The organism is Winogradskyella endarachnes, from assembly GCF_009741275.1.
GTDB classification, from domain to species: domain Bacteria; phylum Bacteroidota; class Bacteroidia; order Flavobacteriales; family Flavobacteriaceae; genus Winogradskyella; species Winogradskyella endarachnes.
The window spans coordinates 230686-288356 of record NZ_WOWS01000003.1; the positions used below are offsets into that span (position 1 = coordinate 230686).

At 32.9% G+C, this 57671-nt stretch carries 55 protein-coding genes (2 of these 55 only partly in view); 26 read left to right on the forward strand and 29 right to left on the reverse strand.

Annotation, left to right across the window (positions count from 1 at the left end):
- From GN138_RS09355 to GN138_RS09375, 5 genes are all read left to right on the forward strand, one after another.
- A protein-coding gene (locus GN138_RS09355; protein WP_157363537.1) for a class I SAM-dependent methyltransferase crosses the window boundary here: on the forward strand, window positions 1-389 show its 3' portion. Its footprint begins 250 nt before the window's first position; only the last 389 of its 639 coding nucleotides appear in the window; the start codon falls outside the window, past its left edge; its stop codon occupies window positions 387-389.
- A gap of 115 nt (window positions 390-504) precedes the next feature.
- Window positions 505-1353 (forward strand): RteC domain-containing protein, encoded by an 849-nt coding sequence (locus GN138_RS09360; protein ID WP_157363538.1) that lies wholly within the window; start codon window positions 505-507, stop codon window positions 1351-1353.
- 277 nt (window positions 1354-1630) lie between these two features.
- A complete protein-coding gene (locus GN138_RS09365; RefSeq protein ID WP_157363539.1) occupies window positions 1631-1915 on the forward strand; it encodes a helix-turn-helix domain-containing protein in 285 nt (94 codons plus the stop codon).
- Between the two features lie 3 nt (window positions 1916-1918).
- Window positions 1919-2638 (forward strand): hypothetical protein, encoded by a 720-nt coding sequence (locus GN138_RS09370; protein WP_157363540.1) that lies wholly within the window; start codon window positions 1919-1921, stop codon window positions 2636-2638.
- Window positions 2622-3284, forward strand: coding sequence for an ATPase (locus GN138_RS09375; protein ID WP_157363541.1), 663 nt, complete (start codon window positions 2622-2624; stop codon window positions 3282-3284). The genes GN138_RS09370 and GN138_RS09375 overlap by 17 nt, the downstream gene beginning before the upstream one ends.
- A 42-nt stretch (window positions 3285-3326) precedes the next feature.
- On the opposite strand, the gene GN138_RS09380 is transcribed toward GN138_RS09375, so the two are convergent.
- The 5 genes from GN138_RS09380 to GN138_RS09400 all read right to left on the reverse strand — a co-directional run bounded on the left by GN138_RS09380 (window position 3327) and on the right by GN138_RS09400 (window position 7351).
- Window positions 3327-5105: a DUF2326 domain-containing protein gene (locus GN138_RS09380; protein WP_157363542.1), complete on the reverse strand. Its 1779-nt coding sequence runs from the start codon at window positions 5103-5105 to the stop codon at window positions 3327-3329.
- Window positions 5105-5383: a hypothetical protein gene (locus tag GN138_RS09385; protein WP_157363543.1), complete on the reverse strand. Its 279-nt coding sequence runs from the start codon at window positions 5381-5383 to the stop codon at window positions 5105-5107. The genes GN138_RS09380 and GN138_RS09385 overlap by 1 nt, the downstream gene beginning before the upstream one ends.
- Entirely contained in the window at window positions 5380-6273 is an 894-nt protein-coding gene (locus GN138_RS09390) for a hypothetical protein (RefSeq protein ID WP_157363544.1), read from the reverse strand. The genes GN138_RS09385 and GN138_RS09390 overlap by 4 nt, the downstream gene beginning before the upstream one ends.
- Before the next feature lies 1 nt (window position 6274).
- Window positions 6275-6490, reverse strand: coding sequence for a helix-turn-helix domain-containing protein (locus tag GN138_RS09395; RefSeq protein ID WP_157363545.1), 216 nt, complete (start codon window positions 6488-6490; stop codon window positions 6275-6277).
- A 219-nt stretch (window positions 6491-6709) separates the two neighbouring features.
- Entirely contained in the window at window positions 6710-7351 is a 642-nt protein-coding gene (locus tag GN138_RS09400) for an N-acetylmuramoyl-L-alanine amidase family protein (RefSeq protein ID WP_157363546.1), read from the reverse strand.
- A gap of 189 nt (window positions 7352-7540) precedes the next feature.
- Here GN138_RS09400 and GN138_RS09405 point away from each other — a divergent pair, with 189 nt between their 5' ends.
- The 7 genes from GN138_RS09405 to GN138_RS09435 all read left to right on the forward strand — a co-directional run bounded on the left by GN138_RS09405 (window position 7541) and on the right by GN138_RS09435 (window position 14433).
- Window positions 7541-7828 carry a hypothetical protein gene (locus tag GN138_RS09405; protein WP_157363547.1) on the forward strand — a complete coding sequence of 96 codons (288 nt, stop codon included), beginning with the start codon at window positions 7541-7543 and terminating at the stop codon, window positions 7826-7828.
- A gap of 307 nt (window positions 7829-8135) precedes the next feature.
- Entirely contained in the window at window positions 8136-10538 is a 2403-nt protein-coding gene (locus tag GN138_RS09410; RefSeq protein WP_157363548.1) for a TraG family conjugative transposon ATPase, read from the forward strand.
- A 4-nt stretch (window positions 10539-10542) separates the two neighbouring features.
- Complete coding sequence (locus GN138_RS09415) at window positions 10543-11130, forward strand: conjugal transfer protein (protein ID WP_157363549.1); 588 nt, start codon at window positions 10543-10545, stop codon at window positions 11128-11130.
- Window positions 11131-11132: 2 nt separating this feature from the next.
- Window positions 11133-11975, forward strand: coding sequence for a hypothetical protein (locus GN138_RS09420; protein ID WP_140591969.1), 843 nt, complete (start codon window positions 11133-11135; stop codon window positions 11973-11975).
- 20 nt (window positions 11976-11995) lie between these two features.
- Window positions 11996-12610, forward strand: a complete 615-nt coding sequence (locus GN138_RS09425) for a conjugal transfer protein TraK (RefSeq protein WP_157363550.1) — start codon at window positions 11996-11998, stop codon at window positions 12608-12610.
- Window positions 12611-12640: 30 nt separating this feature from the next.
- Entirely contained in the window at window positions 12641-13570 is a 930-nt protein-coding gene (gene traM, locus GN138_RS09430; protein ID WP_157363551.1) for a conjugative transposon protein TraM, read from the forward strand.
- 32 nt (window positions 13571-13602) lie between these two features.
- A complete protein-coding gene (locus GN138_RS09435) occupies window positions 13603-14433 on the forward strand; it encodes a DUF4138 domain-containing protein (RefSeq protein ID WP_157363552.1) in 831 nt (276 codons plus the stop codon).
- Window positions 14434-14806: 373 nt separating this feature from the next.
- On the opposite strand, the gene GN138_RS09440 is transcribed toward GN138_RS09435, so the two are convergent.
- The 19 genes from GN138_RS09440 to GN138_RS09535 form a co-directional block, all read right to left on the reverse strand.
- Entirely contained in the window at window positions 14807-15856 is a 1050-nt protein-coding gene (locus tag GN138_RS09440; RefSeq protein WP_157363553.1) for a hypothetical protein, read from the reverse strand.
- 61 nt (window positions 15857-15917) lie between these two features.
- A complete protein-coding gene (locus tag GN138_RS09445; RefSeq protein ID WP_157363554.1) occupies window positions 15918-16538 on the reverse strand; it encodes a hypothetical protein in 621 nt (206 codons plus the stop codon).
- Window positions 16539-16541: 3 nt separating this feature from the next.
- Window positions 16542-19691 (reverse strand): HsdM family class I SAM-dependent methyltransferase, encoded by a 3150-nt coding sequence (locus tag GN138_RS09450; RefSeq protein ID WP_157363555.1) that lies wholly within the window; start codon window positions 19689-19691, stop codon window positions 16542-16544.
- A gap of 233 nt (window positions 19692-19924) precedes the next feature.
- Window positions 19925-21511 (reverse strand): type IV secretory system conjugative DNA transfer family protein, encoded by a 1587-nt coding sequence (locus GN138_RS09455; RefSeq protein ID WP_157363556.1) that lies wholly within the window; start codon window positions 21509-21511, stop codon window positions 19925-19927.
- A gap of 5 nt (window positions 21512-21516) precedes the next feature.
- Entirely contained in the window at window positions 21517-22548 is a 1032-nt protein-coding gene (mobB, locus tag GN138_RS09460) for a MobB family relaxase (protein ID WP_157363557.1), read from the reverse strand.
- Window positions 22549-22559: 11 nt separating this feature from the next.
- Window positions 22560-22940 (reverse strand): BfmA/BtgA family mobilization protein, encoded by a 381-nt coding sequence (locus GN138_RS09465; protein ID WP_157363558.1) that lies wholly within the window; start codon window positions 22938-22940, stop codon window positions 22560-22562.
- Window positions 22941-23579: 639 nt separating this feature from the next.
- Window positions 23580-24029, reverse strand: a complete 450-nt coding sequence (locus GN138_RS09470) for a JAB domain-containing protein (protein WP_157363559.1) — start codon at window positions 24027-24029, stop codon at window positions 23580-23582.
- Window positions 24030-24108: 79 nt separating this feature from the next.
- Window positions 24109-24453, reverse strand: coding sequence for a single-stranded DNA-binding protein (locus GN138_RS09475; RefSeq protein ID WP_157363560.1), 345 nt, complete (start codon window positions 24451-24453; stop codon window positions 24109-24111).
- Between the two features lie 729 nt (window positions 24454-25182).
- Window positions 25183-25350 (reverse strand): hypothetical protein, encoded by a 168-nt coding sequence (locus GN138_RS09480; protein WP_157363561.1) that lies wholly within the window; start codon window positions 25348-25350, stop codon window positions 25183-25185.
- A 69-nt stretch (window positions 25351-25419) separates the two neighbouring features.
- The gene (locus GN138_RS09485; RefSeq protein WP_157363562.1) at window positions 25420-25728 is read right to left on the reverse strand and encodes a hypothetical protein; all 309 of its coding nucleotides are present in this window, start codon (window positions 25726-25728) and stop codon (window positions 25420-25422) included.
- Window positions 25729-25793: 65 nt separating this feature from the next.
- Window positions 25794-26630 (reverse strand): DUF932 domain-containing protein, encoded by an 837-nt coding sequence (locus tag GN138_RS09490; protein WP_157363563.1) that lies wholly within the window; start codon window positions 26628-26630, stop codon window positions 25794-25796.
- 17 nt (window positions 26631-26647) lie between these two features.
- Entirely contained in the window at window positions 26648-26809 is a 162-nt protein-coding gene (locus GN138_RS09495) for a hypothetical protein (RefSeq protein WP_157363564.1), read from the reverse strand.
- A 1175-nt stretch (window positions 26810-27984) separates the two neighbouring features.
- Window positions 27985-28476: a DUF2938 domain-containing protein gene (locus GN138_RS09505; RefSeq protein ID WP_157363565.1), complete on the reverse strand. Its 492-nt coding sequence runs from the start codon at window positions 28474-28476 to the stop codon at window positions 27985-27987.
- A gap of 2 nt (window positions 28477-28478) precedes the next feature.
- Window positions 28479-29345, reverse strand: coding sequence for an alpha/beta fold hydrolase (locus GN138_RS09510; RefSeq protein ID WP_157363566.1), 867 nt, complete (start codon window positions 29343-29345; stop codon window positions 28479-28481).
- Between the two features lie 87 nt (window positions 29346-29432).
- Entirely contained in the window at window positions 29433-30008 is a 576-nt protein-coding gene (locus GN138_RS09515) for a Crp/Fnr family transcriptional regulator (protein ID WP_197429336.1), read from the reverse strand.
- Window positions 30009-30014: 6 nt separating this feature from the next.
- Window positions 30015-31016 carry a hypothetical protein gene (locus GN138_RS09520; RefSeq protein WP_197429337.1) on the reverse strand — a complete coding sequence of 334 codons (1002 nt, stop codon included), beginning with the start codon at window positions 31014-31016 and terminating at the stop codon, window positions 30015-30017.
- Between the two features lie 4 nt (window positions 31017-31020).
- Window positions 31021-32322, reverse strand: a complete 1302-nt coding sequence (locus GN138_RS09525) for a YHYH protein (RefSeq protein WP_157363567.1) — start codon at window positions 32320-32322, stop codon at window positions 31021-31023.
- 71 nt (window positions 32323-32393) lie between these two features.
- Window positions 32394-33851, reverse strand: coding sequence for an Lcl domain-containing protein (locus tag GN138_RS09530; RefSeq protein ID WP_157363568.1), 1458 nt, complete (start codon window positions 33849-33851; stop codon window positions 32394-32396).
- A 1947-nt stretch (window positions 33852-35798) separates the two neighbouring features.
- Window positions 35799-36122, reverse strand: coding sequence for a MerR family transcriptional regulator (locus tag GN138_RS09535; RefSeq protein WP_157363569.1), 324 nt, complete (start codon window positions 36120-36122; stop codon window positions 35799-35801).
- 117 nt (window positions 36123-36239) lie between these two features.
- On the opposite strand from GN138_RS09535, the gene GN138_RS09540 reads away from it, so the two are divergent.
- Window positions 36240-36863 carry a cysteine hydrolase gene (locus GN138_RS09540; RefSeq protein WP_157363570.1) on the forward strand — a complete coding sequence of 208 codons (624 nt, stop codon included), beginning with the start codon at window positions 36240-36242 and terminating at the stop codon, window positions 36861-36863.
- Window positions 36864-37938: 1075 nt separating this feature from the next.
- Here GN138_RS09540 and GN138_RS09550 read toward each other — a convergent pair.
- Entirely contained in the window at window positions 37939-38226 is a 288-nt protein-coding gene (locus GN138_RS09550) for a YciI family protein (protein WP_157363572.1), read from the reverse strand.
- A gap of 317 nt (window positions 38227-38543) precedes the next feature.
- Window positions 38544-39734 (reverse strand): hypothetical protein, encoded by a 1191-nt coding sequence (locus tag GN138_RS09555; RefSeq protein WP_157363573.1) that lies wholly within the window; start codon window positions 39732-39734, stop codon window positions 38544-38546.
- Between the two features lie 3320 nt (window positions 39735-43054).
- Here GN138_RS09555 and GN138_RS09560 point away from each other — a divergent pair.
- From GN138_RS09560 to GN138_RS09570, 3 genes are all read left to right on the forward strand, one after another.
- The gene (locus GN138_RS09560) at window positions 43055-43228 is read left to right on the forward strand and encodes a hypothetical protein (protein WP_157363574.1); all 174 of its coding nucleotides are present in this window, start codon (window positions 43055-43057) and stop codon (window positions 43226-43228) included.
- 136 nt (window positions 43229-43364) lie between these two features.
- Complete coding sequence (locus tag GN138_RS09565; RefSeq protein WP_157363575.1) at window positions 43365-45395, forward strand: ATP-binding protein; 2031 nt, start codon at window positions 43365-43367, stop codon at window positions 45393-45395.
- A gap of 89 nt (window positions 45396-45484) precedes the next feature.
- Window positions 45485-46153 carry a response regulator gene (locus GN138_RS09570; protein WP_157363576.1) on the forward strand — a complete coding sequence of 223 codons (669 nt, stop codon included), beginning with the start codon at window positions 45485-45487 and terminating at the stop codon, window positions 46151-46153.
- A 257-nt stretch (window positions 46154-46410) separates the two neighbouring features.
- Here the strand turns inward: GN138_RS09570 and GN138_RS09575 are convergent, their stop codons facing one another.
- Window positions 46411-46908: a DUF456 domain-containing protein gene (locus GN138_RS09575; RefSeq protein ID WP_157363577.1), complete on the reverse strand. Its 498-nt coding sequence runs from the start codon at window positions 46906-46908 to the stop codon at window positions 46411-46413.
- A 125-nt stretch (window positions 46909-47033) separates the two neighbouring features.
- Here GN138_RS09575 and GN138_RS09580 point away from each other — a divergent pair, with 125 nt between their 5' ends.
- From GN138_RS09580 to GN138_RS09595, 4 genes are all read left to right on the forward strand, one after another.
- On the forward strand, window positions 47034-47393 hold the full coding sequence (locus tag GN138_RS09580; protein WP_157363578.1) for a BlaI/MecI/CopY family transcriptional regulator: 360 nt from the start codon (window positions 47034-47036) through the stop codon (window positions 47391-47393).
- Window positions 47394-47395: 2 nt separating this feature from the next.
- Complete coding sequence (locus GN138_RS09585) at window positions 47396-49633, forward strand: M56 family metallopeptidase (protein WP_157363579.1); 2238 nt, start codon at window positions 47396-47398, stop codon at window positions 49631-49633.
- 12 nt (window positions 49634-49645) lie between these two features.
- Entirely contained in the window at window positions 49646-50776 is a 1131-nt protein-coding gene (locus GN138_RS09590; RefSeq protein WP_157363580.1) for a tetratricopeptide repeat protein, read from the forward strand.
- Between the two features lie 116 nt (window positions 50777-50892).
- The gene (locus GN138_RS09595; RefSeq protein ID WP_157363581.1) at window positions 50893-51369 is read left to right on the forward strand and encodes a hypothetical protein; all 477 of its coding nucleotides are present in this window, start codon (window positions 50893-50895) and stop codon (window positions 51367-51369) included.
- Window positions 51370-51504: 135 nt separating this feature from the next.
- Here GN138_RS09595 and GN138_RS09600 read toward each other — a convergent pair whose 3' ends face one another.
- The gene (locus GN138_RS09600; protein ID WP_157363582.1) at window positions 51505-52641 is read right to left on the reverse strand and encodes a glycosyltransferase family 2 protein; all 1137 of its coding nucleotides are present in this window, start codon (window positions 52639-52641) and stop codon (window positions 51505-51507) included.
- A complete protein-coding gene (locus GN138_RS09605; protein ID WP_157363583.1) occupies window positions 52638-53597 on the reverse strand; it encodes a lysylphosphatidylglycerol synthase domain-containing protein in 960 nt (319 codons plus the stop codon). The genes GN138_RS09600 and GN138_RS09605 overlap by 4 nt, the downstream gene beginning before the upstream one ends.
- Before the next feature lie 39 nt (window positions 53598-53636).
- On the opposite strand from GN138_RS09605, the gene GN138_RS09610 reads away from it, so the two are divergent.
- From GN138_RS09610 to GN138_RS09635, 6 genes are all read left to right on the forward strand, one after another.
- A complete protein-coding gene (locus GN138_RS09610; RefSeq protein ID WP_157363584.1) occupies window positions 53637-54275 on the forward strand; it encodes a cell envelope biogenesis protein OmpA in 639 nt (212 codons plus the stop codon).
- 4 nt (window positions 54276-54279) lie between these two features.
- Window positions 54280-54858, forward strand: a complete 579-nt coding sequence (gene ruvC / locus GN138_RS09615; RefSeq protein ID WP_157363585.1) for a crossover junction endodeoxyribonuclease RuvC — start codon at window positions 54280-54282, stop codon at window positions 54856-54858.
- Window positions 54859-54864: 6 nt separating this feature from the next.
- Window positions 54865-56055: a radical SAM family heme chaperone HemW gene (gene hemW, locus GN138_RS09620; protein ID WP_157363586.1), complete on the forward strand. Its 1191-nt coding sequence runs from the start codon at window positions 54865-54867 to the stop codon at window positions 56053-56055.
- A gap of 2 nt (window positions 56056-56057) precedes the next feature.
- Entirely contained in the window at window positions 56058-56807 is a 750-nt protein-coding gene (locus GN138_RS09625; protein WP_317162731.1) for a cyclase family protein, read from the forward strand.
- Window positions 56808-56815: 8 nt separating this feature from the next.
- Complete coding sequence (locus GN138_RS09630) at window positions 56816-57166, forward strand: DUF4260 domain-containing protein (protein ID WP_157363587.1); 351 nt, start codon at window positions 56816-56818, stop codon at window positions 57164-57166.
- Between the two features lie 75 nt (window positions 57167-57241).
- Window positions 57242-57671: the 5' portion of a DUF4230 domain-containing protein gene (locus GN138_RS09635; RefSeq protein ID WP_157363588.1), read on the forward strand. Its footprint extends 185 nt past the window's final position; the window shows 430 of its 615 coding nt (coding positions 1-430); its start codon is at window positions 57242-57244; the stop codon falls past the right edge of the window.

Sequence of the window (57671 nt, forward strand, 5' to 3'; positions counted from 1 at the left end):
AGAACAATGTCAGGATAGACTATATTATTGGTGATGTTGAGGAATTGGATTTACCTGAATCTTCTTTTGATGCCATAGCATTGATTTTTGCACATTTTTCATCTGATAAGATTCAATCTATACATCAAAAATTAACGACTTTGCTCAAACTAGATGGAATTGTCATCTTTGAAGCTTACAGCAAAAAACATTTTGATTACCGAGCTAAAAATCCCAAAGTTGGTGGTCCTAGAGATATGAATATGCTTTTTTCGGAAGATAACCTGCATCGAGATTTTCCGAATTATGATATTCTTTTGTTAGAAGAGGTAAAAACATTTCTTGATGAAGGTAAATATCATCAAGGTGAGGGCAGTGTTATGAGATTTATCGGGAAGAAAAACAGTTAACCCAAGTATTATTTGATTTCGTTCCGTCTAATTTGACACTAAATATGAATCATTTTATAAATATCCTTCCATGATAGAATAAGATATCGAGCAGTACTTAAAGTGTTTGTGGTTTATGAAAGATAGAATAGATAAAATACTTCTAAGTTATAAGTCTGAGATATCTGAAATTGGTCAAGACGTACCATTTTCTTATGCGAAGATTGAGACTGGAATCCATATCTCAAGAAAATATCTTCAAGAACTTCGTTTAGTATTAAGAAAAGGGAAATTCGGTAGTCCTAAAACTGAAATTAAGTTTTTTAAAAATCAAAAACCTTTTATTTATGGTCGCCTAAAGTTTTATTCAAAGCTCTATAAATACCATACCCATAAACCTCTCGGAACTAAAAAATCACAACGGATATTTATTGACAGTAAGATTGAAAAGCTACAAGATTACTATCAAAGGAATATTGATTTTGTGCAATATTACAGAGAAAATAGTACTCTTTTAGACGAATATTATTTTTTAAGAGGTAAAGACAATCCTGCATTGTTTTCAGACACGTCCCATTTTTACACAGACTCTGAATTTTCTACAAGTCACGATAACGCTGTTGCAAAAATAATTGCTTATGATTTGCTTTTGGTTTATTACGTTGAAGAGCTCAAAAATCTTAAAAAAAGTAGTGCTTCAGGGGAAGGTTTAAGAAAATATCTAAAGACAAATAACTTAAATTGGACAGCAAACAAAATTGATTTGGTAGAGCTAATTTATGCGTTGCATAGTAGTAGTACAATTAATAATGGTGCAATAGAAATAAGAGAGATAGCTCTTGCCTGTGAAAAGATTTTCAATATTGAATTAGGAAACTATTACCACACTTTTATAGAAATTAGAGCAAGAAAATCAAGCCCCACAAAATTCATCGATAAACTCAAGGAAGCTTTACAAAAGCGTATATTAGATTTAGATATCTAAAATACCATAGTTGCCCCCAAGGTGGGGATTTATATTTTGCGGCTTTTTTAATAAAATTTATCACTTTTTGTAGAATGTAAAAAACATTAAGTATTTCAAATCAAACTAATTTAACTCATTGAATATTAGTGGTTAAAATCACCCAACTTGGTTGCAACTATTGAATAAAACTCAATAAACATAACCAGATTTGCAGAACGAAAGTCAAATCAGGTCAGAGGCTATCAATTAAAATTTTTTGAATCTAGATAGCCTCTTTCTTTAAAATCGTTCTATTATGCCCACAAGTATTATTACTACGGATGACCTTCGAGAATTCAAAATCGAATTGCTCGACGACATTAAAAATCTTTTATCTAAACAAGCTACTGGCAAAATCAAGAAATATCTTAAATCTTCAGAAGTGATGGATATGCTTCAAATAAGTCCAGGAACATTACAGAATCTTCGCATCAATGGCACATTACCTTATACCAAAGTAGGCGGTCTTATTTTTTATGATGTAGATGAAATCCAAACGGTAATGGAAGCTAATCGTGTACACCATAAATTCGAATCTTAGCTTATGAACTACATAAAGCTCCTTAATGCGGCTTTTGAGAAGTTCTATTTTGATGACCGCCTAAATCCTACCCATATCAGTTTGTATATGGCACTGTTTCAAGAATGGAACAGTAGTCGTTTTTCAGATGAAATGTTCGTGAATAGAAGAGACCTAATGCGAGCCGCCAAAATTGGTTCAAAATCTACTTATCACAGATGTATTGTTGAGTTAAATGACTGGCAGTACCTATCTTATTTTCCATCCAATAATCCTTACAAAGGCAGTAAAATCAAGATGTCCATTATCGTAACAAGTGATGAACCACTAACGAGACAGTACAATCCCACATTAGAACAACTTGCTGAACAGTACTATCCCAGAGGTGTACCTCTTGAGGGACACCACCATCCCACAAATGAACAAGCATTGGTATCTACTACAAACAATATCAAACAAGAAAACAGTATAAAACAGCCAAAGGGCAGGCAGGCCGTTATTGATTTTTTTATTGAAAAGAATTTTGATTTAGGTGAAGCTGAAAAATTTTACAGCCACTATAATGAACGAGATTGGCGTACTGGCAATGGTGAGTCTATTAGAGATTGGCGCTCAGTGGCCATCAACTGGATGGACCGCACCGAATTTTTTGAAGCTGAAAACAGGCCAAACAAAAAACAACCGTCCCAAATCAAGGACAACTTGAGAACCACTAAAAACAAAGACTATGGACAACCCCTCTAAAATTACCGAAGGTGGTGTGGAATATTCGTTGGGAACATTTGATGGTAAAAGTGTTATTTATGATTTTCCAAAAATTCTGATTTACCTGAATGCCAAAGGAAAACTATTATTTGGCAAAAATTTCAAAATTTATGATGAAGACAAGGATATTCTACTGAAGCTCTGTTCTTATTTTATTAGGGATAAAGACAACTGTGCCACCTACGGAATTGACATTGAAAAAGGAATTTTACTTTCCGGACCAGTAGGTTGTGGAAAGACTAGTTTGATGAAACTTTTACGTCACATCGTCCCATTGCAACGACCTTACGAAATGATTCCCTGCCGGAATGTAACTTTTGGTTTTAACCATCTTGGTTTTAAAACTGTTGAGGAATATGGAAACACCAAATTCTATTGTTTTGATGATTTGGGTATTGAACCGGCTGGACGGTTTTATGGTAAAGACTTGAATGTAATGGGCGAAGTACTCTTATCCAGATATGAACTTTATCTCGATACCAAACACAAAATCAAAACTCACGCAACCACCAACTTAAATGCTGAAGAATTGGAAGAACGCTATGGCAATCGAGTTCGTAGCAGAATGCGAGAACTGTTTAATTTGATTGCCTTTGATAAAGGTGCTGGGGATAAGAGGAAGTGATATGGAAGTTAAACTAAAGGATTAATTACAACCAAAATTAAATTAGAAGAAGCGTTTAAATAGTGTTTCCTTTTCTGTATCTGAAAATTCAGCAATTATATAATCAGAAATATTAAACTCTAATTTACCATACCTGTCACTTAGCTCTTCGGTAAAATCAATTTCATCTTCATTAAAAGTCAGGATGTATTGAAAATTTTGCAGTTCGTTTGCCTTGTGATACATATAGTTCAATACGTTGAATATCGTTCTTTTAGAGATAGCGTGAAAAACTCCATCATGAATTAAAAAATCAGGCAAATTTCTTTGGTCCAATCTACTATTAAGAAAAGCCATTAAATCATAAGAAACTATTTTTAGACGTTCTTGCCCCAAAGCATCAGCCTTAGGAATTTGTATATTTATTGAAAAAGGAAGTTGATTTCTTTTGGATGTAGGGTTAATGGTAACGTCAAAATATGAGTTATCAAACTCTTCATCTAGATAAATTGCATTTTCTAATACATCCTGGAACAAAAGTCTTAATTCATTTAACTTTTTATCAACCTGATTGACATCATTTACTATATCACGTTTCAATTCGGAAATTATAATATCAGTATCCGCCATTATAGTCTCAATTTCGTCAATTTCTTTGATTATGGCTGTATTTCTTGTTAATAGCGTTTTTTCTTCAATCAATTTTTCATAAGTAGTTTCAATTCTATCTAAAGCTCCTTTTTCTTTAAGTAATGTAAATAATTGACTACGCTTTTTTTCGAGGATTTCAAGGTCGTTAAGTGCTGTATCAATAATTTTCGTTAGTTTCTTTTCTTCATCTAAAAGATACTTGTTTCTATTAGCTAAAAGTTGCTCCTTAAACGCTATTACTTCATCTAAGCTCTTTTTTACAAAGTTTCCGAATGTTGATAACGTTTCATTATAAAGTTTTTGTATCTTATCAATGTCGATATTTGAGACATCAGAATAAGAAGACTTTAGTTTGTCTAACTTCCTATTCGCTGTATGATATAAGGTGGATTTTTCATTAATCCTACCAATTACATCAGTTAGTTCTTCCTCAATATTTTTATGATTTTCTAGAAAATTATAATCTTTGAGACTTTTTTCAATTACTGATATCTGCTTCTCTATCTTTAATATTTCTGTGCGAAACTCTCTTACTTCTTTCCCAGTATCTGCTTTTATTTTATTTGTAAGTCCCTTTACCGTTTTATTTTTTTCTTCATAGTCTTTTGATACATCATTAAAATTTACTAGATTTTTGGTAGGCAGATTAAGTAAGTAAAAATTGTATAATGCCTTATCTCTAACATTGGCATTGTAAGATACAAAATTTAGTGGGTCTATTCTTTGCTGGTTTTGTAAATCATCTTTTACAAAAAACTCCATCAAAGTACCATATCTTTTCCCCTCAAAAAATACTTCATTGTTTTCAGTTGGAAAGAATATGCTTTCGAGTATTCTAGGCATTTCTGACTTTTCGTATTCTTCGAACTTATCTGGGCGATTACCCAAAAAAACCGTTTTAAGGTCAGAGAAGTATCTCTTTAAAAAATACTTCTTATTATTAATTTCAAATTCCAATGTCAAACTATGTTCCTCTTCTCTTAAAAAATCATATTTCTTTTTAGAAAATCTTTTTTCAGCCTTTCCACTTAAAAGAGTAAAATCAATTAGACGCACCAATGATGATTTTCCTATACCGTTTACACCTCTTGCTTCCTTATCCTCAGAGTATTTACCCAAAATGATATTTATTCCATTATGAAACGGAATAACGTCTATTAAATTAGTTTCTGAGTATAGTCTGATTAGCATTATTGAAATAAATTTAATTGCTCTTTACTGGTATCATTCTTAATCAACTTTATCTTGTATTCTTTCTTTTCGATACTTCCAACAGTATGTAAAAAGGTAACGGCATATAAAAAGAGGTCTGGTGTTCTATTTTTATCTACTTTCAAAAACTTATTCATAACATCATCAACCAAAACATACTTCTCATTAAAAGGGCTTTTGCTCATAATCCCTATAATTTCGGCTCCTAAAACCATTAAGTTGGTCCTCAAATTACTTTCTGGATGCGGTAAAATCATTCTTTATTTGTTTTCCTTCCTATTAAACATTGTTCGAACATATAGAGTAAAATTGTTCTAACATTTAATCTATAGCCGTCATCATCGAGATTACTATACTGTTTTGTGTATCCCTCTGTCAAACTATTTAATCTAGCTTTAAAATCGCCGCCAAGCTTATTGTAATCTTCAATTATCCTGCGCTTTATTAAATCTTTTTCATTATCCTCATACCCTGATAATATGTTAGAAATCGTTATGAAGTCTTTCATAACTAATATCATTTCGGAATTTACTCCGTCCCAATCTTCCTCATTAAAATTTAACTCAATTTTTTCTTTTGGTGGGGTTAAATCTGATTTATCGAATTGAATAGTGTCATCTCTATTTGAATCATCCAACAAATCTTGAATGATATCCAAGATATAATCTTGTCTGAAATATTCACCAATACCCAAAAAGGTAGCTAATTTTCGTCTTTGATTATTTGTAAAATCGTTTTCTATTATGTATAGAATTTGCTTTATTCCCTTAATAAAGGTATTCCCCTCAAGTTCCTCAATTAGACTTAATTGGTCTGGTGATACTTCATGATTTACAAGCATTTCCCAATTACAAAATTGCTCCTTCCAGTTATTTACATATTTAGGAAAATCTCCTTCTTTCTTATCGCTACCTAAAACTTTAAAAGTAAAATCGGACTTATTATATTTTTTGGGGGCATAACAAGCCAATATCTTTTTTTCAGTCAAGATTGTCCCATCATTTCCTTTATCCCGTGTACCGCGAATAGGAGTATAATTTTCTGCACCATATTTTAATAAGAACAATTCGTCAATAAACTCCTCAAAATTTGAGCCTTGTTTCGCTTCAATTTGAACTTTAAAAGCATTTTTGAGTAACTGTTCCATTCTATAAATCTAAATCAATATTTAATTCCCCTTCTAAGCCTTTTTCCACTATTTCTCTTAAGGTTTGAAGATTTATTTTGTTTCCTTGTTCCGTTTCAATCCTTGTAATATAAGCACGTTTTTTGCCTACCTTTTGAGCTAACTGTTCCTGAGTTAGATTTTTCTGCTCCCTTGCTTCTTTTAGCATTTCTCCAATGTTTTTACTAGATATTTTCATATTGAAACAATTAAAATTTTGAAAAAAAACAGCTTGACAAATGTAACTTAAAAGTTTCAATTGTTAAATTTTTTTCGGCATAGTATCCTAGGTAATTTATTTGAAAAGACGACTGCTTTTCTATAACTCTTTCTGAAAAACCTTAACTAGTTGTTTAAAAACAGTAAGAACTATCAATTTTATTATCCGAATTATTTCCTTATAAAAATTACTCAAAATCTATAGTTTAAAAAAATTAGCAATATTCAATAAAATAGCGAAAGAAATGGTGCTGATATTCTTTAGTTTTAATACGTAGTTAGCTTCATCCCCATTACTCAAAAACCCCAATTCCAGAAGTACAGCTGCACAATTATCTACAGTTTCTCTCAACACCTGAAAGTCCTCAAACTTCACACCACGACTCTCAAAACCCAATTCTTTTTTAAACGCTGCTTGAAACTGAAAAGCCAACCAAGTAGATTCATCTAGATACTTAGATTGTTTCTCTGACACATATACTTCAATACCTCTAGCATTGGGATTATCTGAATGATTACAATGCAAAGACAAAAACAAATCGGCATTCAGTGCCTTGGCCAGCTTCGTTCTGTCAGATAACGAAATGAGTGTATCGGTGTATCTGGTTAAGTAAATGTCCAAAGGCTTGTTCGATTCGTTATTTAGCTTCAAAATGGCATTTGCAATATTGAATACAACATCCTTTTCTTGGATGCCATTTACGCCTATCGCACCAGCATCTTTTCCACCGTGGCCAACATCAATTACGATTCGTTTTTGGGTACTCGTTTCTTGTCCAAAAATGATGCACATTTTTAGAAGCAAAAAGACAAAACTGACGTTTTTAAGCACGTTTTTCATTTTCAATTTTCGTGTTATCAACAACTTTCCTTCAAAAATTCATAGAATTTGATGCCAAATAATAACAATTAAATTCAATTGATTTCAAATAATATTTTATTCATAAATATTTGATTTTCAGTTATTTAAGTACAAATATATGTAAATTTCAGAAAGGGAAAATGAACAAAAAATCTAAACAGTTTTATTATGAAAAAATCAGTCTACTTAGCAACTTTTTTATCGTTGCTCTCAACATCACTTTTTGCTCAAATTGGGGGAATTGAAGATTCCGTTAATGATGTGGGCGATACCATACGTACCATATTCCCAATTTTACTTGGTGTCATCTTTCTAGTTGGATTCCTATTTAATGCGGGACATTTCTTTGGGGAAAACGCAGACCTAAAAAAAGGTATAACTAGAGTGCTTGTGTTTGTTTTGATTGCTGGCGCAGTAGTCGGCATCTTTACATATTTAATAGGCATCGTAGTATAAATGAACCCTCATCGAGGGCTTTATTATAAAAGCTGTATGAAGAAATTCGAAGTCTATAAAAACATTAGAAAAAGGGCGGTCATTTTTGGGCTGCCTATTTCCCTGTTCGCCCTAATGATGGTTTCCATTTTAGCTTCGCTGCTCATTATCATCTTTTCTTTCAGCTTCGGGATAATAATTGGCGTTCTCGTTTTTAATGCTGCCTTATATGTAGCCCTCACGAGAATAACACATAACCCACAATTATTTCAAATGGCTAAAGCCTTTCCAAGAATAATAAGTAACAAAAGAAATTCTGGATTCGATTATGAACAAGATTAATCTTTCGGCATATCAACCTATTGCGGATATTCAAGACAATATCATATTTGCCAATAATGGCAACGTTGTCCTATGCTATGAAGGAACATTGCCAGAAATTTATGCCCTATCCGAAAAGGATTTTGAAGATATACACGGTGCTTGGTTTCAGGCTTTGAAATCATTGCCAATTGGTACAGTAGTACAAAAACAGGATATCTACCTTAAAAAAACATATTCTTCAGAAGAACTTCCAAATACAACGTTTTTAGAAAAGGCGACACACGACCATTTCAAGGGTCGTAATTATATGGAACATCGTTGCTTTTTATTCTTTACGCTCACTAAGAACAAGGCTCTAAATAATTCAAAATATGTCAATCCTTTTCGTAAAGTTTCGAAAGGGATTGTTCAACAATTAGATGACAACGTTAAGAGCTTCATTGGCTCGGTTAGTGATTCGGTTTCCTTTATAAACAATAGCCGAAAAATGACCTTTGTCCCGCTTAAAGCGAAAGAAATACAACAATTAACCAATGGCTATTTCAACGGATTCAACGAAGGCTTTGATACGGATATCATATTAGATAAAAAAAGCGTCAATATAGGCGAAAACCATTTTGATGCCCTGGCTATCAATAGCGAACTGTGCTTTGGCGAAAGTGTACAGAGTAGCAAGACCAATGAGAAATTCACTTCTGACGATTTTGTGTTTCATCAAGGGTTTATTGATGGCTTAGGGCTTACGCTGAACGAAAACCACATCGTTAATCAAATCTTGTATTTGGATGACAAACAAAAGTGGCGCAAGCTGCTAGATAAGAAAGTTGAAGAACTTAATAAAAGTTCCAACTTCGGTTCACAGAACAAAGTGATACTTGGCAAAATTCAGCACATACTGGACCAAATTAATGCTGATGATAATGCTCGCATAATTCGAGGTCATTTAAGCATTGTCTATTGGGACAAGAACCCAGAAAATTTGAGTCGAATCGGTTCAAAAATCAAAACCGAGTTTAAGGAACTGGACATTATACCATATTACCCACGAGGCGAAGAACGCAAAAACTACATACTAAATAGTTACTGTTGTTTTTCTTCCAACTTTTCGAATAATGATTTATATGTAACGGATTTAAAACACGCCCTTTGTTTGTTCATTAATAACACCAACTATAATTCAGATGCTACCGGAATCATCTTCAATGACAGGGAACACAATGTTCCGGTTCTAAAAGATGTTTGGGACGAGCGTAAGAAACGAATCAAAGCACGAAACTTTGCCATTTTTGCCCCAACGGGCGAGGGTAAATCCTTTTTAGCCAATAACATTTTACGCCAGTATTTTGAAAGCGGTGTTCGATTGGTCATTATCGACCTTGGTGGTTCCTATACCAAGTTTGCCAAACTCTATCCTGAGAAATACACCGTGCTTCGGTATGAAAGTGGCAAAAATCTCGGTATCAATCCATTTTATATAAGTGATGTAAACGACCTCACACCTGAACGTTTGGAAGACTTATCAGTATTCTTGTTTGAATTGTTCGCTTCAGATTTAAAAGTGACCAAGGCACAATCAGTTTCGGTTAAAAAGATACTGTGCCACTATTATAATAACACTTCAGAAAATCATTCGCTGGATGGTTTTTACAATTTTATAGAGCGGAATCAGAAAGACCTTCTGAACACCCTAAAAATCCATCCCGACTATTTCAATGTTACGAGCTTTTTGCACGTAATGTCCGAATATGTCGGCGATGGTCTATATAGCTTCCTCTTTGAAGTAAGCGAAGACCTGACCTATAAAATCGAAGACAAACGATTGATTGTTTTTGAACTGGATGAAGTAAAGGATAACAAGGAAATCCTATCCGTAATGCTGAAGCTGATAAAATCGGCTATCCAAAGAACAATTTGGAAGAATCGTGCTGAAAAAGGCATCATCCTTTTCGATGAGTTTGCAAAGCAACTGAAGTTTGACAATGTATTGGAAAGTGTAGAATTCTACTACCAAGCTATCCGTAAACAAAATGGTGCGATTGGGATTATTCTTCAATCCATAAACCAGCTTCCCAATAACTCAACATCAGCTAGCATATTAGAGAATACGCAGGTCATTTACAGCCTTAACAACGAAAAAGGCTATGACGAATTGGTCAAAAGGCTCAACCTCTCAAGTCATGACTTGAACCAATTAAAGTCCATCAAAAATAATCTTTCCGGACCACGAAAGTACACCGAAATGTTTATCAAGATTGGGAAGGAAAGCAACATCTTTCGGCTTGAAGTTCCTAAAGAAGTCTATGCAGCTTATTTAACCGATGGCCAGGAAAATGAGGAAATAATGAAGCTCTACAATGAGCATCACGATATGGAAAAAGCAATAATTCAATTCACATGTAAAACATAATATTATGAAGACAAAAATCAAAACAATCTTGTTAGGGCTATTCTTAATGGTTGGCCTTTTATTGCCTAACGGTGCTACCGCTCAGGGGATGCCAGTTTATGACAATACCAACTTTATCAGTTTGGTAAAATCGCTTGTGGAATCGGCAAAACAGACCTCTCAACTTATCCAGTCCGTAAAGTTCTTGAAAGATGCGAAAGAGGCAATTGAGAAAGTGTCAAGTGTTGTGCAACAACTTAGGGCAGTTGAAGAAATAGCAGCTAACAATCAACGCCTTATCAATGTAATGCAAAACGATTTGCGGGATATTTTAAACTCGCCTTACATCAAACCAGAGGAAGTTACACGAGTTGCGGAATCATTTGATGCGATTGTTCAAAACTCTTTGGACACGGTTGAATTTATGGGCGAAATTTTATCTAGTGATAATCTAAAAATGTCCGATGCTGAACGTGCTGAAGTTTTAAAGCAGAAAGAAAAAGAATCTAAGGAAATGGTTTCAAATATTCAAACAAGAACGAAACGCTACAAGGATATTATATCCTTCAGAAAAATGCAGGACAAAATTAATAATAGAGAAACAGATTACTAATAATGACCGCAGCCATACTTTTAGGGATTGGACTGGAATACATTGATGCAGTATTTCAAACCATACAGAACAGTAGCTTTTCGCAATATACTATTGCAGGAATGAAAACGCTTGCTGTATTGTTCTTTCTGGTCAATATCCTAAAAAAATATAATGAAGGTATTGCGGATAAGGATGGTTATACTTGGGGATTAAGTCCGGGGGAATTGACCAAGAATTTTGCCATTGTACTTCTGGTTATATTTTCAACGCAGGTTTTAGGCTTTTTTGATGGCATCTTGGTTTCCATAGAAGCGCAATATCGTGGTACAGCACCAGCTTTATTGCCATTACAGATGCAGGATATTCCTATAGAAGAAGAAATAAATTTTTTAGAGGCCGCTCAAGCGGCAATGGCCTTATTATATGAAGCTCTTGTCACACCACTTTACGGATTCAAAATATTTGCATTTATCATTAGCCTTATCCTTTGGATTTTGGATTTGTTCATCTACCCGTTGTTTCTTGCTGAACGCTACTTTTTATTGGGTATAATGCAAGCCTTTTTCCCGCTGGTTATAAGTCTAGCAGTTTTTGAAAAATTCCGTTCGCTTGCTTACACATTTTTCAAGTTATATGCCGCGGTTTATATGTTGGTGCCTGCATTCTTTCTGGTTAATGTATTTGTAAACGCCCTCTATACTGAAATCAATACGAATTTCTGGACAAACCTTTTTGGGACAGATGTCGGCCAGGGCTTTTTTGCACCTGTGGTTCAGCTAGGGTCAGTTTGTTTCATTGTTTTTCTAAAGTTCAAATTATATAAACGCGCCACTTCGTTTACCCTCAGATTATTTACTGCCTAGGGCAGATTAAACATATAAATATGAAAACACCATATAAGAACATATACAACGTCTTAAAGTTGAACAGATTTATCGTGTTGGCAGTTGTCATTTTTGCGATGCTATCGAGCACCTTTTCACTTTGGATGGCTTTTAAGACGAATAAAGAAGCACTTAATAGTGCCTTTGCCATTAATACCGATGGCAGTATTATTCCGCTGAAGCTTGTTACCCAAAAAGAAAATTTCAAAGTAGAGGCATTGGCGCATTTGGACCTGTTCCACAACTACTTCTATAATATCGATGCCAGTAACTACGAACGGAATCTTGAAAAGGCGCTTTGGTTAGGCAATAGTTCTGTGGACAACTTGTATCGTCAGAAAAAAGCCGATGGTGTCTATAATCGATTGCTGCAATACTCACTTGTTCAAAAAGTACTAAGTATTGATTCACAAATCGAAGAACAAAACGGAACATACGTCTTTAGAACGATTACAGTATTTGAAATCAATAGAGGTTCAATAATTGACACCTACGAACTCGTTTCTAGTGGAAATTTAATTCCAGTTGATAGAAACTTTCCAAACAACCCACACGGCTTGTTGATTACGAACTATTTCGAGAACACCTTAAAAAAGATAAACGATGAAAGTTGAGCCGATAATCGGCATTTAAAAACCACAATTATGAAATTAGAAAAAAACAAAATAGTATTTGCTGCGGTATTGGCTGTGATTTTCATATTTCTCATTTCCTATTCAATGATGGTTATGGGCGATGACGAAAGTGAGAACGAAAACCTTGAACAGACCTTGGTTCCGGACTTGGATGAAAACCAAAAAGAATACGATTCCAAGCTTGATGCTATCAATGACCTAAAGGAAGTGCGCGAGAATAACGCACCCAGCATCTACGATGAAAAACTTTTGGATTCCACAGGTCTTTACAATCCGGATTTGCCGGAACTTGAAAAAGAACGCATTGTGGATAGTATATACAATGCAGGTAAAATTCAATACTCTGACAAGAAATACAGAAACTTAGGGCAAAAGAAAGTTGTGAAAAAGAGCGCACAACAAATCGATTCAGCCGAAATAAAACGAGAACAAAAAATTCAAGCCAAAGAATTAGGATTAGAACATCAATTATTCTTTGCTGCTTCGCCAAAACCAAATGAAGTTTCAATTATTGGTAATACAGATGAAATGATATATGTGGTTGTCGATGGCGACCAGGTTGTTAAAGCAAACACTAGATTGCGGATGCGTCTTACCAAATCAGCTACTATTAATGGTAAGTTGATGCCAAAGAATACACCAGTTTTTGGTTTTATAAGCTTTCAGCCAAATCGTGCTTTAATCGAAATTGAGAACATAAAGCATCATCCTACCAAGCTAAAGGCATTCGATTTGCTCGATGGTAGCGAAGGTATCTATGTAGAAAACAATTTTAGGGCTGAAGCTACCACAGAAGTTTTGGATGATGTTATTGGTGATATCAATATTCCGACTGTTCCGCAAGTAGGTGGAATTACACAGGTATTTAGACGTCGTAATCGAAGCGTTAAAGTAACTGTGCTCAACAACTACAAATTAATTCTAAAACCAAAATTATGAGGCCCATAATGGGCATTTAAAAACGCACTCTTATGAAAAAGTATATTATAATTTCAGCCCTCATTATTTCCGCTTTCGTGAAAGCACAAATAAACGTAACATTAGATACCATTTATGCAAACGATACTAAAAACGTTGCGCTATTTTTTCCAGAACCCATAAGACAAGGCATAACCGGTTCGGATAATTTTGTCTTTAGTTATAATCGTGAAAAAGAACAATATTTTGGATTACTTCAGGCAAAGCCCGGAAAGGAAAGTAATCTGCTGGTAGTCAATAGAAATGGTGCAATTTTTTCGTATATTGTAAGATACAAAAAGCAGCTGTCAAAGCTCAATTATTTTATCCCATTATCAAATAGTATTGGTAATGAGAAGCCAATCGTACCCGATTCGATTCAGGTTGTAACTTCTGAAAAAAATATAGATAACAGAACCTACTATTATCAAAAATTCTGCACCTATCTTCTTAACAGAAACCAACGTATCGGTCGGATTAAGAAGCGCACGCAGGGCATCGTCTTGACCGTTGAGAATATTGTTTTTGATAAAGAAGAACTCTATTTTGTAATCCAGATTGAGAATAATTCTACGTTGGATTACGATTTGAATTTCTTGAACCTTTCCATCGAGACTCGACAAAAAGGGAAAAGGAAATCCTTACAGAGTTTATATCAAGAACCTATTTACAAGCACCATTTGCCGTCAAAAATTGCAGAAGGTAAAATGGTAAGGTTGGTTTATGTAATGTCTAAATTCTCGTTGTCCAATGACCGTAGGGCAATTTTAGAATTGAACGAGAAAGATGGTGAACGCAATATAAAACTGAACATATCACACAGATATATCAATAACCCAAATTAATAATATTATGAAAAGATTAGTCATTTGCTCACTCGTACTTTTATTCATTTCTTGCTCTGAAACCAAGAATATGTTGCCATAAGAAACCGTAAAAACTGTTGTAAAGAGTTTTTATGCCAAGGATAATAATACTTAAAAAAAACATACAACTTCTGACGGTTATGATAGTTTAATGATGATTCAGGGTTTAGTGCCAGACGTTGATAATGATGCAAAGGTTACAATATCAGATGAAGTTATTGAGACCGATACTGCGTGGGTCAAATACAGTTCTAATTATGATAATAAGCCTGGTATCTTCAAACTCATCAAAGAAGGTGGTAAATGGAAAGTGACCAGCAAAGGACCGAGAGAGAAAGGGCCTTTTTAATGGTTAATCTTTTAGTTCAACACTAACATAATCAAAATAGATTTTCAATTTTTTCTTTACGAAATTCAAATAATCAATTTCATCTTGGTTAGGCGGGTACTGTCCTGCAATGAACAATAATTTTGTTCTATCGTCATCGTCCTTTTGCACATATGATATAATTTGACCTAAACCCTCTCTAATGCAATCAGAGGCAAAGGCCGATGACTTTACTTCATAGAAATGAATTTCATTTTCTAATTTAACTTTTATGTCAACATAATTTTCCTCAAGTATAACGTTGTTCTTACCGTATTTTTGTTCCAGCTGCTTCTGTAGTATTTCTTGAATTTTGTTGTGTTTTTGTTCTGCAATGTAACTGGTGCTTCCCCTTCTTTTCTGTTTAGATGAACTTCGCAATTTAGTTCCCTTTCTGTTGGTTTTTCTCTTTTTTCCGGTGTTTGTCGTTTTTCCGATATCACGACCAAATTTCTCATACAGAAAATCAGTAAATTGATATATTGATAAATGAGATGGTTTATTGGCAATAATCAAATTCTGAATTTCAGAAGTTTTAGTTTTTCTAGTAACATTTAACCCATAATGTTCAGCAATTTTATGAAGTACGGCTTTCTTAAAAATTGGAATCAATCTTTCGTTTGAATATAGATAGGCTATTTTCCATTTTACAAAAAGAGTTAGATGTAAATCATCAATTTTTTCAAAGTCTCCCTTTTCGGAATATTCAATAATCTTTAAGATTTCAGCTTTTACGTTTTCAAATGCTTCTTTTCTATTCTCTCCATAGTAACGTTGCCAGGAATAAAGATTGTCGTTTATTAAGTTTTTTGGGTTTGCATTTGGGTCACTTCGTTTATAAATTCCAAACTTACTAGAGTTTATACCCTTAATACTTCCCAGAGCTCTAGTTTTGGTTTCCAACCATTGGCAGAATGTATCTTTATTTCCAACCGAAACATACTGTTCTATGTTCATAGATTTGATAGTCTCGATGCCCCACTTCTCAAGAAATTCGTTGAGTATTTCCCTTGATAATTCAGTATTATTTTCCAAATGAAATTATGGTATTAGTTAAAGTCTTTTCGGAAAGTAAAAACACCTCTTTTATAAACCTTTAGGCACTATTTAAAGAAGTGAAATCAAACATAAAGTGTTTTATTACCATATTGTCAGGGTGCTCTGATTCATAATAGTCCTTGTGCAGATGATTCTTCTCTTTTTCTAAAAATTCAGGCTCTCTTTTATCCTTCTTCAGAAGTTTATTTATTCCATAAACAGACTTGTGTAATTTACCTTCAACAACGTAACCTAGTAGACAACCATTATCGTATTTGCCAGATAAAAAATTATTGATTCCGGTATCTATATATCGCCGTTTTAATGTTGAACTTTTCTCTTTCAAGTTCTTTGCTTCCATATGATACACATATTCAAGTTTTGAGTTTATAACTGCAAAACTAAGGTCAATTCTGGGTAGCTTAGCAGCAAAGCCTTTTTCCTTCTTTTTGTCTTCTTTAGGAAGATGTTTCTCTACATTAGAATGAATGTTCCATTCAAGTCTAAGAGGATTATTATTAATATGTTGATGAAGCTCTGAGGTGATGTCATTTTCATCCCAGTTGAGCTTGATGACCTTAGTTTCCATAGCTGAAACATAAGACTCTGTTATTAACTGAAAGCATCTATTTTCAAAGCTTTCGCGAAAGCTATTTCCTATATCCTTATAAAGCCCCATATATCAAATGTCGTTCAGTATTTCAAGAATCAATTCTGAGGCATCTTCAATCGCCATCGACTGTGTCCAGAATCTTCTCTGATTGGGACGAATAATAAAAATATCATTACCTGTCTTATAATTCAACTTTTTTCTGAAATAGATATTTGTAGCTTTCTCAGACCATAAATGTTTATCTATACGTTGTAATTCTTGTGTAACGTCCTCTGAAGATTTTAGCAATTCATCATTGTCTTTACCGAAAGTGATTTTTGTCAACATCAATGGTGAAAATCTATTGACCGAGAATATAGTTGCATTAGCAAACAAATTTTGACCTTTTACAAATTCATTAAGATTTTCGCATATTTTATTCGCATAATCAGTAATGTCTTCAACAGGATATAGAGCTTTTGATTTTGCTTTTGAATGAAATAAATCTAAGCTGTAATCCAAGGAATCATTTAGTAGATTAATTTCATCAGCGTTCAACCCAAAGCTTTTGCTTACTATCTTTTCTATAGTTTCACTAAATACAGCTATCAGTTCATTTCTTTTTGTTTCCTCTCCCCAAAAACTTAGTGATTTAATTTTATTGATGAATTCATTATTCAATTTAGAAATTTGAGATATTTCAGACTCATTTAGATTAATTGGGATTGAAAGGTATTCGTTCTTCATTATTTGTTCCCTTTCAATTCCATATGAGGAAATCGTCATAAATAAGAAGTAGCTGCTTAATCTTGAGTTGAAATACGAGTTCAATACTCTAAGAATAGAGTCATCATTTTCGTTTGAATAAAATCCATAAACGCCATCTCGAAAAGAACACTTGTTCTCGATTAGTGAAGAACAGATGTTGTTTTTCTCAAGACCTTTTTTCACAATAATGTGAGAGTTTACAAATGCTTTTAAATCTCCTAAACGCCTATAATGTTCTAAGTTGTCAATTTTTTCAATGTCCGAAACATTGTAAAAGTTCTTGTAAAAAGCTTTTGATTTTGGTGTCTTTATAGATTCTCTTACATTCTTTAGCCTCTCACTTTTGGTATAAAACCTAGTAATAGCATCAGCATCTAAGTATGGTAATTCGGCTAATAACTCCGATGTTTTTGGTTCATCTTTTTTTTGAGTTAACAATTGAAAACCAACACCAGATTTTATATTGTGTTCATTATTAAAACTTTCTATTGTATGGAACTTTTTCTGATTTAATTTTTCAATTAAATGAAAATCCATCATTCCGCCCCACATAGCAATTTTCCAAATTTTAGTATCAGTCTTTTGGCATTCCTCGCGCGGCAAAAACTTTAAATCCGAGCTATCTATACTTACACCTTCAATAACATTAGACTTTATGTAAGTTTTAGGCGCATAGTATATAATAGTTTTTGATTTTTTCTTAGGCTCGTTCTTTCTAAAAAATACTATGCTTATAGGACCTGTTGCTGAACCAAATAATTGACCGCCAAAATTTTTAGGGGCTTTCCGCAAAATTGAGAAGTTATAAATCTTCTCCACATAGCAGTCGTTGAAAAGCCATCTTCTAAAATTCTGATATGTTATTTTGGTATTTGTTAGCACTTTTGTATTGAAAATCAATGCTATTTCCCCGTTTTCACAAAAGGTCGTTGCTTTATGCAAAAATGGTAGAACCATTTCTTTAGCGAACCCATATTTATCGCTATAATCTCGAATAGATTGAGATAGGTTCTTAGTGCCAAAAGGCGGATTCCCCACCACCAAATCAAAATCAATTTGTTCTACTTCGGGATTTTGCTGAATAGTATCACTTCGGAATAGATTATTACCTTGTTCAACTAGAGTATCATCCAAAGGGTCATTTATCAAATATGGTAAGCGATAATCTTTGTTTTGCCAAATTGTCTTAGGGTTCAAGTTGTCAACTAAAGCCAGATAGAGACTAAATGCTGCTACTTTGATGGATTGGGGGTGTATCTCTATACCAAATATATTATCCGTGAGCAGCTCCTTTAATTTATTAAAGTCGGTAAGCTTTTCCCGATTGGCATTTTCGTGACGTTTTACCAAACGTTTAAAACTTTCAACCAAAAAAATCCCCGAACCACACGTTGGGTCTAACACCTTAACATTAAATTTTTTTTCTGTCCTAGTGATTGCTAATTTCTCATTCAATATGAGTTCAACTAGGGAAGGTGGTGTGTAATAAGTACCAGTATCTTGCTTTAAAGTAGGATTTATTTCAGCTAAGAAATTCTCATAGATTTCACTTAACAATTCTATTTGAATAATGCTAAAATCGAAAAGGCGTAAATCTTCAAAGAGATTCTGTTGAATTGAATTGTTATTACCGATGATAAAACACTTTTTGACAATCTGTAAGTGCTCTCTAGAAATTGATTCATTCTTATCTACTGTAAAAACGTTGCCATTGAAGTATTCTTCTAATTTTTGAAAAAGAGAATACGTTTTATCAGCATCGTCCAAAATGTCAAAATAAGACTTAGCCCCTATTTTTATTTTAGAATAAAATTTTTCATCAGTTGCACCCCTGTCCTCTAAGTACAAAAGAAATAGAGAACGCATTATTATTTTATGGATAAGGTTAATTTCTAAGCCTTCTTCCTGTAATTGCTTCGCAGTATGGGTAAGACTCTCTACAAGGTATTTATCGACCCTTCGTTGAAGACTTATTTTTTTCCTTATCTCATAGGCTTCTTTCAATGTCCATATAATACCTGTATCGATGGCAATGGTAGAAAAAAGGTTTTGAAGCTGTTTGAGTTTGGTTTTATCCTTGAACTTGTAAGAAGCTATTTCGAGTGTTTTAAGCTCCTTCTTATAGTCAAAATCATCTGATTTGATTATAAGAGGTTTCTCGGCACAATTGTAAATACGGATTTCAGTTTCCGAATAAACGTAAAGAAAAATTACCTTTTTGAAGTTCCAGATTTTTTTTTGAGCCTTTGCAACTTGATGAAGAGCCCTGTCATCAAATTTTTCAACCTTTTTTAAAAAAACCGCAGGATAACTATTATGATTTTCGTCGGTACTGAAATAAATTTCATCAATACCGAAATCTTTTACTTGATTGATTACAAATAACTGACTTTCAGTAATTTGACTAGATTCCGAAGTAACAGAGACGGCCTTATCCAAGCCTAAATTTTCTATTATATCAAAATCAATCATATCGAAAGTTGTCCAAAATATCTGATAGCTAGTTACGTACTAAATTAATTCCAAAGGTACAAATGATTTTGCGATTTTGATAATCGAAGTTTTACTATTATTTGGAATATTTCCAAATTTATGGATACGATAGTTTAATGTGCTACCGTTTTAATATTAAAATCAATTCCTTTAAAAATAAGTTCTATTGCACCACCTATTACACTACCTACTACGCCACCTACAATATTATCTCAATGACCATTGAATATCGACCTCGCCTCATCATAAACCCGCTCAAAATTCTCTTCTAAATCTGCCTGAGTAAACTGCTTCAATTCCTTAGGCAACTCTCTTTGAATATTAGCCAGTTTAAACTGAACTTTCTTGTCCTTTCCATCTGCATAGGTTATAAACTCGCCCTGTTTTAACCTAAAGAAAACATCAGCACGAATCTTAGGGATTTCCTTTTCTCCAGTCGTAATTCGTGTATCAAAATCGAGATTATGTCCACGACTTATACTTTTTGTTGGGTCTTTAATAATTTCAAAAAAGCGTTCGTAATATTTGGCGGTGTCTGGGTCGTTAACTTTACCAAAAAATTGATAGGACAGATTGCTTAAAATTGCTTTGCTTGCCTTATCGCCATACATCATATCATTCTGAATTTTGTCTTGCATCACATAAATTGTTGCAATATCATAACTACGTAATGTCGCAGGAATGCGATGCATATTCAATAATCGAATTGTTGGCGCTTCTTCCATCAATAAAAATGAAGGTTTAGAATTCCGCACGCTCATTTGCTTGGTAATGGTATGAATAATAGTAGCAATTACGGGCGAAAAGGATGTTTCATATTTTGGATTGTTTACCACAGAAATAATCGCAGGGTTTTCTTCACTATTTATATTCAGCTGAACTTCATCTGCGGATAATGTCATAAAAATGCGTTGTGTGCTAATTCGTTTAAGCGCATTTGCCAAAGTGCTTTTTACACCAGCTGTCTGTCTATCTGAATCCTTACCACTAATAAAAGCATCTGCCATTGCTCTGGATGTAGTATTGGTTTCCAAAAACTGTATAAGGCTATCGGTGTCCAATAGTTGATAAATTGCTATCAAATGTGGTAAAGTACAGTATTTAGGATAGTCGGTTTTCAGTTTCCAAATCAAACCACCTATTAAACCTTCAGCTGCATCATTGAAGAATTTTGTAGTTCCTGTTGTTCCCGATTCTCGTTGTTCCAAAAGGTTTTCAATTAGCACCCTTGAAACCTCATTTACGCTTTCCTCGTTCTCTAAATAGTGAGGTGCAATAGGATTAACTCTATGAATGATTTTATCAAAGGAAATGACTTTAAAAGGGATATCACTATTCTTAAACAATGGATATGCCATTTCAGTCAGTTCAAAATCTTTGTAATCGTGGATTATGCCACAAAAGTTCTCTTTCCGGAAATGGTTAAGAAACCCATAAACTACACTTTCGGTTTTTCCGCTTCCAGCGGATCCGATGACGGATGCGCCACGCTTTATATTATCCAGTTTGAAGTTTCCTTTATTCGTAGAAAAACTAACTTGGTATTTCGTATTTCCATTTTGTACGTTTTCAGTTTTATGTAGAAAAACATACAGTCCTGTATTAATTAGCATTAGAGGACACACTAAATACAATAATATCAACACTAATTCATTCTCTACAGAAATATAGAAAACGAGAAATGAAAGCAAAGTGATATTTAATAAAAACGCATATTTACTCACTCGAAATAACGCATAGAAAACAGTACTGGTTATACCAATAATTGAAAGTATCGTTATAATATTATCCATCTGCATAGGCTTTAGATTCCGATGGAACTTGATTTTATAGCCACTTCCGCACCACGTCTTAATCTCTTGAAAACACGAAGTGTAATCTGCGCCTGAGTAACAGGAATACTTGGAACGATTGGCAATCCCGTTTTCGTCATCATTTTGAAAGCCAATGCTTTTTCGTTAGCTGGTAATTTTATTAAGGCTGCAAAATAAAGCTTGGGGTTTTTCACAAAATCCTTTCGTGCTTTGTAGGTCTCTGCAAAGTTGCGTTTATAGCCAAAAGTCTTGTCAAACGTCTTTTCTGCTTTCTCAAAAAAATTATCTCTATCAAAACCACGCTTTACGTTCTTTCCGTGCATTTCAACTTCCGAAGCTTTGTGTTTACTTCCTGGGGAAAGACTGATTGAATTGGAAGCATCTTTTCTGCTCACGATGATATGAATATGACTTTGGTTTCCATCTTTTTGCATTCCCTGGACTATCCGTTTTCCATTTTGTTGATGTGGTGCTTGACGTTCCAGTTTGGTTATTTCTCTTTTCATTTTTTTGATGTTCCCTTCTGCTCTTCCTTCTTGAACATTTCGGATATCCGTTTTGAGTTGTAATATTTTTGTAGCAAAAGGTTGGTTCTCTTTTATCTGAAAATCGGTTCCTTTATAGGTACGTTGGTGTTCGATTTTTGCGAAGTATTTAATGTCGTCTATCGTAATAGGTCGCCCATTAATTTCCCGATTGAAGCTGGCAACATAATCCTTCATCAGCTCACGTGTGTAGTTCTTTAAATCTTGACTATTGTTCTGAAGTTTGCGTAATTCATATTTTGAAGGACTAACCGTAATTGAATAAAACTTGGGTTCTTTCTTTTTTAATTTTGCGGTGTTTCCATCAATCTCTTTTACAACTTCTTCAGCAGAAATCTCATCGCCATATTGATTAAAAAAGTGTTCAATATCTCGCTGTTCTAAACCTTCATTTTCTTTTTCTAAATAGCCAACAAAATTAGCTGAACTTTGACTATAATTAGTACCTAATTTTTGAGGTGTGATGGTGATGTACATAGCTCAAAAATTTAGAGTTGGTTACTTGAATTTTGCTTTTCGCGAAAGCGTACTTCTTTCTTTTCTTCGGCATATTTCTTTTCCACAATCAGCGGTTTTTTTGTGGGTTCTTCTGTTTCAAACAGCGATTGAATCATTGCTACCGTAGGTTTAGTTTGTGTCTTTTCTACATCTCGCATTATAGCGATAACCGCATTAATTCTTTTTAAGAGTTTGGCTTCGATTGTGCGTCCCGTTGGACCTAATTTTTCTTTTGGGGAAATCTCGTTATAGAAGAAAAAATCGAGCATCGTGGACATTGCCTCGGTGTGCGATTTGAAGTATGTTCGTGAGAATGTTTGGAAACGTTTTGCAGTTTCTTTTTTAAATCTAATTCCAGTAAATGAGTCCATATTTCGACGAATTGTCGCAAAACCTTCCCTAAAAATGGGCGTTCTCAGCCCGTTTGTCGCAAATCGTTGATTGCTAGGAAATTAAAATATATTCAAATCGCTGGTAATCAGCTATTTGAAAACGAAAAGGAATCCGAAACATCGCGAAGCGTGTTACCCTCTTGCTATTCCTTTTCGTCACGCGCAAGCGTGACAAAAATCCATACAATGCGGTTAAAAAACCGATTGCCATTTTAGGAAAATAATTTTCCGATATGTTATTTTTCGATGTATAAGGGTATCGGCGAAAGTCAAAAATTGGATAACCTTACTTTTAATTTGTACGCTGAATTTCAGCATTGTAAAGATACATTTTTTTCTTGAAGTGAATGTGAATTGCATACAAAAACACCCCTAACATTAGAGGTGCTTAAAAATTAACTTTAGGGAATTAGATGTTGAAAACGAAGTTATATGTGTATAGATTTTTAATCATTTCCTCGTCTATCAACTTGTCGAAATCCGCCCCAGTTTCGTCAACATATTTTTGAATAGATTCCCCAAAAAGATGTATGACGTGTTCCCTAGAAACCTGAAAAAGTTCCTCTTGTTTTTCCTCGCTCAAATCTTGAAATTTAATGTAAATCATAGCTTTCAGTTTTACAAAAGTCCATTATCAGAAAAACTGTAATAGTCCCCATCAGGTGCAAATATCAAATGGTCAAGAATGGTAATATCAAAAATCCTAGATGCTTTTTTAATCTTATTCGTTAACCTTTTATCCGCATCACTTGGTTGTAATTTTCCACTTGGATGATTGTGCACCAAAATGATAGCTACGGATAAAGATTTCAAAATTACTGCAAACAATATACTTAGGTCTATTAATGTGCTTGTTATTCCGCCCCGAGAAAGTTGGTACACACCTTTTACCTTATTGCTGTTATTCAATAAGACGACTTTAAACGTTTCTTGAATTCCAATAGTATCTTTATTCCAGTCTTCAAAAAGCAGTTCTGCTGCATCTTGCGAACTACCAATTTTTTGCCATTTAGACGATTTCAAACCCCCTTTGTAGCTAATCTTTATTTCGTTAACTTGTGTTTTCATTGTTTATAGTATTTAAAATGTGAATAATGAAAAAAGAGGGCGCATCTTTCGACGGTTACGCCCTCTTTCATTTTTAGGTTTACTTATCGTCTTTACTTCCAAGTAAAAGGATTTCATCGGCTACAACTTCCGTAACATAGCGTTGTTCGTTATCATCAGTTGTGTAGCTTCGAGTTTTGAGTTTTCCCGATATCCCAACCTCTTTTCCTTTGGCAACATACTTCTCTACAATTTCAGCAGTCTTGCCCCAAGCAACAATTGTATGCCAATTCGTATCTGTTTGTTTTTCGCCCTTGCTGTCCTTGTAATACTCATTTGTGGCTAATGAAAAACGGGCTACTTTCTTTCCGCTTTCAAGGTTTGTAATGGTTGGTTCTTGTCCAACGTTTCCAATTAACTGTACGTGATTTTTAATAGTACTCATAATAAAATATTTAAGTGATTTATATTTCCCCTATTGATTTAAAACAGATTAAATTTTAAGGGGTGTTTGTTCTTTTCTTTCGTGCACCGCACAATGGATAGAGTGGGTTTTGTCAAGACTTTTAGGGAATAAATCAGGTGTGTTTGCGACGTAGTAATCACGCCATAGGCGGATTCAAGGAAGTAGAAGCCTTATTTTTCAATAAAACTTGTATAGTCTTGATAAGTTCCATAAGGGCATTAGCAATTCTTTTAAACGCAGTTGCGTTTGAGCGTACCGATAGTTAAGCGAGATAAGCAGCTGTGGTTAAATTAGAATTGGTTATGTCGTGCCTGTTTTTCGCTGTACCGAAAAACAACAAAGGCTTTATCCATTATCAACCCCTTAAAATGTGTAAGACAGCGGTTCGGTTTTTAAGGATTTTCGAGTGAGGACTTAAGAAGACAGCGCCGAAAATCCTGTAAAGAAAACTGAAGTGATGGCTTTCCGATGAGAAAGCGGACTTAATTCACAATTTTGGCTAGGAAATGTAGTGTTCCTTCCCAGAGCATCGGGAAGGGTTAACGGAATGGAAAGCTAAAATAGGGGATTGTGTCCAAGATTTGTGTAATGAAGCTCTTTTCCCGGAATGTAGCTTTTTGCGAAATGCAGGGGAATGTGCTGAGTGGGTAATAAAACTTGCTTTTAATTAAAATTGAATATTACTTTTACGAATAGTACAGCTCGCCTTCAAAAAAGTTCTTTCTGGTTTTCAGGTAGTATCTTTACCTCTGATTTTTCAGCACTTTTCAATTTGTCTTTTAGTGCCTTTCTTCTTTTGTCATAAATCCATCTTCTCAAATTATTCAAAAGTCCCATTTCATATTCTGAAAGCACTTTAGGTGCTATTTCTTTCATTGCATCTAACTGGTCCGTATTCTTAAACTGACCTGCATATTGAAGACCCAACCAAGTATAAATGTTTACCTATTCCGTGGGCATTGGTGCTTCATACGTTCTAGGCATCATATATGCTAAGGCCTCAGTTAGTGAAGCCATTTCTTCTTGTTGAATTGAACACAATAGTCTTGATAATTTTATGTTTTTAAGTATGTCTTTAGGTATTATATCTTGCCAGGCGGATTTATATAAAATGATTGGGCTGGTAAGACAATCCATAAAATTGAAGACGAAATCGTTATCACGCTTTTTATTAGGCTTCAATATCTTTTCTTTTGCTTGTATAGGTTCACACTCAAAACCGAAGTCGAGTTGTACTGTTTTTATAGTATTCATAATGTTTAGATTTTAGATGAAAAAAATCCAGTTTAGATAGGTACTGGATAAACCGTTAAATATCCCTAAGCCATATCATAGACTTCATCGAAAAGTTTTTTATCCAACCGTTCTTGTTGACCAAAACTCTTTTTCAATGTATTGTGCAATACTGAATTGAAGGCATTGTAGCCTAACCATAGATTCGGTTCTTCATTGAGTAACAAGGCTTCATAGTTCAAAATCTCAATGACCTCACGAGACTTTTTTGAAGGGTCACTATTCTTATCGCTACACTCGTATCTAAACAGCTTAGTTTTATCGAGAACGGTCTTTACGAACTCTTGTGTATCGATGATTTTAAATTCCTTCATCTTATCGAATTTCTTGGTAATGGTGTAAAACTCATTATCCAGAAACTTTTCAAACATGTTATTCAACTTAGGCATAATTAGATGTGTATTGTTTTTACTGTGCTTTATTGAAAACTCGATTTCTGCTTGTGAAACGTGCAGACCGTTAGAACATACCTTTCGGTAAAACCCAAAGTGGCCAGAGGTCTTTTCGCTACCATCATAAGAGTTTTTAAACCGAAGCATTGGCAGTATCAAGTCATTGTTGTTATTAACAGTAAACTGGCTTTTATCATCGATGATAAAGTCGGTTATGAACGACCTATCATTTTTATTGATGGTGCGTTTGTGAAATTTCAACTGCGCATCAGTGAGCATATCTTCAGCTTTCTTGAAGAACAGTTGGTTTGGAATGTGTCCGTAGCTGTTCGAGACCACATTAACGATTTTGCCATTTGAGATAATGGCATTTTCAAGCCCTCGTCTGGGTTCTATCTTTGTCAGACTTTTTAAGGATTTCATTTCTGCTGGAATGAAGATTTCATCCTGTTGCAGATTTTGTAAATACATAGCTTTTGAATTTTAGATTAAACATTTTGTAATAACACCACATAATAGATTGGATGCTTTTCTCTGTAATAAGCCAAGTGGCTTTCCGCACTTTCAATGGTGTAATTTTCTTTACTCGATTGATAATGCATTTCAGCCTCTTGTGGCGAAATTTTAGGTTTTTCCGATACTTGTTTCATAATGATGCATTTTGATTAAACAATATTTTGAGCAGTTCCCAAACGGAAGCTAAAACCTCAGCTCAAAAGGAAACGGAATAAATGAGAAGAGGGATGAGCGCAATGGCTTTATGCCGTAGTCTTTTGATGGGTGTATTTTACGAGTTTATCTTTGCGCTAACTATTGATTGATAACCTCTTCCTTGCAAATACATTCTTTTAGGCACTATCATAAAAAAGAAAAAGGGCAGCATGAATGCTACCCTTCTTCAAACTACTAAGGCTAATCGCTGAGTTCTTAAATTTTACTTTCAAGAACTGTGATATGTTCTTTCAAACGTGCTTCAGGCTTGTCTCGTTTATCGGCATGTTCATTCTTAATGCGGCAATCTTGGATTTGTAATATCCCTGCATCGTATTGTAGAATGAAATGTTGGTCAGGTTATTAACGTGATTGCTTTCGTCAAAATGCACTTGCTATGTAAGCATATAGCGTATCAGTTTGTTGAAGATTTCTTTTTTGAACTGCTTTTTGAAATTCTCGACCATTTCAACTTTGGTCATCTTGGGCGTGTCGCCCAAGAACTTTGAGAAATACTTTTGTTGGCTCATATAGGCCACGTTATTTTCAAAAAGCGATATCGAGTACTCCACCATTTCATCTGTTGAAAGTGTCTTTTTAATATTAATGTATTCAGTCTCACGAATCATTTGAACTACTTCCTCGAACTGTTTGTTGTTTTCAATGTGCTTTTTTGCGTATTTCCCTTTCGTTGATTTTCACGATTTGCTCTTTGCGCGTACAATAGGCCATTTTGCTATTGGCCAGTAGTTTGAGTATTTTGAATTCATCGTTTCGGATTTCTCAATGACCTTAACGAACATTTCTTTGTGTTGGTAAGTGTTTTGATGAAATACGATACCGTTTGCAAATCCATTTTCTTGAACTGAAAAATATATTTTTGGTTCTTCTTCATAATCTTGTAGAGCTTCCGTTAATATTCTTCTTAATTAATCATCAAAAAGTCCGTAGTATGTTCTAAGGGCAGATGCTATGCATAAGTTAAAGATTAGTGTTTACATTAAAATAGTAAATAAAGCCGAAATGAAAACCCCTGGAGATTTTCAAAAATAAGCGAGAACTAGCTATTAATTATATAAGGTGTTGGCGGTAGTTCTTATTATTCTAGGTTGTTTCATAATATTTTCACTATTTGACATAGTGCATAAGCACTTACAAATAAACCAATTCCAAATACAACGTGGGTTATAAAGCTCATAATTCTTGCTTTGCTAGGATTTGGTAATTTTGAACCAGCAATACCAAAACCAAAAGCGGGTTGCATTATAAAAAAGGGACCTAGAATAGCAATTATTCCAATAAATAAGGCGGGTAAAACTGTTGGGTTTTCTAACCATTTTATTCCAAAACATAAAACTAATATAAAAGAAAAGGTAATGCCAATGAGATAATGGGTAATCCAACCTAATGGTTTTTCAAAAGTAATAACAGGTGATTCTGTTATTTTAGAATGATAAAAATTACCTTTAAAAAAATTCCCAATCCACCGACCTAAAAATCTATAATCAAGTGTTTTTATATTGAATAAATTCAATACTAAAGCATACAAATCCATAAAAATAGTTGCTCCAATACCTACCAAAATTGTTTGTAAAATTATGTTCATTTTTAATTATAATTTTTTTTGGAAAAATAAAACTCAATTAATACCTTATTAAACCCATCTGGGTTATGTTTCCAAGGAATATGCCCACACTTTCTGATAATATGAACTTTCGCAGAAGGAAATCTTTCTAAAAGTTTATTTCTGCTATTGCCATAAATATCATTGTCACCATAAGTAATTAGTATGGGATAATTAGTATTATTAAATACAGGCAAAGCTTTATAGTTTTTAATTTCTTTAGTAGTTTTGTTAACTGATTTTGCATAAATTTTTTTCAAAAAGTCTTTTTCAATTTTTACTTCGAAATAGTCTTTATGATAGTTTTTAAGTACTTGATTAAAAAGTTTCTGATAGGCTTTATCGCTCCCTAACATTCCAAGCAGCGAATTCCACCCCATTTGTAGCCATTCTATTTTAGAAGTACTTTTTTGATTGAAACGCATTACTTCTTTTTCTGTTTTTTGCCACGTTTTATTTGTACCAGAACTTGGACTGCATAGAAATAAACTTTTGATTTTTTCAGGCCTTTCTTCTGCATAAATCTGAGCATATAAACCACCCCACGAATGTCCGAATAGATGAAATTTATCTATCTCTAAATACTGACTAATAGCATCAATATCAGAAATATAATTTTCCATTTTATAGGTGCATTCCTCACATTTCGATTGCCCAACACCTCGTTGCTCAAAGGTTATGATGTGATAATTTTTTTTAAGAAATTCAACTACTTCTATCATATCATCAGGAACTCCTGGTCCTCCGTGAAGTAGAATCAGTGTTTCTAAAATATCATTTGAATAAATCTTTAAATGTAGCGTGGCGTTTCCGTTTTCTATAAAAACCGTCTTTTGCTCTGATATACTCATAAAATTAGAATTTAATCGTCAAATATTATATATGAAACAAAAATAGTTTCGAATTAACTATTTTCTATTAACAAATGATAAAATAGGTCAATGAAATATATCTTTACGAAGCCTACTTAATGAAACATTTGTAATTCCTAAATAAGAGGCAATATCAGAATGTGAAATTTGGTTTTCTAAAAGCGAATATTTTTTACGAAACGCTACTAACCTTTCCTTTGCAGTCAGAGAAGCAAGACCGATTTCTTTTTCAACTTTTAAGATAAGTTCCTTTTGTAGTACGGTATTTCCAAAATAACGGATTTCAACATTTTCAATCATTAACTCCTTAAATACCTCAGCGTTCATAGAAGCCATTTCAATCGTTGTTAATGCCTTAAAATTTAGATTAGAAATGTTATTTGAAGTTCTGATTGAATGTGGTGAGATAATGCTGTTATTAGTAAAAAAAGATATGTTTATTTCCTTACCATCAGGACTTGTTAAGTAGCTTTTACAAACACCATTTAGAACAAAATATTCCTTTTCATTATGCATGTCTTTCTGGATAAAAATATCTCCTTTGTTAAACGTTTCATAGTTCAATAAAGAACTAATTTTTCGAAATGAATTTTGAGATATTTGAAAAATATTATCTATTATTTTCTTTACTTGATTGTTCACTAGTTTTTATTCAACATTATATCTCACAATAACTTCATTATCTAGAATTACGTTTGTTGACCAAATAAACTCGGCATTATCAAATACATCTAAATATGTTGTGTAAGCAATTTTATTATCCATTCCTAATTCTGATGAAGTATAAACGGTTGCACTAGGCCAATTGGAATCATCAAAACCTGTGGAATTCCAGTTAGTAGGCACTTCCCAATGTAATCCATGAAAATTGCTACCATCAGTTGCATCTGCTGTAGAACAGTTTGTTGTGCTGCGCGCGGTCCCATTTTCAGTTGGACAACTTAAATCTTGGATGGGTGCTGTGTAAAAAGTTTGGGCTTTCCAATCGCTACCAGTTGAAGCAATAATATTTTCATTTTCGTCCATAAAAACAGCAATCATACCACCATCTCCTGGGTGATAAGGTGTGGCTTGGTTTTCTGACCCCAACCCTAAATTTTCTTCCCAATCCACAAGTTTCATTGCGATGGTAAATGGCGTGTTGACTCTAAATTTTACAATATGAGAATTAAATTCAGTAAATGGTACAGCATCTTTTCCCACGGGTATTCCATTTACATACAATTCAAAATAGTTATCGGCAAACAAATAAGCGGTAATTACTTCGCCAGATGCGTCAACCTCTATAATGTCATTTTCATCAAAAGCCGCTAGTGCCGCTGATGCACTTGCATATTGCGTTCCGTAAGGGTTATTCAAATCGGGTGCAAATGGGAACGAGTCATCGGTATAATTTACATCGGCAGGCACTGTCCAAACAGTATTGTCGCTTGCTGTAATGGTGCCCATTGCCGCAACCCGCTGTCCTTGAGGAAAGAGATTGGCTGCAGTTGTGGTTCCAAAGCCTTGGGTAACCGAAGCCGTTCCATCGTATTCTGAAGTTGAAGGTTCGTCTGTATCAGAATTGCTATTATTATCGTTATTGCTGCAATGTGTTAGAGACAAAGCAAATAGCATTGCAACAAGGATTTTGAATGGTATCATTTTCATATTATTATCGTTGATAAGTTTGAGTCGTCGTTCCGTTAGGATTCACAAATTCGTAGGTGTACAATCCGTTATCATCCCAACTGTAATTAATCACATAGTTTTGATTGTTTAATGTGTACGTAAGTTGATAGGCATTTATTCCGGTGGATGTAAAATCGGTAATTTCAGCACCTTGAAGCGGTTCTAATGCTGGCCGAACGCCTTGGGTCATTGCTTGAGGAATTACTTGGTTTTCTGGTGCTGATGTGTTGGGGTCTAAAGTAACTTTGCCTCGCATGCCAGCAATTAAATAAGGATATTCATTAATAGAATAGTATTCATAACCACCATCTTCATTGAATCTACCCAAGTATTCGTCTAAAGTTTGGGTGGTTTCGCCATAAACAGGAAATCCGTCCACAGCATAAGCAATAGGCTTGTCATTTCCAACGATGCTTTGCAAATGTGTAGGTGGCAAATGGTAGTGATAATCATCGGCTCGCCCACAATGTCCACCCCATTGATCCAATTCCCCAATTGCATTGGCATCCTCTCCACGGTTGTTGAGTGGATTAAAAATAGGAATACCGTTTGCCGCAATGGCAATGGCGCCTTTTAAAAGATTAGTTTGAGTAGACAATGGGTTATCAGAAAGTACAGGTTGAATCGGGATTGCCCAGCTATTATTTCCTGTATAATTATGGTCAATGGGTACTTGTTGCTGCCAGTTGGTAATGCCAACCATCATACTATGGTCTGGAATTCCATTAGATGAAACATAAAAGTAAGTATCGTCAAAAGACGTGCCAATTTCTGGAAATGTTCCAAAAATAGATTCTATAAAAGAAACATCGTTGGAAGGAACTACTTGTAATGGCTCGTTAGAATCGGAAGAATCATCATTTTTGCAGGCTACAGCCACCAAAAATATACAACCCAAAGCACCATATAACAGATGAATAGGTTTCTTTTGTTTGACATAAAACAACAGAGAAACAGCTAATAATAAAACGCCTGCACCACTCAACACCCAATTGAACAAGGAATGACTGTGCGTATTTGAGTAATGACCGTGAAACTGTGTAATCTTGTTATATTTAGACAAAACAATTTCTTGTTGTGCTGGCGCAAGTTCTTCTAACTTATAAGATATTAATTGGTGGTTTTTGTCTAGAAAAAATACTTTGTCATTTTCATAGTTTAATAATTCTGCCTGCACCGATTTACCGTTAATGGTCCAAGTTTTACTATTGCCGTGACCACCCTCGTGAGCAATTAGTGTTAACTGTATGAAAAACAAAAATGTAAGTGTTAAAATCTGTTTCATTTCTCCTATTTTTTATTTAGACGCTTTTTTTATAAAAATCCTGTGGTCAATATTTCATTTTTTCAAAATTTTTAATCAACAACAATTTTTTTTACATATTTATTACCAGAAGTTGATAGCTTTAAGAAATAAGTACCTTTAGAATAGTCTGAAACGTTGATAATTATTTTTGATTCACTGATATTAGTTATTTTCTTAATTCTTCTACCCTGAATATTAAAGATTTCAATAGCCAATAAATTAATGTTTTCTGGTAAGTCAATCGTGATTTCCGAAGAAGAAGGGTTAGGGTAAATTTTAAGACTGTTATCAAAATTTTGTTCGTTTACTGATAATGAAACATCTGTGCTTCGGACAGCACGAACAAAATTGTAGACATACCTCACGTCCCCTTGAGGACCAAAGTAATCTGGAAAATCAGATTGATTTCCTGATTTCGGGTCGTTGCGCTGGGCTCCTGCTCCGTGAACATCCAAAAGCTGATAATTACCAGACAATGACGGCAATTCCATGAGTCCTTGTGCTTTTCCGAAACAGAAATAAACAGCATCTGAGTAAGGTTCAGGTCCATCTTGAAGAGGTGAACTACTCCAATAGTAACCATATTGACCGGTATTTCCATTTGGGTCACTTATAGATGTACAGGAAAAAAGAGGGTCAATAGCCGGTGATGCAGTTGTAGTTGGGCTTCTAGTATAATCTACAATACTCTGTAATTCTTTAGCATTTGGCAAGCGCCAATCACTGTGTCCAGCAAGGGTAAGATTTTCGCAATATGATAGAGCGTTTTCCCAATCACGAGTATTTCCGTCATCAGCTTGCTGCCACATTAATCCAGTTGCGTTATCGGTAATAGTTCCATCTCCATTATCGACAAAATTATTTATGCCATAGGATGTATTTCCCCTTACAAGTCTAAAATACATTGTGTTTGCATCTCCAGTTGATGGGTCATATTTCGGGTATCCTTTTAATCTTCCATCAACAAAATTGTATCCAAAAACAGCTTCGTCACTTGCCATTGTTAAACCAACGTACTGTGTACTTGACCAAGTTTGTGCGTCAATTTCACGCTCTCCAATACTTTCATCTCCAATGGGTTGATTGAAGTAATTAGTATCAATAAATTTAATTACAGCATCATCTCCAAAACATCTTCCTGTAAAATATGCCAATGAGTATAATTCTTTTATAGTGGGAACTCTCCAGTCGTTATAGCCTCCCAAAGTTGAATTTGAAGCTTTTATAAATGCTGCATCGTATGTAATTTTCGTTCCCATATCTTGTTCCCACATTAGCCCTGTTATATTATCCGTTATTGTGCCATCCCCATTGTTAGTATAAGATGGCTGGTTGCCGTTATAATGGGCGTCTTGACCATAAAAGCTTTGACCAATTGTAGGTGCAGCAATAATCGAGTTATTGTCATAAAAATCACTTACATCTGTGTCTACAATAGGATAGGTTACTTGTGAATAAGTGAAGAAAAAGTTAGTTGATGCAATTATTAATAATAATATCTTTTTCATTGTTTTTGTTTTTGATGGACGTATGTTATAATATAAGACTAGAGAAAATAGAAATGGTTTAATTACCGCCAGCGGGAGTTTGCGTAGCAACTTCATTTGGATTAAAATTAAGGAACCATTTAAGATTTAGGGCTTAGAAATGGTAATTTTCTTAGTTGCCTTAAGGGAGGATAATGAATTTTAAATAAAAGAAAGTCTCTTATATAGGTTAATATTCCGTCAAATAGAGTGGGTGCATTGGGAGTCATGGCCTTTTAGCTTTTTTTCAAAATCTTTGGGTCAAGAATGTGCATAATCCTGGTCAGATTTTATCATATCATGATTAGGTTTACTTCTGAAAGAGCGTTTTACTTTCCCTTCATCAAAGTATGGGTAAATCACAAATTGCCTTTTTAATGTTCCGAGTTGGTGTTCGGTGATTTATTGTCTGAGTCTGCAGTATTCAAGGTTCCCTAATACACATTTTTGATTTTCTTGCAATACTTCTTGATATATCTAGAGTTCTATGAACCGGCTATTTTTATTTTTGGTACATATTTGCTTTAAGTGGCGCACTTTGCTGACCTGCCTGTTTTTGTAATGCTTGACATTTTGCCCAGTCTTACCGTAAATGGTTCCATTGGTCATCAATATTTGCCCGTGAGGGCAGATGTAAGTGTCTTTTTCCTTGTCGTATTTAAATCGATCATTAAATAAAGCTCCTTAATTTTAGTAAGTATATTCCTTTGAGGAGAAATATTGGGTAATAACTATTTCGGTGGATATCTCCAGATTTTTAGCCGTGTTGTATCCTTTATAGGTAAGGCCAATCTAACTTTCCTCGTACTGATTAAGCTTTTTATATGTTGCCGTTTTTTCTTTCTTGGATTCCTGATAGACTATTTTGTCTCGCACTTCCTTTACATCGATATCCTTGTCCTCGGTGTCTAGTTGTTGTTGGTATTTCAGGACCTTAATGTCTTTATAATCGATACGGCAATCGATCTTTTACTGGTTGAAATTGTTCTTAAGGGCGCTCTGCGCCCTAATCTTGAAAGAGTGTATGACAATAGTCTGCCGGTCTATTAGTGCCTAACCTTTTAGAAGCCTTATGAAATATTTAAAAGCCATTTTAAATGCCCTAACATTTTCTTTTCTGAAGTATGCTATTTTGTTGCTGAAATTCTGACTTTCGGTAGTAGTCAGAGAACCTCGAGGTAAACCTTGCAGGTATGTACAAATTGGTATGAGGAGCGGATTGAGGTATAGTTTGAGTAAGTCCAATTACCGATAAGGTGGATTACCTTCGTAATTAAGGACATTCTCGAACCCTAAGTTTTCTATTGGAATGATATCAACGAACATATCGACGATTAATGTCCAAGAATCAATACCGAAGGATGATTCAATGTCCATCATAACCAAGTGATGTCTGTAGAAGTCTGCTAATAAATCAGTGATCAAGAAAGTTATTAACGAAGAAGCAGTTTTAGCACAGTCTGACGGTTTGGTGTATGTTTTTGTTGCATTGATTTGAGCAGAAAATTGTCAAAAAAATTACGATACATTGGAGACGAGTCGATAAATTCTTGGCAGAAAGATTCAACTTTGATAAAAATATACGCCTTATTACCTAGGTTGGCTTTTACGAGTTTCGTGTTTTGAATTCGCTATAAGTTTTTGTTTAACGATATCAGGTTTGGGTTTTGAGATGAAGGCTGTAACGATTCAATTTCTTCATACTAAATATCTTGTTTAATTCAGCCATGATTTGTAGATTCATTTATTTCGGGTTATATTGATTTCGGACGAGTTTTCGACTTAGTTTAGTTCGCCATAGTTATATCAGTAAAGATCTTCTGCGTTGTGTTTCGAGCGTTTTTGGGTTTGGATTACACAGTAAATTTTATCCATGTTTTATTCTGAAATAAGTTTAGACGTAAATTCTGAGAACGTTGCGGGCCATTGTTAGCTGTAGTCTTTTTTTAGTTTTTTCAACATTTCTTCAATCAGTATAATTCGTTTTTTTACTTTTTCTGCCGAAGCGTCCAAAGTATAACCTTCGTCCAAAAGCTCTTTAATCAACAACATTTTTTTTATGTTCTTGTAGTCGTAACGTCTGTTCTTTCCTTCTTTTTCGGTCAGACTTGTTATAATTCCTTTATCTTCCCAATAACGGATTTGCCTTGTCGGAATGTTGGTAATCTGCGAAACTTCGCCAATTCCAACGATGACTTTGTCCAAAAACTCGAAGTCGAATGACAGGTTCGTTATGTTATCATTTTTATTCATTTTGTAAATAAATTACAATGTTTGTTGTAAAAGTAAATAAATTTTAGTTGCTTTGCAATTGTAAATAATATACATTATTTGTAAATAAGTGAAAAATTATTTTTAATTCTAATAATTATGGCAATAACAGCAAAAATAAACTCACAAATACAGGGAAAATCTGCTTTGGTTTTAATCGAAACGCAAAACGAGTGGATGCACCCCAACGGTAAACTTTACAAGGCTTTGGTTGCTGACAAGGAAATGATGTCGGAATCGGTTTTCAATATTGAAAAGGCTTTGGATTTTGCCCGTAAGAATAATATTGAAGTCATTCACGTTGGATTGCGTTTTAAAAACGGTTATCCTGAATTAGCGAACGGAAAAAGTGGTTTGCGGAAAGCCATTCCAAATGCCGGAACGTTTCCGGTCGATGGTTTCGGCTCTCAATTCTATGAAACCGTAAAGCCGATTGAAAATGAATTTGTCGCTACAGGAAGGGTCGGTGCGAGTGGATTTACTGGCTCAAATCTGGATGCTTATCTGCGCAATAATAAAATCGAAAATCTTTATTTGGTCGGTTATGCCACGCACGTTTGTGTTGAAAGTACTTTACGTGACGCACACGACAAGGGTTATAATACGTTTTTGATTTCCGATGCTACATCAGCTTTTAATCGCAAGCAACAAGATTACGTTTTGAACGAGATTGTCCACCATTTTGGCGAGTACTTAACGACTGATGAGTTTACCGATGAATAAGGAATTGAAACGGACATTGCGGTTTGTGTCAATGATAGCCATTCCGCTTTGTTTTGTCAATAGTTTAGTTTTAAGTTTAGTTCCACAGAGTTTTATTTCGGATTGGCCGGTTCGTTTTTTATTCAGTCTGCTTTTGACTTTTCCTCAAGCCGTTATTTATGTTTCGCTTGTAAAATGGTTTGATAAAAAAAGGGAAGGTTGATTTTTAGACAGGATTTTTCAAGGTTATATCTAATTGTTTCAGCTATGAGTAGTTGCATGGTTTAGCACTTAATTTAGCAAGTACAAGCCAAATTTAAAATCTGTGATGATTTTCATAGGTAGTCGAGAACAAACAATTACTTATAGACGCAGGAACTTACGATTCCGTCAATAATAATAATGCTCTTTCTTTTACTACTTAATCCACGTTCAGTTATGTGAGATATTTGTCTCTTTTTCAGGTTATTGTGAGCAGGAGTGGTCTGCTCTTTCATAAAATTTTTATTATTAATAAATATTAAGAAACTTTTGGAGTCAACATTAGTAAAGGTGTCTTTGATGTACATACCAGTAACAAAGGTTGCGAACAATATAGAGGTGATTATAAGGGATTCTAGAAATACCTTAAGGAATTGTTGCCAGATATTTATGTGCTTACACTTTGTAGTTATATCGATATAACCCCAACGATTCGAGAGGCAGGGAGTGGTGTGATAGGTCAGGCGAGAATAAGCAAGGTCGGAAATAGAAAGCTTCAAAAGCTATTGTTTCCATGTTCTTTCAATGCCTTTAAACAAAATAAGATATGTAAAGAGGTGTAGGAGTGAATCGTGAATAAAGATGAAGAACAAGACACTGGCATTGATAGTGGCTGCTAACAAACTATTTAAACAGTCCTTTTCCATCGCAAAATCATTAAGACCCTCTGATTAGACCTATGTTCTCGTATTGTTAAGATAAATAGAGGATAAATTGAATAAAAAAGCTCAATAATCTGATTTTAGAATCTATTAGCCTTTAATATTATTGTCTAAGATTAAGGAAGAATTTGTTTGTTTTTTATCTCAGTTCTTTGTTTTTTTTCGTACTTTTTTTATTTCATTAAGAATTTCAATTCTTCACAAGTTTTGCTTGGTACAAATTCAGTAAGATTATAATCCGCTAAGTCATTTTTCTTGAAAGGGTCTTTACCAATGATTTTTTCCAATTCAGATTGAGATTCGACATTTGATAATATTATTCCACCTGTTCTTGGTATTTTTCGTCCTGAAGCTAGGAAATGGCCCAATTCATATTGTTCATTAAGAAAATCAATATGAGCATTGAGAAATTTGTCAACATTTTTAAGTTCAGTTTTATAAGTTAAGTTTATTATGAACATTTAAATTACTTTTTTTAGTTTTTAAATTCAATTTGAGTTCAGTTGTGTTTAGTTTAGTGTTGATTTCTTGCGGATTCGATTAATTATAGAATTAATTTTAAGAGGTATGACAAACCAGTGGGCGATTGAGATGTGATTAGCAGAAGGACGCGTTTGCAAAACGCGAGTCTAAGTTCCGCAGGCAAATACATCCCAACTGTAAAACTGTATGAGTAGTGGCATATTATGTTGTCTTTCCTTGTTAAACGATAAGGTTGATGGAGTGGGCTACAAATCTTGATATTTAGGATTTTCCCTTTCATTACTTATTCTAAGTGTTACAAACCGTTTTTTTTATTATCAATTAACAACCTCAATGAGTCTATATCTTCATAGTATTCCCAATCTTCGTTATTTAGACCCCAAACCCATTTCTTGAGTTCTTCTTCTGTCATATCATTTCCAATTGCTTCAAAAAAGATTCGAGCTCTTCGGATAGCTTCAGGTTCAAAATTATTTGTTACAAATCCATTCCACCCATAAACAAGCTTATGTTCTTGAATTGGGTTATAATAAACAAGATCAGTGAAAACTTCTTCATAAATGAATTTTTCTTTTATAATTTCTCTCGGTATTACATCAAAATCATCCTTGCCAAAAGGAGTTCCTTTGATGTTAAAACCTACATTAGTCTTATTTGACTGCTCGAATATTGCATCCCATTTTCCATCCTGAACGACTGTGTATTTGTTCATTATCGGCATACCAAGTCCCATGATATAGACATTAGAAACCTTGTCTACGAATTTTTCTAAAATAAATTTACCAAAGTTTTGTCTGCTTCCTTTTTTGTAATCTATAAATTCATAGTCTTTAAAGAATTCATGTCGGTAATTCATTATAACCAATGCCTTTTTCCTACCTGAATTGTATTTAGATTGCTTTTGGTATGTTTGCATAAAGTTGTTTGCCATTAAGCTGTCACGATTGAGTTGGTTACTTAAATGTTTTTTATAATCTAAAACTGTTTGGTAATCTGACCAGTTAAAAGATTCATCCACCGGATGAAGTCTAATTTTTTTGTCTGTTGGCAAACTCTGGTTTAATTTGAAAAGTTCCCATAAAAACCAAGGGTAGTTATTACAATGCCAATATGGTGTATTATCAATATTTCTAAAAATATTGGAAATGTTTTTTCTATCTGAAATAGAATCAACATCTTTACTTTGAAGAAAGGTATTAATTGCATTATTCATATTAAAAACTCCAACTTCGGTGTAAATATGTCCAACATTGTTTATGAAGTATGAATCCTTTGCTATTTCTAGGAAAAGTTCATATTGCGTAAATTCAGCATGAAAACGTTCACAAAGAATAACAATATCATTTGTTTCAAATAAATTTATTATATAATCTTTAGCTGTTAGGTCTTGTTTTTTTATAAACTCCTTATGATTATTATTTTCTATATGTGGATTACAAGAAAGTAATATGAATGTTAAAAAGGATTGGATAATAAGTCTTTTCATTGAATTCTTATGGTTGAATCATACTGAAAATTAGTTTGAACTTTGTCAGTTCTTAAATCCTAAGTTTAGGTAAATTTACAATATTTTTTTAATAAGATTTGTATTTGATGTTAAGGGCATTTTCCAAATAAGAGGACAGTGAATTAAGTTGTCAAAAAGAAACTTAAATTTACTACAAAATTCAAGATTAAGGTAGTTTTTGAAGCGCTCATGGAGAGTGAAATCGGAAAGGATCTTGCAAAATGGTTGAGATATTGCCGTAAGAGGTCAACCAATGGAGACGTAAGATCTTGGCGCAGGCGGAATCAGTTTTCAATAAGGGAAGTAAATCTCCTAAAGAACGAGGCTGGACAAAAGAAAGTTCATTTACTCAAGGTAATTGGCAAGTAAAAAGGGTGTTTGATTTTTTAAAGAAATCCTTGTGTTGAGACCGCTTAAAGAACCAAGTGAGATGATAAGCAAGGATCATTGCGACCTATGTTTCATGAAATAGGGCAAATTTTTATAGTTGAGCTGTTCAGGGTTTTGTTACAAACCAAGGGTGAGATTGAAACTAGAGCACATGCGTTTGATGAACGAGCATTACTCCGATCATTATTACAACAGAGCCAAGCATATGCACATTTTAAAGGTATAAGACTAAACAAAAGAGCATAGGCCAGATAAATTATATAGTTAAGGGACAAGGAACATATTTATAGGTGCAACAATGTGCACAAAGTTATCCATACCTTTTGCTTAACCTGAAGCTTAAAGATCTAACAAAGTATGGGTGATTGACATCACATACATACCCATACGCAAGCGCTTCATGTGATTGGTCGTCATCATCGGTGTGCATAGATGTTAACTTTTCAATTAATCTGTATTAAATATCATAAACAATGGTACAAAAAGACCTTGGAAGAGGCTGTTGCAGTATATGGCAAACCTGAAATCGTCAATAACGACCAAGTAAGCCAATTTACTTCCGAGGAATTAACCTGATTAGTTCTATCAAACTTAGTATGGACGGTAAGTAGGGTAATCTACAATGTGTTCATTGAACGTCTTTGAACAAGTTTCAAACACTAGAGAGTATACAACTTTATCCAACTGGTAGAATATGAAATAGATCTATATCAACAATTGAAAACGTATTTTGACCTTTTCATTAGCAGAAGAAGGCATCGGGGAATCGACAATCAAATACCTTTTTAAAAGGTATTTGATTATACCACAAAGAGCAGTTTAACGATTAATAATTGGAACTTAATTTTGAGCAAAACCTGTCCTAAATTATTGAGATATGCTCATTTTGAACTATTTATAACGCTTTAATGTTTATAATTTCCTCTGTAAGTAAGGTTTGTTAAATACCATTAGATAAGTGTTATTGTAATTATTTTGGCTAATAGGTAGTTATAAAAATTTCTGCGAACTCATTCTGTACAGAATCGATTATAAAAATATGTTTATGACAATTATATAGCTTCTTTTTAGTCATATTAATACTTATTTATATACGTTTTTCTCTACAGAAATTTAAAAGTATTAAGAAATAAAAATATGCCTTTTAGTATGGAAAACCGAGATGAATAAAATAAAGGTCTGTTGATTTATAATTATGCGAAAAATGGTTGTTGGTTTTATTGCTTTAGTAATTTTGTATCTTTTATTAGGTTTTCTTCTAAAGCGTATACAATTTTCGTTGATGTCTTAATTAGTGTCCTGCTTGGTGAATTAATATTGAATAAATTGGAAAAACAACGGATTGGTTGGTTTGTTTTTAAATTCTGTCATGATTTGAATTTCCATAACATCGTTGTCCTTATAAGTTCTAAGAATACAAGGTATTGTTTTATTGTCAGTCAACTTACCTGAATGATATCTAAGTTCGTCTATTACGATTATAAAATCTTTCCATGATTTCCTTACCGCATCGGGTTATAGGATGTCGTACTTCTAAATACTATCTGAAAGTTGTTTTAGCAATATTTCATAAAAAAGTCTTTCTGGTGTGTTTTTGATCAGGCTGTGGTTGTGTAGTCCAATAACTTTTTGCGTCAACTTCACTTTGCCTTTGTTTTTATCTGCTGTACTTGGCTTACCATTTCTTCTTGTGTTACTTGCTTTTGATGTTATAATACTGAGATTTTTGATTAAACAATTTTTAAGCAGGAACTAGACGAAAGATATAATCTAGGCTCAGAGAAACGGAATAAATAAGCAAAGAAATAGTGATGCTTTATGTCATTGTCTTTCGATGATTGTATATTGCCAGTTTAATTTGCGATTATGTTTTATAATATTAAATTAGTCTTACCAAACCCTTAAATGGATAAGTTCTTGCAATTCAATTGATTTTTTCTAAGAATAGCATTATGTTGCTGTATTTTAGCTCAGATAGAAATCAATTTTATTCATTTTAAAAGTTGTTATTTGAAAAGAATTACTATTTTTGCATCAGACGAAAACAAGTTGAGCTATCAATCATTGTAAATAGGTCACAAATCGTCAACATAAATAAAGATATTTGGCAGAAATGCCGCAGCGACTGGGCTCGCTAAGCAAGGTTCGAGTCCCGTCCAGACCGCTAAAATTGCAAAAAGCTTCAAGAAATTGAGGCTTTTTTTTAGCATTAATTTCACTAGAAATGAAATTTTAAGATGTTGTGTTGTCCAAGAGCAATCTTGGTGTAGTTTACCAAAGAAATTTGGTAATCCAATGAGAAGCTTTCCTTTTTTCTGAATAAGAAGATTGGGATGCTTTTTTGTTTTACAGAAGATTTAAAATAGATGTAATGCAATTTGTATTTATAAATGAATAAAAAATAAGCCTTCTTTAGACACGATTTTATTTTAAATTAATAGTGTGACTTGTTTTAAGATTATGGGTCTTATAAATGCTATTAATCAATAAATAAAATTAGGTTGCGTTTAAACGTGGCCTTTTTTTTATTTATATGGAGAAATAAATAGAAATGCAACAAATATGATGTGTTTTACAAATAGCTCTGATATGCAGTTATTTACATACAAATGACGTGCTATTTGTCGTACAAATATACTTTTTATCGATTTGAAATTTGGATTATTCAAAAATACGAGTATCTTTGACACTCCTTCTTAGGTCTTTAAAATGGCCTTCATAGGAAATATTTTAATCCATTTTACTACAGAGACAAGTTCATTGTCTTAAAAAAACGTCCCTCGTTTTTAATTTAGTGCAGTTTTAGGTTAAACCTAAAATAGTTAATAATCCATTCCCTTCCCTCAATGTATCGCTTTGCGATGTACATTTTGATATTGATTAAACGTTAACCCTAAATTAATTATATTATGAAAACCCTTAAAATTACTATTGCATTAATCGCTGTTTTATTATTAACTGTTTCTGGAGTACAGCCTGAGACTAATGACGTTTCTAATAATGATCCTACTTATAAAGAAAAAGCTAGTTATGACTTACTTGCTCACACAAAAAAGAAAGCAACGGTTCAAACTCAAGGTTAAGTTTTTACTATATAGATATAAGAAAGTCTTTGTTCAAAAAACGTACAAAGGCTTTATTTATTTATAAACCTAAGATTAATCTACTTACAAACCATTATTTATTCTAAATTTGAATTAAATATTACGTTTGTCAAAATTGAAATTAAAATTAGTTTTTATACTTGCCTTTTATACGTTTTTTGTCTACTCTCAAAATAATCAAATTAGCTTAGACAACATTCAGTCTTTGAGGCTAAAATCACAGGATTATGAGTTGCCAATAAATGAGCGAATAAACTATGCTGAAAAAGCCACTTTATTATCAAAAAGTATAGGAGTTGATTCTACTATTCTATTAAGTCAACGAAACCTTTCTTTGTTATATTTTGAATCTCAAAATTTTGAAAAATATAGAAAAATAAACTTCAAAAATCTCAACCTCTCTCAAAAGTTAAATGATACAACTGCAATAGCTGTAGCTAATTTTAATCTTGGATCATATTTTAAAATCCAAGTTCAGAATGATAGTGCATATTATTATTACAAAAATGCATTAGAACTTTACTCTCAACTAGGCGAAATAAAACAACAAGCTTATTTACATTATCAAATTGCAGATATTCAGGATACTGAGAGAGACTATATAGGTAGTGAGGTTAATGCGATTAAATCAATTAAATTAATTGAAAAACTTCCTATTTCAGAATCTAACTTAGATGCATTATGGGACTCTTATAATTTATTAGGAATTATATCCCAAAATTTGAATAGATTTACGACTTCGTTAGAATATCATATAAAAGCGTATTCTATTGCTGATGCGATGATTGATGGTGATTACAATATAGCATTATCTATTAATAATCAGGCAGGTGTTTATCGTGAGTTAATGGAATATGATAAAGCATTGGAGTTGTATTTAAGTCTAATTGAATTAAGAAATCAATTTGAATCTTATGACCCAACTTTTTATCCCTTAATTATTGATAATATCGCTTATACAAAAGTTTTGGCTGGTCATAAAGATTATAGTGAGATAAGTGAAATGTTATATGAGGCATATGAAATAAGTAATAATTTACAAGATGATATTACTAAATTAGCTGTAACTATAGACTTATCTAAGTTTTACAGACATTTAAAAGTTAAAGACTCTACGTTAAAGTATGCAACCAAATCATACAACTTATCAAAAAAGATTTCATCGAATGATATTCTACTCGAATCTATGCTATTACTGTCTGAACTTAACGAAGGAAATAGTGGTAAAAAATATTTAAAAGAACATATTCAATTAACTGATAGTCTTTTGCAAGTTGAACGCAACGTAAGGAATAAATTTGCAAGAATTGAACTAGAAACTGATCAATTAGAAGCCGAAAACAAACAAATATCCAAAGAAAATGTGTACTTACTAATAGTTTCCATAGGGCTTCTGTTAACTGCAATACTTACTTATTTATTCATTTCTCAGCGAGCAAAAAATAGAAAACTACAACTTTTGCAAGTTCAGCAAAAGGCTAACGAGGATATTTATAACCTAATGTTGGGTCAACAAGATAAGGTTGATGAAGCGAGAGCAAAAGAAAAAATAAGAATATCTAAAGAATTACACGATGGTGTTTTAGGTGGTCTGTTTGGAGTTCGATTAAGTTTAGATAGCATAAATTTTAACGAAGGTAAAGAGGCTATGATGACTCGAGCTAAATACATTGGTCAGCTTCAAAATATAGAGCAAGAAATCCGTAAAATATCGCACGAGTTAAATACAGATTTTGTGTCTGGATCCGGTTTTATAGATATCGTTTCAGAACTTGTAGAGAGGCAAGCTGTAGCTTATGGTTTGGAGCAAGAATTTAATTTTTCGGATGATATTAATTGGGATTTTGTTTCTAATAAAACCAAAATAAATATTTATAGAATCATCCAAGAGTCCATGCAAAACATCTATAAACACGCCAATGCAAATTCCATAAAAATTAGCATTTCTTTAGAAAAAGACTTAATTTGCTTGGATATCATTGATGACGGTAAAGGCTTTGATATCTCCAAGAGTAAAAAAGGCATTGGACTTAAAAATATGAAGTCTCGTGTAGATGATATTGACGGAGAAATTACATGGAAATCTTTACCTAATAATGGTACAACAGTTAAAGTGAAAATTCCCTACACAGAAATAAATAAATAATTTTAAAATCTGTTGTTTTTAATGATAATTATTAAAAATTAGTACGAATACAATCGTGTTAATTCCCAAAAACCAATAAAAAAAGCCGCATGAATCACATCAACATTTTAATGGTAGATGACCACCCAATTATTATAGAAGGCTATCAAAATGTATTAATGGCAACTAAGCGAGAGGATCAAACGCTTCATATTGAAACGGCTAATAATTGTGATGAAGCGGCAATAATGATTGAGCGTGCTTCAAAAAAATACCCTTACCATGTGTGTTTCTTCGATATTAGTTTGCCAGGATCAGAGGATGGTAAATATACTTCTGGAGAAGATTTAGCATTGTTGGCTAAAGAATTAATGCCAAGATGTAAAATTGTAATCCTTACCATGTTTAACGAATCGTATAGAATTCATAATATCATTAAAGAAATTGATCCAGATGGTTTTCTAATTAAAAGTGATTTAACATCTATGGAATTGGCAGATGGTTTTCAGCAAATTATAAAGTCACCACCATATTACAGTTCTACGGTTAGTAATTATTTAAAGAAAACAATTTCTAGTGATATTTACATTGATGATATCAATAGAAAAATATTACACTTGCTGTCTCAAGGTATTAAAACTAAAAACTTAAGTGAATATGTTAGCATTTCTAAAAGTGCTATAGAAAAACGAAAAAAACACCTAAAATTATTATTTTCAGTTGAAGATGGAAAAGATGAGACCTTACTAAAAGAAGCTAGAGAAAAAGGGTATTTATAACATTTGTAATTAAAACAGTACTTTTTTTAGATTAATTTATATGCTTTAACCCACCGTAAAATAAGGAAAGTACGGTTTTACCACAGTAAGTGTGCGGTTTTACCACAACAAAAAATGGTTGTACTTATATATTTTTATCCCATCAACAATAGTTAATTAATCCCTCATTAAGTAATTGTTGAATTAATAGCAAGAAGATTAAACCTAGTTACTTTTGTAGCTAGGTTTTTTTGTTCTTATCTAATTTATTAGGTAAACTAATACCATGTTGTATTATGTTCTGATAGTTTTACAATAAAAAACCCGAAGTATACAATTGCGACAATAAACTTCATAAAAGTTGAAGCAATAAAGCCTAAAAACGAACCGAATGCGGCTTTTAATGCTTTGTCTATATCGTTTCTGTGAAGCATTTCACCTATAAGCGCACCAATAAAAGGGCCAATAATTATTCCGAAAGGAATAGGAGATAAGAGTCCTACAATTAATCCAAGCGTTGTGCCAATCATTCCGGCTTTGCTTCCTCCAAAACGTTTTGTGCCAATTGCTGGGATAATATAATCTAAGACATAAATAAAAATGGCGAAGATAAGAGTCACAATTAAAAACGTCTGACTCATTTCTATACCATCAGTAAAATGCAGCACTAAAAGTCCTGCCCAACTGGTAAGAGGTCCAGGTAAAACTGGCAGAAAGCTGCCTACAATGCCTAAAACCATTAAAAGTAGTGCTACGAGCACCAAAAATATTTCCATATTAATACGTTGTTATTTACCAATAAGACGCAATAAACAGACCAAAGTTACAATTTGTAACTAAAAAATTAGTTTCAACTAAATATTTAGTTATATTTGTTTTATTCAACTAAAAACTTAGTTCCATGAAACAACTTACAAAAGCAGAAGAGGAAATAATGCAAGCCTTATGGAAACTGCAAATGGCAAATGTAAAAACCATTATTGATATTTTACCAGAGCCAAAACCAGCTTATAATACCGTTTCTACCATAGTTAGGATTTTAGAAACTAAAGGCTTTGTAGATTATGAAAAACAGGGTAAAGGTCATGTGTATTTTCCGTTAGTTGCCAAAGAAGCATATAGTAATCAATCAATCAATAAATTAGTAGATAATTACTTTCAAGGATCTTTTAAAAGTATGGTGTCCTTTTTTGTACAAAAGAATGATGTAGACGTCAAAGACATAGAAACCTTAATAGATGAAATTAATAAAAACAAATAATTATGTTGTATTCTATTCTTCAAATTATAGCAATTCAGGCCTTGTTTTTATTGGTATATGATTTATTTCTAAAGCGCGAAACCTTCTTTAATTATAATAGAGCCTATTTAATAATCACCTCTATATTATCATTGGTATTACCATTTGTTAAATTTCCGGCGTTAAAAACTATGGCCACAAAAGATATGGTCATTAGATTACCAGAAGTTTTTATAGGTACAAAATCGCCAACAAATTACGATATACAAATTGCTGAGCAAGCAGGTATTATTATAGAGCAACCACAACCACCAATTTGGCAAATAATTGCCATTACAGGTATTGCAGTTGCATCGTTGATTTTTTTCGCAAAAATCGCAAAAATTTATTGGTTAAAACATAGAAACCCAAAACGTTGGCAAGGCAATGTGTTAATTGTAAACTTAATAAAAAGTAGTGCAGCATTTTCGTTCTTTAATACTATATTTTTAGGAGAACATATTTTAGATTCTGAAAAACCAACCATTTACAAACACGAGTTGGTACATATTAAAGAATTTCATACCATAGATTTATTGTTTTTTGAAGTATTAAGAATCATATTCTGGTTTAATCCGTTAGTCTATATCTATCAAAATAGAATAAAAGAACTGCACGAATATATAGCCGATGCCAAAGCTGTAAAACAAACCGGAAAATCTGAATATTATACCAGTTTGCTCAACCAAGTATTAGACGTTAATCATGTCTCATTTACCAATACTTTTTTCAACAAATCATTAATCAAAAAACGAATCGTTATGTTACAAAAATCAAAATCAAAACAACTTAATTTAGTTAAGTATGCCTTACTGATTCCTATGGTATTTGCCATGTTAATTTATACGTCTACAGAAGTTAGAGCTCAGAAAAAAGATGAAGTAAAACATAAAGTATATCAAGAATTGACAGATACGGAATTAATTGAAAAGTATTATGATGAGATTGTTGCTATGAAGAATAATGGTGCAACGTTTATGGAAATTATGGAGTTTGCAGGTTTTTCTGAAAAGAATAAAGAGCAATATATGCTTTCAAGAACAGAATTTTTAAAAATGAAAGCCTATTTTGAATATATAGCTGATGGCATTTTAGAAAAAAAGTTAGCAGAAGGAAGTTTAACAGAAAAGGATATCGAATCTTCGGAACGTTTAAGGCTAAATAAATTTAAAAATTACGAAGAATTTAAAGCTTTTAAAAATACAAAAGAAGAAAAAGAACGTTGGGAATCAGATACAGAAGGTGGTGTTTTAAAACTTTTTGTTAACGATGTAGCTAACAAAACAGAAGAAGAAACAAAACGCTATAATGGTTTGTTGAAGCAACTAGAAAATGACAATTACTTTAATGAGCTAGTGGTTACAGATGGAAAATCAACATTAGTTTTAGACTCATATGTTTCAAATGATGGCGAAGAAATTATAAAAGAAGAGGTAGAGGTTTTAGAAGTACCTTTTTCAGTAGTAGAGGAAACACCAACAACAGTAGACTGTAAAGATTTAGAAAGCACTAAAGAACGAAAAAAATGTTTTAATGCTTTTGTAAACAAACATATAGGCAAAAACTTTAATACAAGTATAGCAGATAGCTTATCGCCTGGTAAAAAACGGATTTTTGTTCAATTTAAAATAGATAAAGAAGGGAAAGTAGGTCATATTGTTGCTAGAGGTCCTAGCAAAGCATTAGAAGAAGAAGCAAAACGTGTTGTGGCAACATTACCGCAATTTGTGCCAGGTAAACAAAAAGGCGAAGCTGTAGTGGTTCCATTTTCTATTCCTATTGTTTTTGAAGTGAAGGGAGACAATAATACTAAAGATAATCAATCCTCAGATAATGGAGAGTTAATTTACATTCCATTTAATAAAGTGGATTCTCCAGCAGTTTTTCCAGACTGTAATTCAATTTCAGATACAACAGAACAACGTGATTGCACAGTGAACGCTATTAATAAATTTATTGTTCAAAAATTTAATATGAGTGCTCATAAATTCACCAATTTAGCTGCTGGTAGGAAACGAATTTATGCTCATTTTATAATTGATGAATTTGGTAATGTTACAAATATAGAGGCGAAAAGTGCACATCCTGAATTAGATGAAGAAGCAAACAGAGTTATAGCATTACTTCCTCAATTTACACCAGCAAAACATAAAGGTAAAGCTATAGATGTACGTTATTCATTACCAATAATGCTTCAATTTGTTGGAAACAAAACAGACTAAATATCAGCGCTTATGAAATATTATTTATGGCTTTTTTATATGGTAATGAGTTGCTCTATACTTGCTCAAAACACAAAAGCGAAAGCAGACAATTTTTATAGCAATGGTAAGTTCTCTAAAGCTATTGAAACGTATAAATCATTAGAAGATTTAGATAACGTTTATGACGATATTGCAAAAGCTTATATAGCCATTGGTAATTATGAAAAAGCTTTAGATTTTTATCAAAAAGCAGTAGAAGCTAATAAAGAGAATCTTTTAATTCAATATGAATATGCTAAACTATTAGTAAGATCTAAAAAGTATGCTGAAGCAAATGAATTATTCTCAAGTCTTATAAAAATGGATAGTGTAAATCCTAATTATTACTATGAATTGGGTTTGGTATTAGAGAAACAAAGAGATACATTGGCTATAGAACAGTTTAATAAAACCTTTAATTTAGATGATACACATCAAAAAGCTATTTTTAAAATTGCGAAACAACATTTAATAAAACGGAATTTTAAAGAAGCACATGGTTTTATAGATAAAGGCTTAGAAAATTATGAAAATAATGTTGAGCTTATTAGTCTAAAGGCACAAACCTATTATCACCAAGAGTTTTATACACATGCTGTAGTTTGGTTTAATAAACTGTTAGATTTAGGGGAGAAATCAGAATTTATACATGAAAAATTAAGCCTAAGTTATGCTCAAAATTCAGATTACCAAGATGCTATTTACCACAGAAAACAGGCTTTAAAATACAACCCTTATGATGCTAATGCCATGTATATTATTGGTAATTATTATGAGAAAATTAAAGATTATGAACAAGCTGAAAATTATATAAAACAAGCCTTGTTTATAAAAGATCAATCCCTTACAGAAGAATATCAAACGCTTGGTACTATTTTAAACCGTCAGAAAAAATATGCGGAAGCAATTAAGGCTTTTAAAAAATCATTAAAAGAAGACCCAAGCAATATGATGTCTGAATTCTTTTTATTGAGAACAAAAGACGAATATTATGGCGATTTAGACAGTAAAATAGCCTTGTATGAGCAGTTTATTGAAAAGCATAAGAAAAGTTATTTTAAAGCTTTTGCAGAAAAACGCTTAAAAGAACTAAAGGACGAAAAATTTCTAGAAAAAAAATAAAATGTCATTGGTTAATTATAGTTAACAATACTGTCTAAGTTATTGATTCTAAAAGCGAAGCGTTCTATCTTATTTTTCAATAAATATTCGTACTTTTCGCTATCAGAATTCTATAAATGAACCGAATTGTTTGTCTTTTAATCTTGCTTTTTGCAACATCTTGCAATTATTTTGAAAAGAAGAAAGTTACTCCCGAAGATATACTTGAGGAAGAGCTGCAAACTTTTAATTGGAATGATGTAGATACCTATCCTACATTTACAAGTTGTGAAACCATAACAGCTAAAGAAGAGAGCAAAATATGTTTTCAAAATACATTAATAGCAGGAGTTAATTCCTATTTAGAAGCGCAAAAAATAGTTGTTGCTAATGATGTTTTTGATACTATTAAAATGAATATTGTAATTGATAAACAAGGTGTTTTAGAGGTGGATTCTATAATTGCACATCCTGAAACACTTAGAGAAATTCCACAAATAGATAGCTTACTTCGCGAAAGCTTAAAAAGCATTCCTAAAATTTTTCCTGCTATTAAAAGAGGGCAACAAGTAACTACAGTTTTTGAATTGCCTGTTATAGTAAGAATTGATTAGCACTTTATAGAAACGTTTTTGCTACGCTTGCAATAACAACAATAATAATCAGAGACATATTAAAAGAGAAGCCTTCTTAATTAGTTTTATCATCATTTTCATATTTAAAATTACAAGACGAAAAACTTTAAAAATTTATTTATTGGATGTTCGGCCTTTCCAATTATATGATTTAAAGAGAGATAGTGAGAATACGCTAATATTAAATATGGGATAGATTACGCTAGAAACTATAAAGGATAGTAAATACGCTTCTTGTTTATAGAATCTAGAGGTTTTAAAAAGGAGTAGAAAATCAATACAAAATTTAATTACAAAAAGTGTGATGGCAATTTTACTAGATATTAAATTGGTAAGTACTAAAGGAAGTAATGCCAAACACGTTAAGTTGCCCAAAATAATAATCAAACCTACAATTTTTGTAAACCAACTTTGTAATTGACTCGTTTTTGAAGCCCAACGCATACGCTGATGAAATAGTGATTTTAAATTTTCTGAAGGATTTGTGGTAACTATAGCTTTCTTAGACTTTAAATAATGAACTTTATTAGCGTCATTGTTTAAGAATTTTTCTAGCATAAAAACATCATCTCCACTCGCTATGGCGTCGTTACCTTTAAACCCATTTAAAACATTAAACTGCGATTTTAAATAAGCAAAATTGGCACCATTGCAAAGCATAGGTTTTTTAACTCCAAAACTTCCAATAGAAGCACCTTGTAAGCTTAAAAAATCTAAAGTTTGAAAGCGATTAAAAAAAGATAGTTTGCCATGGTAAGTAACTGGTGCAACAATACAATTGGTGTTGTTTAGTTGTAAAAATTCATCAAAGCTATCTAACCAATATGTAGGTAAAATACAGTCTGCATCTGTGGTAATAATCCATGGGTGTTCAGCTATAGAAACGGCTGAGGTAATCGCATCTTTTTTTGGTGAATTTGAGATTCTATTATTTTCAATAATTTTAATAGCTATTTTAGAAAATAACTTTGTGGTTATTATGTTTTCTATAACCTTAATGGAATTATCTTCAGAATCATCATTAACTAAAATAACTTCAAAATGAGATTGAGTATAATTAAGGAGAGCAATAGACTCTAATAATTTTGGAAGATTTTTAGCTTCGTTTCTAAACGGAATGATAACAGAGAATTTTGTTTTTGCAGGTAAATCTTGAAGTCTAAATTCTTCTACTTTGTCAAAACCATAAATTAGTATGCTAATTACAAATAAGTAAATAAGGATAGCGGAAATTGCTAAAATGGTTATCATGCTGCAACTGATTTTGGAAGTTTAAAATTAAGCACAAAATAACCGCCAATAATACTTGGCAATACAAAATTAAGCAACCACATTAATGAGGTTATAGATAAAATACTCAGCTCATCTAAGCCAAGATAAGTAAATAAAAAAACAGCAATACCACCTTTTACTACCACATCTAAAATTGCCATAGTTGGGATAACAGAGGCCAATAGATACATGCTTGTAATTACGGTCATAGCACTAGTATAGTTTATGTTTAAGCCAAACATTTGCAACATATAGTAAAATTGAAATGAAAAAACACCATATCTAAGTAATGACAATATTAATGTTATTAAATGCGTTTTTAAAGAAACTGATTTTATAAACGTAACTATAGAGGCTATTGAAAAACCTTTTATTTTAAATTGTATTTGCTTTAAAGCTATTAGGCTTATTAAACCTATCACTGCGATTATAATAGCGATATATGCAATTTTATAATAATTAATATTAAGAGAATAGGTAACGGAAAATACGTATAAACCTATACAGCCGAGAAGCGTTGTAATAAACATTTGCTCAACATTACCAAGCAGATTAAGTAGTACAATTTTTGTTCTTAAAGTCTTTATGTAATACATGGCTTTTGCGCCATAATCACCAATACGATTAGGTGTTATTAATGATGTTGTTAGCGCTGCTAAACTTTGAATAGTTGCAGATTTAAAAGAAATGTGTTGAACGGTTTTTACTAAATTTTGCCATTTCAAGATTTCTAAAAACCAATTAAAAAAGCTTAAAAAGACTAAAAAAATGATGTTTTTTGTTGAAAAAACATTGTTTTTATTCAAAATTGAAACAAAATCATGAAATTTCAAATTTTCATTTTCAATGATTTTAGAATAAATAAAATAAAATGCACCAACTACAATGCTCAACTTAATTAGTAAAAAGAAGAATTGTTTAGTTTTGTAATGCATATTAACAATTATACTGCAAATAAAATCAAAATCTTAGAGATGCAATACAAATTTAAACTATACCTATTCTTTTTTTTTATTGTTTTCATTAACTTTAATAGCCAAGCTCAGTTACGGGATAATATAAAGTGGAAAGCTTTGTTTGCTGTAGGTATTAATTACCCAACAGAAGATGGATTTATAACAGGGTCATCGGCACAAACCGTAAACTTTCCTACCGTTAATTTGGGAGTGCAACATATGTTTACTAGGCAATATGGTGCTAAATTAGATTTTGGTTTTAACCGTTTTAAAAACGCAGGTGATTCAGAAGAATTTAAAATAAATTACTCACGCATTAATGCACAATTTGTATTTGATCCTTCTAATTATATCGGTTTTTTACCAACACGTATGCGTACAGTTGTGCATGCTGGTCCTGGTGTTTCGTTTGCTAAGCCTTTAGGGACATTGAGAGATAATAAACAGACGTTTTTAAATTTACTTGCCGGTTTAGAATTCCATTATGCCATTAACGAAAAAGTAGCTGTTTATACAGATGTTGCTTATATCTATGGTGTTACCTCTTTAGATGATTACAACCCTGTGCTCTCAGGTTTAGGTGCGTTTAATGGAAGTGTTTTTAACCTTACCTTTGGTTTGGCAGTTACCTTGAGTGGGTGCCAATATTGTGATTAATTACATGAAAAAAGAAAAAATAATATTAGGCATTGATCCAGGTACAACCATTATGGGTTTTGGGCTTATAAAAGTGATTGGCAAAAACATGGAGTTTATGCAACTTAATGAGCTTTTGCTTAAAAAATACGAGGACCATTATCTAAAGTTAAAATTCATTTTTGAACGTACTGTAGAATTAATTGACACCTATCATCCAGATGAAATAGCAATTGAAGCACCTTTCTATGGAAAAAACGTACAAAGTATGCTTAAGTTAGGACGTGCACAAGGTGTTGCCATGGCAGCAGGTTTATCTCGCGAAGTACCCATTACAGAATATGCGCCTAAAAAAATTAAAATGGCAATTACCGGAAACGGAAATGCAAGTAAAGAGCAAGTGGCTAAAATGTTACAAAGTATACTAGGGCTAAAAACCATACCTAAAAATCTCGATTCTATGGATGGTTTGGCAGCAGCCGTTTGTCATTTTTATAATGAAGGTAGGGTTGAGATTGGTAAAAGTTATTCTGGTTGGGCATCTTTTGTTAAGCAGAATGAAGGACGTGTTAATAAGCCCCTTAATCCCCAAAGGGGAAAATAATGACTAATGATAATTGAACCAAAACGTAAGCGTAAGAATTCTTCCCCTTTGGGGAAGTTAGAAGGGGCTTCAGGTGGCATCTACATACACATACCATTCTGCAAGCAAGCATGTCATTATTGCGACTTTCATTTTTCAACATCACTGAAGAAAAAAGATGAACTTATTAATGCGTTAACTAAAGAATTAGAACTCAGAAAAGACGAATTTAAAAGCACAAACGTTGAAACCATTTATTTTGGAGGCGGAACACCAAGTTTATTAACAAATGAGGAGTTGCAATTTTTAATCGATACGGTTTATAACAATTATCAAGTTTCAGAGAATCCAGAAATTACAGTAGAAGCAAATCCGGATGATTTATCTGTAGATAGAATCATTAAATTATCTAAAAGTAGAATCAATCGTTTATCAATTGGTATTCAATCTTTTTTTGAAGCCGATTTAAAATTGATGAATCGTGCGCACAATGCAACCGAAGCAAAAGCTTGTCTAGAGGAAGCTACAAAGCATTTCAGTAATATTTCATTAGACTTAATTTATGGAATTCCTGGTGCTTCAAATGCACAATGGATACAAAATATAGACATGGCTTTAAGTTTTGGTGTGCCTCATATTTCGAGTTATGCGTTAACGGTTGAGCCAAAAACAGCTTTAGCGTCGTTTATAAAAAAAGGTGTTATAGAAGATGTAAATGACGAGCAAGCACATGAGCAATTTCATTTGTTAAAAGAAAAATTAGAAGCTTCAGGGTTTATACATTATGAGTTGTCTAATTTTGGAAAAGAGGGTTTTTTTAGTAAAAACAATTCGGCATATTGGCAAGGAAAATCTTATATAGGTATTGGTCCTTCGGCACATTCTTTTAATGGCAAGCAACGTGGCTGGAATGTGAGAAACAATTCAAAATATATAAAAGCATTAGCCGTAAATGAACTACCCATAGAAATTGAAACCTTAACACAAACGGACCAATATAATGAGTATATAATGACAGGTTTAAGAACTATTTGGGGTGTTTCTATACAAAAAGTAGAAAACGACTTTGGTTTAAACTACAAAGATTATTTAATTGAGCAGGCAGAAGTTTTTATAAATCAACAATTATTGTATATTGAAGATAAGCACATACGTGTCACTAAAAAAGGCCAATTTTTATGTGATGGTATAGCATCAGAACTATTTAAAATTAACTAAACGTGTTAACAACCATACAGTACAAATCAAGAAAATTAAAAATAGATTTATCTCAACCTTTAGATATTTCAATGCCTATAAAAGGCGATGCCTCTAATGTAAACGCATGGTACATTGGGCCTCCTAAAATTGAGCCAGAAGTGATAGATGGCGATACTATAAGTGTAGAAAAAGGGGCTGTTGTCAATTTCAACACCATTAACTTTAATCCGCATTCACACGGAACGCATACAGAAACAGTTGGTCATATAACAGAAAAAGTCTATTCTATAAATAAACATTTAACCCAGTTTTTCTTTTTAGCGGAAGTAATAACGGTTGCACCAGAAAAATTAGGCGATGATTATGTGATTTCTAAAAAGCAATTACAGTTTGCTTTAGGTAATAAAAAGCGAGAGGCTGTAATAATTAGAACTATACCAAATACAAGTGATAAATTATCTAGGCAATACTCTAACACAAATCCAACCTACTTGAAGGTGGAAGCTGCAGAATATCTAAAAGCTAAAGGTGTTAAGCATCTACTTATAGATCTGCCAAGTGTGGATAAAGAGCAAGATGGTGGAGAATTATTAGCACATAATGCCTTTTGGAATACCAGTGGGAAACTTAGGTTAGATGCCACAATTACTGAATTTATTTACGTGTCTAATAAAATAGACGATGGTAATTACATGCTAAATCTGCAGATAGCGCCTTTTGAGAATGATGCTAGTCCAAGTAAACCTATATTGTACAAAATTTTAAACTAAACTAGGTTATGAAAACCCTCTTAAGGCTAGAAGAATTAATGCTGTTTATACTAGGATTATATCTATTTAGTTTACTAGGAATAAGTTGGTGGTGGTTTTTTGGATTAATTTTATTGCCAGATATTGGTGCTTTAGGTTATCTATATAGCACCAAAATAGGAGGTGTAAGTTATAATTTATTTCATCATAAGGGCATTGCAATATTAGTTTATCTTATTGGTATAAATTTAGATATAAATACATTAAAGCTAATAGGTATAATATTATTTTCTCATGCTTCAATAGATAGAGTCTTTGGTTACGGATTTAAGTATTTAAACAACTTTAAAAACACTCATTTAGAAAAATTAGATAATTAAAATACAAAATAGCGATGATGTGACAATAAAAAGAGCGTGGTGTCACATAGTAAAAAGTAGAATAAAATTTAATAAATGGAAACTTTCTTTATAATCATTATAAGTATACTTGTAACCTTAGGACTTGTAACTATATATAAACAATGGAAAACAAAAAAAGTTGCTAATGAACAATCCGTATTAATATTAGATAAGATAAAACGTGTTTGTAAATTTGTTACAGTAGAAGGTGATTTTGCAGAAATATACCATTACGAAGATGTTAAAGAGAAATTCTTAAAACTTATTTCGAGTAGAAAAAAAGCATTAGTTGTTATTAATGCCAAAGCACATGTTGGTTTTGATTTGGGTAAAGTGAATATGACATCTAACCCAAAAACTAAAACGGTAAATTTAACACACTTTCCGCAACCAGAAGTATTATCTATAGAGACTAATATTAATTATTATGATAAGCAAGATGGCATGTTTAATAAATTTGATGCTTCAGATTTAACAGATCTTA

Bases quoted from the DNA above. Each gene is read 5' to 3' on its own strand.
- GN138_RS09360 (WP_157363538.1), top strand. From the start codon at position 505: ATGAAAGATAGAATAGATAAAATACTTCTAAGTTATAAGTCTGAGATA.
- GN138_RS09365 (WP_157363539.1), top strand. From the start codon at position 1,631: ATGCCCACAAGTATTATTACTACGGATGACCTTCGAGAATTCAAAATC.
- GN138_RS09370 (WP_157363540.1), top strand. From the start codon at position 1,919: ATGAACTACATAAAGCTCCTTAATGCGGCTTTTGAGAAGTTCTATTTT.
- GN138_RS09375 (WP_157363541.1), top strand. From the start codon at position 2,622: ATGGACAACCCCTCTAAAATTACCGAAGGTGGTGTGGAATATTCGTTG.
- GN138_RS09380 (WP_157363542.1), bottom strand. From the start codon at position 5,105: ATGCTAATCAGACTATACTCAGAAACTAATTTAATAGACGTTATTCCG.
- GN138_RS09385 (WP_157363543.1), bottom strand. From the start codon at position 5,383: ATGATTTTACCGCATCCAGAAAGTAATTTGAGGACCAACTTAATGGTT.
- GN138_RS09390 (WP_157363544.1), bottom strand. From the start codon at position 6,273: ATGGAACAGTTACTCAAAAATGCTTTTAAAGTTCAAATTGAAGCGAAA.
- GN138_RS09395 (WP_157363545.1), bottom strand. From the start codon at position 6,490: ATGAAAATATCTAGTAAAAACATTGGAGAAATGCTAAAAGAAGCAAGG.
- GN138_RS09400 (WP_157363546.1), bottom strand. From the start codon at position 7,351: ATGAAAAACGTGCTTAAAAACGTCAGTTTTGTCTTTTTGCTTCTAAAA.
- GN138_RS09405 (WP_157363547.1), top strand. From the start codon at position 7,541: ATGAAAAAATCAGTCTACTTAGCAACTTTTTTATCGTTGCTCTCAACA.
- GN138_RS09410 (WP_157363548.1), top strand. From the start codon at position 8,136: ATGAACAAGATTAATCTTTCGGCATATCAACCTATTGCGGATATTCAA.
- GN138_RS09415 (WP_157363549.1), top strand. From the start codon at position 10,543: ATGAAGACAAAAATCAAAACAATCTTGTTAGGGCTATTCTTAATGGTT.
- GN138_RS09420 (WP_140591969.1), top strand. From the start codon at position 11,133: ATGACCGCAGCCATACTTTTAGGGATTGGACTGGAATACATTGATGCA.
- GN138_RS09425 (WP_157363550.1), top strand. From the start codon at position 11,996: ATGAAAACACCATATAAGAACATATACAACGTCTTAAAGTTGAACAGA.
- traM (WP_157363551.1), top strand. From the start codon at position 12,641: ATGAAATTAGAAAAAAACAAAATAGTATTTGCTGCGGTATTGGCTGTG.
- GN138_RS09435 (WP_157363552.1), top strand. From the start codon at position 13,603: ATGAAAAAGTATATTATAATTTCAGCCCTCATTATTTCCGCTTTCGTG.
- GN138_RS09445 (WP_157363554.1), bottom strand. From the start codon at position 16,538: ATGGGGCTTTATAAGGATATAGGAAATAGCTTTCGCGAAAGCTTTGAA.
- GN138_RS09450 (WP_157363555.1), bottom strand. From the start codon at position 19,691: ATGATTGATTTTGATATAATAGAAAATTTAGGCTTGGATAAGGCCGTC.
- GN138_RS09455 (WP_157363556.1), bottom strand. From the start codon at position 21,511: ATGCAGATGGATAATATTATAACGATACTTTCAATTATTGGTATAACC.
- mobB (WP_157363557.1), bottom strand. From the start codon at position 22,548: ATGTACATCACCATCACACCTCAAAAATTAGGTACTAATTATAGTCAA.
- GN138_RS09465 (WP_157363558.1), bottom strand. From the start codon at position 22,940: ATGGACTCATTTACTGGAATTAGATTTAAAAAAGAAACTGCAAAACGT.
- GN138_RS09470 (WP_157363559.1), bottom strand. From the start codon at position 24,029: ATGAAAACACAAGTTAACGAAATAAAGATTAGCTACAAAGGGGGTTTG.
- GN138_RS09475 (WP_157363560.1), bottom strand. From the start codon at position 24,453: ATGAGTACTATTAAAAATCACGTACAGTTAATTGGAAACGTTGGACAA.
- GN138_RS09480 (WP_157363561.1), bottom strand. From the start codon at position 25,350: ATGAAAGAAATAGCACCTAAAGTGCTTTCAGAATATGAAATGGGACTT.
- GN138_RS09485 (WP_157363562.1), bottom strand. From the start codon at position 25,728: ATGAATACTATAAAAACAGTACAACTCGACTTCGGTTTTGAGTGTGAA.
- GN138_RS09490 (WP_157363563.1), bottom strand. From the start codon at position 26,630: ATGTATTTACAAAATCTGCAACAGGATGAAATCTTCATTCCAGCAGAA.
- GN138_RS09495 (WP_157363564.1), bottom strand. From the start codon at position 26,809: ATGAAACAAGTATCGGAAAAACCTAAAATTTCGCCACAAGAGGCTGAA.
- GN138_RS09505 (WP_157363565.1), bottom strand. From the start codon at position 28,476: ATGAACATAATTTTACAAACAATTTTGGTAGGTATTGGAGCAACTATT.
- GN138_RS09510 (WP_157363566.1), bottom strand. From the start codon at position 29,345: ATGAGTATATCAGAGCAAAAGACGGTTTTTATAGAAAACGGAAACGCC.
- GN138_RS09520 (WP_197429337.1), bottom strand. From the start codon at position 31,016: ATGAAAATGATACCATTCAAAATCCTTGTTGCAATGCTATTTGCTTTG.
- GN138_RS09525 (WP_157363567.1), bottom strand. From the start codon at position 32,322: ATGAAACAGATTTTAACACTTACATTTTTGTTTTTCATACAGTTAACA.
- GN138_RS09530 (WP_157363568.1), bottom strand. From the start codon at position 33,851: ATGAAAAAGATATTATTATTAATAATTGCATCAACTAACTTTTTCTTC.
- GN138_RS09535 (WP_157363569.1), bottom strand. From the start codon at position 36,122: ATGAATAAAAATGATAACATAACGAACCTGTCATTCGACTTCGAGTTT.
- GN138_RS09540 (WP_157363570.1), top strand. From the start codon at position 36,240: ATGGCAATAACAGCAAAAATAAACTCACAAATACAGGGAAAATCTGCT.
- GN138_RS09550 (WP_157363572.1), bottom strand. From the start codon at position 38,226: ATGTTCATAATAAACTTAACTTATAAAACTGAACTTAAAAATGTTGAC.
- GN138_RS09555 (WP_157363573.1), bottom strand. From the start codon at position 39,734: ATGAAAAGACTTATTATCCAATCCTTTTTAACATTCATATTACTTTCT.
- GN138_RS09560 (WP_157363574.1), top strand. From the start codon at position 43,055: ATGAAAACCCTTAAAATTACTATTGCATTAATCGCTGTTTTATTATTA.
- GN138_RS09570 (WP_157363576.1), top strand. From the start codon at position 45,485: ATGAATCACATCAACATTTTAATGGTAGATGACCACCCAATTATTATA.
- GN138_RS09575 (WP_157363577.1), bottom strand. From the start codon at position 46,908: ATGGAAATATTTTTGGTGCTCGTAGCACTACTTTTAATGGTTTTAGGC.
- GN138_RS09580 (WP_157363578.1), top strand. From the start codon at position 47,034: ATGAAACAACTTACAAAAGCAGAAGAGGAAATAATGCAAGCCTTATGG.
- GN138_RS09585 (WP_157363579.1), top strand. From the start codon at position 47,396: ATGTTGTATTCTATTCTTCAAATTATAGCAATTCAGGCCTTGTTTTTA.
- GN138_RS09590 (WP_157363580.1), top strand. From the start codon at position 49,646: ATGAAATATTATTTATGGCTTTTTTATATGGTAATGAGTTGCTCTATA.
- GN138_RS09595 (WP_157363581.1), top strand. From the start codon at position 50,893: ATGAACCGAATTGTTTGTCTTTTAATCTTGCTTTTTGCAACATCTTGC.
- GN138_RS09600 (WP_157363582.1), bottom strand. From the start codon at position 52,641: ATGATAACCATTTTAGCAATTTCCGCTATCCTTATTTACTTATTTGTA.
- GN138_RS09605 (WP_157363583.1), bottom strand. From the start codon at position 53,597: ATGCATTACAAAACTAAACAATTCTTCTTTTTACTAATTAAGTTGAGC.
- GN138_RS09610 (WP_157363584.1), top strand. From the start codon at position 53,637: ATGCAATACAAATTTAAACTATACCTATTCTTTTTTTTTATTGTTTTC.
- ruvC (WP_157363585.1), top strand. From the start codon at position 54,280: ATGAAAAAAGAAAAAATAATATTAGGCATTGATCCAGGTACAACCATT.
- hemW (WP_157363586.1), top strand. From the start codon at position 54,865: ATGATAATTGAACCAAAACGTAAGCGTAAGAATTCTTCCCCTTTGGGG.
- GN138_RS09630 (WP_157363587.1), top strand. From the start codon at position 56,816: ATGAAAACCCTCTTAAGGCTAGAAGAATTAATGCTGTTTATACTAGGA.